The sequence below is a fragment of the Miniimonas sp. S16 genome, from assembly GCF_057748195.1.
Genome location: NZ_CM173242.1, coordinates 859,614 through 916,557, shown reverse-complemented (window position 1 = coordinate 916,557; position 56,944 = coordinate 859,614). Strand labels below are relative to the sequence as shown.

Annotated in this window: 53 protein-coding genes and 1 tRNA gene (2 of these 54 only partly in view); 39 read left to right on the top strand and 15 right to left on the bottom strand. The window is 73.8% G+C overall.

All coding sequences use genetic code 11. The features are described from left to right. Positions 1–366, top strand: the 3' portion of a protein-coding gene (locus AC3AQ1_RS04100; RefSeq protein ID WP_108717925.1) for a DUF6912 family protein. The gene continues 99 nt to the left of window position 1, outside the view; only the last 366 of its 465 coding nucleotides appear in the window; the start codon falls outside the window, past its left edge; its stop codon occupies positions 364–366. Between the two features lie 23 nt (positions 367–389). Here AC3AQ1_RS04100 and AC3AQ1_RS04095 read toward each other — a convergent pair whose 3' ends face one another. Genes AC3AQ1_RS04095 through AC3AQ1_RS04080 form a run of 4 tightly spaced genes read right to left on the bottom strand, consistent with a single transcriptional unit; the run spans position 390 to position 4,497 of the window. Next, the gene (locus AC3AQ1_RS04095) at positions 390–1,319 is read right to left on the bottom strand and encodes an inositol monophosphatase family protein (RefSeq protein ID WP_108717924.1); all 930 of its coding nucleotides are present in this window, start codon (positions 1,317–1,319) and stop codon (positions 390–392) included. Then, the gene (gene rsgA / locus AC3AQ1_RS04090) at positions 1,316–2,362 is read right to left on the bottom strand and encodes a ribosome small subunit-dependent GTPase A (protein ID WP_108717923.1); all 1,047 of its coding nucleotides are present in this window, start codon (positions 2,360–2,362) and stop codon (positions 1,316–1,318) included. Before rsgA ends, AC3AQ1_RS04095 begins: the two co-directional genes overlap by 4 nt. 7 nt (positions 2,363–2,369) lie before the next feature. Continuing rightward, positions 2,370–3,797 (bottom strand): 3-phosphoshikimate 1-carboxyvinyltransferase, encoded by a 1,428-nt coding sequence (gene aroA, locus AC3AQ1_RS04085; RefSeq protein ID WP_108717922.1) that lies wholly within the window; start codon positions 3,795–3,797, stop codon positions 2,370–2,372. Between the two features lie 13 nt (positions 3,798–3,810). After that, positions 3,811–4,497: a DoxX family protein gene (locus tag AC3AQ1_RS04080; protein ID WP_108717921.1), complete on the bottom strand. Its 687-nt coding sequence runs from the start codon at positions 4,495–4,497 to the stop codon at positions 3,811–3,813. Between the two features lie 169 nt (positions 4,498–4,666). Here AC3AQ1_RS04080 and AC3AQ1_RS04075 point away from each other — a divergent pair, with 169 nt between their 5' ends. The 5 genes from AC3AQ1_RS04075 (at position 4,667) to AC3AQ1_RS04055 (ending at position 7,900) form a co-directional block, all read left to right on the top strand. After that, complete coding sequence (locus tag AC3AQ1_RS04075) at positions 4,667–5,380, top strand: sigma-70 family RNA polymerase sigma factor (protein WP_108717920.1); 714 nt, start codon at positions 4,667–4,669, stop codon at positions 5,378–5,380. Then, positions 5,377–5,673 carry a mycothiol system anti-sigma-R factor gene (gene rsrA / locus AC3AQ1_RS04070; protein ID WP_108717919.1) on the top strand — a complete coding sequence of 99 codons (297 nt, stop codon included), beginning with the start codon at positions 5,377–5,379 and terminating at the stop codon, positions 5,671–5,673. Before AC3AQ1_RS04075 ends, rsrA begins: the two co-directional genes overlap by 4 nt. Before the next feature lie 50 nt (positions 5,674–5,723). Continuing rightward, a complete protein-coding gene (locus AC3AQ1_RS04065; protein WP_370445345.1) occupies positions 5,724–5,798 on the top strand; it encodes a 50S ribosomal protein bL37 in 75 nt (24 codons plus the stop codon). A 183-nt stretch (positions 5,799–5,981) separates the two neighbouring features. Continuing rightward, positions 5,982–6,962, top strand: coding sequence for a zinc-binding dehydrogenase (locus tag AC3AQ1_RS04060; protein ID WP_108719969.1), 981 nt, complete (start codon positions 5,982–5,984; stop codon positions 6,960–6,962). A 14-nt stretch (positions 6,963–6,976) separates the two neighbouring features. After that, entirely contained in the window at positions 6,977–7,900 is a 924-nt protein-coding gene (locus AC3AQ1_RS04055; protein WP_108717918.1) for a DUF4097 family beta strand repeat-containing protein, read from the top strand. A 3-nt stretch (positions 7,901–7,903) separates the two neighbouring features. Here AC3AQ1_RS04055 and AC3AQ1_RS04050 read toward each other — a convergent pair whose 3' ends face one another. Next, the gene (locus AC3AQ1_RS04050; RefSeq protein ID WP_108717917.1) at positions 7,904–8,518 is read right to left on the bottom strand and encodes a GDSL-type esterase/lipase family protein; all 615 of its coding nucleotides are present in this window, start codon (positions 8,516–8,518) and stop codon (positions 7,904–7,906) included. A gap of 94 nt (positions 8,519–8,612) precedes the next feature. Next, complete coding sequence (locus tag AC3AQ1_RS04045) at positions 8,613–8,759, bottom strand: hypothetical protein (RefSeq protein WP_159096369.1); 147 nt, start codon at positions 8,757–8,759, stop codon at positions 8,613–8,615. A 94-nt stretch (positions 8,760–8,853) separates the two neighbouring features. On the opposite strand from AC3AQ1_RS04045, the gene AC3AQ1_RS04040 reads away from it, so the two are divergent. Beyond that, positions 8,854–9,804: a GlxA family transcriptional regulator gene (locus AC3AQ1_RS04040; RefSeq protein WP_108717916.1), complete on the top strand. Its 951-nt coding sequence runs from the start codon at positions 8,854–8,856 to the stop codon at positions 9,802–9,804. Positions 9,805–9,962: 158 nt separating this feature from the next. Here the strand turns inward: AC3AQ1_RS04040 and AC3AQ1_RS04035 are convergent, their stop codons facing one another. From AC3AQ1_RS04035 to AC3AQ1_RS04025, 3 genes are all read right to left on the bottom strand, one after another. Beyond that, positions 9,963–13,952 (bottom strand): multifunctional oxoglutarate decarboxylase/oxoglutarate dehydrogenase thiamine pyrophosphate-binding subunit/dihydrolipoyllysine-residue succinyltransferase subunit, encoded by a 3,990-nt coding sequence (locus AC3AQ1_RS04035; protein ID WP_370445325.1) that lies wholly within the window; start codon positions 13,950–13,952, stop codon positions 9,963–9,965. A gap of 289 nt (positions 13,953–14,241) precedes the next feature. Beyond that, the gene (locus AC3AQ1_RS04030; RefSeq protein ID WP_234417751.1) at positions 14,242–15,393 is read right to left on the bottom strand and encodes a HAMP domain-containing sensor histidine kinase; all 1,152 of its coding nucleotides are present in this window, start codon (positions 15,391–15,393) and stop codon (positions 14,242–14,244) included. Between the two features lie 12 nt (positions 15,394–15,405). After that, positions 15,406–16,182, bottom strand: coding sequence for a response regulator transcription factor (locus AC3AQ1_RS04025; protein WP_108717915.1), 777 nt, complete (start codon positions 16,180–16,182; stop codon positions 15,406–15,408). 173 nt (positions 16,183–16,355) lie between these two features. On the opposite strand from AC3AQ1_RS04025, the gene AC3AQ1_RS04020 reads away from it, so the two are divergent. Next, on the top strand, positions 16,356–18,305 hold the full coding sequence (locus AC3AQ1_RS04020) for a M23 family metallopeptidase (RefSeq protein WP_159096368.1): 1,950 nt from the start codon (positions 16,356–16,358) through the stop codon (positions 18,303–18,305). Between the two features lie 163 nt (positions 18,306–18,468). On the opposite strand, the gene AC3AQ1_RS04015 is transcribed toward AC3AQ1_RS04020, so the two are convergent. Together AC3AQ1_RS04015 and AC3AQ1_RS04010 are read right to left on the bottom strand one after the other, a co-directional pair. Beyond that, on the bottom strand, positions 18,469–19,383 hold the full coding sequence (locus tag AC3AQ1_RS04015; RefSeq protein ID WP_108717913.1) for an aldose 1-epimerase family protein: 915 nt from the start codon (positions 19,381–19,383) through the stop codon (positions 18,469–18,471). Between the two features lie 160 nt (positions 19,384–19,543). Continuing rightward, positions 19,544–19,616: transfer RNA gene (locus AC3AQ1_RS04010), tRNA-Arg, on the bottom strand. A gap of 100 nt (positions 19,617–19,716) precedes the next feature. Here AC3AQ1_RS04010 and AC3AQ1_RS04005 point away from each other — a divergent pair. From AC3AQ1_RS04005 to prmC, 10 genes are all read left to right on the top strand, one after another. Further along, positions 19,717–20,886 carry a hypothetical protein gene (locus AC3AQ1_RS04005; protein WP_139986388.1) on the top strand — a complete coding sequence of 390 codons (1,170 nt, stop codon included), beginning with the start codon at positions 19,717–19,719 and terminating at the stop codon, positions 20,884–20,886. A gap of 182 nt (positions 20,887–21,068) precedes the next feature. Beyond that, complete coding sequence (gene lysA, locus AC3AQ1_RS04000) at positions 21,069–22,469, top strand: diaminopimelate decarboxylase (protein WP_108719966.1); 1,401 nt, start codon at positions 21,069–21,071, stop codon at positions 22,467–22,469. 177 nt (positions 22,470–22,646) lie between these two features. Continuing rightward, a complete protein-coding gene (locus AC3AQ1_RS03995) occupies positions 22,647–23,987 on the top strand; it encodes a homoserine dehydrogenase (RefSeq protein ID WP_108719965.1) in 1,341 nt (446 codons plus the stop codon). Between the two features lie 117 nt (positions 23,988–24,104). Further along, positions 24,105–25,166 carry a threonine synthase gene (gene thrC, locus AC3AQ1_RS03990; protein WP_108717910.1) on the top strand — a complete coding sequence of 354 codons (1,062 nt, stop codon included), beginning with the start codon at positions 24,105–24,107 and terminating at the stop codon, positions 25,164–25,166. A 9-nt stretch (positions 25,167–25,175) separates the two neighbouring features. Then, positions 25,176–26,072, top strand: coding sequence for a homoserine kinase (thrB, locus tag AC3AQ1_RS03985; RefSeq protein WP_108717909.1), 897 nt, complete (start codon positions 25,176–25,178; stop codon positions 26,070–26,072). Between the two features lie 1,175 nt (positions 26,073–27,247). Further along, positions 27,248–28,780, top strand: coding sequence for an HNH endonuclease (locus AC3AQ1_RS03980; RefSeq protein WP_370445324.1), 1,533 nt, complete (start codon positions 27,248–27,250; stop codon positions 28,778–28,780). Positions 28,781–29,116: 336 nt separating this feature from the next. Continuing rightward, complete coding sequence (gene rho / locus AC3AQ1_RS03975; protein WP_108717907.1) at positions 29,117–31,237, top strand: transcription termination factor Rho; 2,121 nt, start codon at positions 29,117–29,119, stop codon at positions 31,235–31,237. Between the two features lie 104 nt (positions 31,238–31,341). Further along, complete coding sequence (rpmE, locus tag AC3AQ1_RS03970) at positions 31,342–31,557, top strand: 50S ribosomal protein L31 (RefSeq protein ID WP_108717906.1); 216 nt, start codon at positions 31,342–31,344, stop codon at positions 31,555–31,557. A gap of 100 nt (positions 31,558–31,657) precedes the next feature. Further along, positions 31,658–32,752 carry a peptide chain release factor 1 gene (gene prfA / locus AC3AQ1_RS03965; RefSeq protein ID WP_108717905.1) on the top strand — a complete coding sequence of 365 codons (1,095 nt, stop codon included), beginning with the start codon at positions 31,658–31,660 and terminating at the stop codon, positions 32,750–32,752. Then, on the top strand, positions 32,749–33,624 hold the full coding sequence (gene prmC, locus AC3AQ1_RS03960) for a peptide chain release factor N(5)-glutamine methyltransferase (protein ID WP_108717904.1): 876 nt from the start codon (positions 32,749–32,751) through the stop codon (positions 33,622–33,624). The genes prfA and prmC overlap by 4 nt, the downstream gene beginning before the upstream one ends. Positions 33,625–33,715: 91 nt before the next feature. Here the strand turns inward: prmC and AC3AQ1_RS03955 are convergent, their stop codons facing one another. Beyond that, positions 33,716–34,099 (bottom strand): VanZ family protein, encoded by a 384-nt coding sequence (locus tag AC3AQ1_RS03955; protein ID WP_108717903.1) that lies wholly within the window; start codon positions 34,097–34,099, stop codon positions 33,716–33,718. Between the two features lie 168 nt (positions 34,100–34,267). Between AC3AQ1_RS03955 and AC3AQ1_RS03950 the strand changes: the two genes are divergently transcribed. From AC3AQ1_RS03950 to AC3AQ1_RS03885, 14 genes are all read left to right on the top strand, one after another. Continuing rightward, on the top strand, positions 34,268–35,077 hold the full coding sequence (locus AC3AQ1_RS03950; protein ID WP_234417750.1) for an L-threonylcarbamoyladenylate synthase: 810 nt from the start codon (positions 34,268–34,270) through the stop codon (positions 35,075–35,077). Next, on the top strand, positions 35,074–36,195 hold the full coding sequence (locus tag AC3AQ1_RS03945; RefSeq protein WP_108717902.1) for an MraY family glycosyltransferase: 1,122 nt from the start codon (positions 35,074–35,076) through the stop codon (positions 36,193–36,195). Before AC3AQ1_RS03950 ends, AC3AQ1_RS03945 begins: the two co-directional genes overlap by 4 nt. Before the next feature lie 67 nt (positions 36,196–36,262). After that, entirely contained in the window at positions 36,263–36,721 is a 459-nt protein-coding gene (locus AC3AQ1_RS03940; RefSeq protein WP_108717901.1) for a Cg1360 family ATP-synthase-associated protein, read from the top strand. 201 nt (positions 36,722–36,922) lie between these two features. After that, positions 36,923–37,711, top strand: a complete 789-nt coding sequence (gene atpB / locus AC3AQ1_RS03935; RefSeq protein WP_234417749.1) for a F0F1 ATP synthase subunit A — start codon at positions 36,923–36,925, stop codon at positions 37,709–37,711. 110 nt (positions 37,712–37,821) lie between these two features. Then, positions 37,822–38,043 (top strand): ATP synthase F0 subunit C, encoded by a 222-nt coding sequence (gene atpE, locus AC3AQ1_RS03930; protein ID WP_108717899.1) that lies wholly within the window; start codon positions 37,822–37,824, stop codon positions 38,041–38,043. Further along, positions 38,043–38,630 (top strand): F0F1 ATP synthase subunit B, encoded by a 588-nt coding sequence (locus AC3AQ1_RS03925; protein ID WP_108717898.1) that lies wholly within the window; start codon positions 38,043–38,045, stop codon positions 38,628–38,630. Before atpE ends, AC3AQ1_RS03925 begins: the two co-directional genes overlap by 1 nt. Then, positions 38,630–39,442, top strand: coding sequence for a F0F1 ATP synthase subunit delta (locus AC3AQ1_RS03920; protein ID WP_108717897.1), 813 nt, complete (start codon positions 38,630–38,632; stop codon positions 39,440–39,442). Before AC3AQ1_RS03925 ends, AC3AQ1_RS03920 begins: the two co-directional genes overlap by 1 nt. Before the next feature lie 69 nt (positions 39,443–39,511). After that, positions 39,512–41,143, top strand: a complete 1,632-nt coding sequence (gene atpA / locus AC3AQ1_RS03915; protein ID WP_108717896.1) for a F0F1 ATP synthase subunit alpha — start codon at positions 39,512–39,514, stop codon at positions 41,141–41,143. A 2-nt stretch (positions 41,144–41,145) separates the two neighbouring features. Continuing rightward, positions 41,146–42,036, top strand: a complete 891-nt coding sequence (locus AC3AQ1_RS03910) for a F0F1 ATP synthase subunit gamma (protein ID WP_108717895.1) — start codon at positions 41,146–41,148, stop codon at positions 42,034–42,036. An 18-nt stretch (positions 42,037–42,054) separates the two neighbouring features. Then, the gene (gene atpD / locus AC3AQ1_RS03905) at positions 42,055–43,533 is read left to right on the top strand and encodes a F0F1 ATP synthase subunit beta (RefSeq protein WP_108717894.1); all 1,479 of its coding nucleotides are present in this window, start codon (positions 42,055–42,057) and stop codon (positions 43,531–43,533) included. Next, positions 43,530–43,784, top strand: coding sequence for a F0F1 ATP synthase subunit epsilon (locus AC3AQ1_RS03900; protein WP_108717893.1), 255 nt, complete (start codon positions 43,530–43,532; stop codon positions 43,782–43,784). The genes atpD and AC3AQ1_RS03900 overlap by 4 nt, the downstream gene beginning before the upstream one ends. Before the next feature lie 10 nt (positions 43,785–43,794). Continuing rightward, positions 43,795–44,217, top strand: a complete 423-nt coding sequence (locus tag AC3AQ1_RS03895; protein ID WP_108717892.1) for a DUF2550 domain-containing protein — start codon at positions 43,795–43,797, stop codon at positions 44,215–44,217. Positions 44,218–44,248: 31 nt separating this feature from the next. Then, complete coding sequence (gene nucS, locus AC3AQ1_RS03890; RefSeq protein ID WP_108717891.1) at positions 44,249–44,971, top strand: endonuclease NucS; 723 nt, start codon at positions 44,249–44,251, stop codon at positions 44,969–44,971. Between the two features lie 23 nt (positions 44,972–44,994). Next, positions 44,995–45,303, top strand: coding sequence for a hypothetical protein (locus tag AC3AQ1_RS03885; RefSeq protein WP_108717890.1), 309 nt, complete (start codon positions 44,995–44,997; stop codon positions 45,301–45,303). A 106-nt stretch (positions 45,304–45,409) separates the two neighbouring features. Here AC3AQ1_RS03885 and AC3AQ1_RS03880 read toward each other — a convergent pair whose 3' ends face one another. Beyond that, a complete protein-coding gene (locus AC3AQ1_RS03880) occupies positions 45,410–48,340 on the bottom strand; it encodes a rhamnogalacturonan lyase (RefSeq protein ID WP_159096366.1) in 2,931 nt (976 codons plus the stop codon). Positions 48,341–48,705: 365 nt separating this feature from the next. Between AC3AQ1_RS03880 and AC3AQ1_RS03875 the strand changes: the two genes are divergently transcribed. Genes AC3AQ1_RS03875 through AC3AQ1_RS03855 form a run of 5 tightly spaced genes read left to right on the top strand, consistent with a single transcriptional unit; the run spans position 48,706 to position 52,630 of the window. Continuing rightward, on the top strand, positions 48,706–50,382 hold the full coding sequence (locus AC3AQ1_RS03875) for an ABC-F family ATP-binding cassette domain-containing protein (protein WP_108717889.1): 1,677 nt from the start codon (positions 48,706–48,708) through the stop codon (positions 50,380–50,382). Between the two features lie 19 nt (positions 50,383–50,401). Continuing rightward, complete coding sequence (locus tag AC3AQ1_RS03870; RefSeq protein WP_108717888.1) at positions 50,402–50,659, top strand: ribbon-helix-helix protein, CopG family; 258 nt, start codon at positions 50,402–50,404, stop codon at positions 50,657–50,659. After that, positions 50,656–51,036: a type II toxin-antitoxin system VapC family toxin gene (locus tag AC3AQ1_RS03865; RefSeq protein WP_108719963.1), complete on the top strand. Its 381-nt coding sequence runs from the start codon at positions 50,656–50,658 to the stop codon at positions 51,034–51,036. The genes AC3AQ1_RS03870 and AC3AQ1_RS03865 overlap by 4 nt, the downstream gene beginning before the upstream one ends. A gap of 31 nt (positions 51,037–51,067) precedes the next feature. Beyond that, positions 51,068–51,820 (top strand): alpha/beta hydrolase, encoded by a 753-nt coding sequence (locus tag AC3AQ1_RS03860; protein ID WP_108717887.1) that lies wholly within the window; start codon positions 51,068–51,070, stop codon positions 51,818–51,820. Positions 51,821–51,853: 33 nt separating this feature from the next. Then, positions 51,854–52,630: an alpha/beta fold hydrolase gene (locus tag AC3AQ1_RS03855; RefSeq protein ID WP_234417747.1), complete on the top strand. Its 777-nt coding sequence runs from the start codon at positions 51,854–51,856 to the stop codon at positions 52,628–52,630. Positions 52,631–52,873: 243 nt separating this feature from the next. On the opposite strand, the gene AC3AQ1_RS03850 is transcribed toward AC3AQ1_RS03855, so the two are convergent. Next, positions 52,874–53,281, bottom strand: coding sequence for a hypothetical protein (locus tag AC3AQ1_RS03850; protein WP_108717886.1), 408 nt, complete (start codon positions 53,279–53,281; stop codon positions 52,874–52,876). 4 nt (positions 53,282–53,285) lie between these two features. Beyond that, positions 53,286–54,884 (bottom strand): coiled-coil domain-containing protein, encoded by a 1,599-nt coding sequence (locus tag AC3AQ1_RS03845; RefSeq protein ID WP_159096365.1) that lies wholly within the window; start codon positions 54,882–54,884, stop codon positions 53,286–53,288. Between the two features lie 157 nt (positions 54,885–55,041). On the opposite strand from AC3AQ1_RS03845, the gene AC3AQ1_RS03840 reads away from it, so the two are divergent. Both AC3AQ1_RS03840 and AC3AQ1_RS03835 read left to right on the top strand, forming a co-directional pair. Next, the gene (locus AC3AQ1_RS03840; protein WP_108717885.1) at positions 55,042–56,379 is read left to right on the top strand and encodes a hypothetical protein; all 1,338 of its coding nucleotides are present in this window, start codon (positions 55,042–55,044) and stop codon (positions 56,377–56,379) included. Further along, positions 56,376–56,944 carry the 5' portion of a DUF8094 domain-containing protein gene (locus AC3AQ1_RS03835; RefSeq protein ID WP_108717884.1) on the top strand. The gene runs 433 nt beyond the window's last position, so the window shows 569 of its 1,002 coding nt (coding positions 1–569); its start codon is at positions 56,376–56,378; the stop codon falls past the right edge of the window. Before AC3AQ1_RS03840 ends, AC3AQ1_RS03835 begins: the two co-directional genes overlap by 4 nt.

Below are 56,944 nucleotides of genomic sequence, written 5' to 3'. Positions count from 1 at the left end.
TCGGAGGAGGACGAGGAGGGCCTGGAGCTGTCGGCGTTCCTCACCGCGGCCGACGCGTCCGTCCTGCGGGTGGCTCGCCTGGGCGCGCGGCCCCGGCGGGTGGTGCTCGCCGTCGAGGTCGACGACGTGCGCCCCGACGAGGCGGCGCCGGAGGAGCTGCGCGGGCTGCCCAGCGTGCTGGGGGTCGTGGCGGTGCCCTGGTCGCACGTCGTGGCGGTGCACGTCGACGACGCCGAGGCCGAGGAGCTCGTGGCTGCGGCGGTCGGCGGCGACGAGGAGGCGTTCGACGCGCTCGTGGAGATCGACCTGCTGTGGTTCGACCCGAGCGAGCTGGCGGACGTGCGGGCCGAGCTCGGCGTCGGCTGAGCTCGGCGCCGGGTGAGCCGCCGTCAGCCCTGCAGGCGCGCGAGCACCTCGGCGTGCAGCAGGCCGTTGGTGGCCAGTGCGTCCCCGCCGAACGGCCCGTCCACGCCGGCCAGCGACGTGAACCGCCCGCCCGCCTCCTGCACGATCGGCACGAGCGCGGCCATGTCGTGCAGCGCGAGCTCGGGCTCGGTCGCGACGTCGACCGCGCCCTCGGCCAGCAGCACGTAGGACCAGAAGTCGCCGAACGCGCGCGTGCGCCACACCGAGCCGAGCAGGTCGAGGAACACCGTCAGGAGGTCGCGGTCGCGCCAGCCGTCGAGGCTGGCGTACGACACGGACGCGTCGGCGAGGTCGGCGACGGCGGACACCGCCAGGCGCTCCGGCGCACCTCCCGCGACGCTGCGCCACGCGCCGGACCCGTGCGCCGCCCACCAACGGCGCCCCAGTGCCGGTGCGCTGACGACCCCGACCCGGGCCACGCCGTCGTCGACGAGCGCGACGAGGCTCGCCCAGACCGGCACGCCCCGGACGAAGTTCTTGGTGCCGTCGATCGGGTCGATCACCCACTGGCGCCCGGTCCGGGCGACCTCGCCGCCGTACTCCTCCCCGAGCAGCGAGTCGGCCGGGCGGGCGACGGCGAGGTGCTCGCGCGCGATCCGCTCGGCCGCCGTGTCGGCGTCGGAGACGGGCGTCGCGTCCGGCTTGGCCTCGACGCGCAGGTCGAGCGCGCCGAAGCGGGCCGACGTGAGGGCGTCGAGCGCGTCCGCGACCTCGAGCGCGAGCGCGAGGTCGCCGTCGTAGGCGCCGACCGGCACGGCGGTGGGCGCTGCGCTGCCGCCCGAGGCGCCGGGCTGCGTCGCGCCCGCGGCCGTCCGTGTCGCTCCTGCGTCCGGCGAGGCGTCCGGCGAGGCGTCCGGCGAGGCGTCCGGCGAGGCGTCGGTCGGGCTGGTCATGCGGTTCCCTCGGGTCGTCGGGCGGGCTCGTCCTCGCCGAGCCGGGAGGACAGCAGGCGGCGCAGCGACTCCACACGTGCTGCGAGGCGGGGGTCGGCCGGACGGGCGAGCGCGACGTCCAGCGCGCACCCCGGCGCCCCGGCCAGGTGGGTGCACCCGCGGGGGCACGCCGTCGTGATCTCGGCGAGGTCGGGGAAGGCGGCGATGACGTCGGCGACGTCGACGTGACCCAGGCCCAGCGAGCGCACGCCCGGGGTGTCGATGACCCAGCCGCCGCCGGGGAGCGCGAGGGCGACGGCGGAGGTCGAGGTGTGCCGTCCGCGCCCGGTCACCGCGTTGACGTGGCCGACGGCGCGCTGCGCGTGCGGGACGAGGGCGTTGACGAGCGTGGACTTGCCGACGCCCGAGTGCCCCATGAGCACCGAGATCCGGCCCGCGAGGAGCTCGCGCAGGCCGCCCTCGCCGTCGAGCCCGACGATCTGCGACTCGGTGCGCTGCGTCACGACGGCGGGCACGTCGAGGGGGTCGTAGCCGGCGAGGAACGGCTCGGCCGGGGCGAGGTCGGACTTGGTGAGGCACAGGAGGGTGTCCATCCCGGCGTCGAAGGCTGCCACGAGGCAGCGGTCGACCATGCGTGTGCGGGGCTCAGGGTCGGCGAGCGCGGTCACCACGACGAGCTGGTCGGCGTTGGCGACCAGGGCGCGCTCCACCCCGCCGGTGTCCTCGGACGAGCGGCGCAGCAGCGTCTCGCGCTCGGCCACCGACACGATGCGCGCGAGCGTGTCCCGGGCCCCGGAGAGGTCCCCGACCAGCCGGACGCGGTCGCCCACGACGACGCCGCCGCGACCGAGCTCGCGTGCCGTGACGGCGATGACGGCGCGCCCCTCGGCCAGCACGTCGTAGCGGCCCCGGTTCACGCCCGTGACGAAGCCCTCGACGGCGCCGGCGTAGGCGGGCCGCTGCTTGGTCCGCGGACGGCTGCCGCCCCGGCGGGGTCGGACCCGGACGTCGGACTCGTCGAGGTCGGTGCCGCGCGACCTCACCGGCGCCTCACGCGGGGCTCACGGGACTCGCAAGGCTCGCCGTGCCCGGCGTGTCCACCGGGTCGGCGGGGTCCGTCCCGCCCTCGTCACCCACCTGGGCGTCGGCGACGGACGTCAGCATGCGGTCCCACATGCCCGGGAAGTCCGGCAGCGTCTTCGCGGTCGTCGCGACGTCGACGACGCGCACGTCGGGCACGGCGAGCCCGACGACGGCGCCGAAGGTGGCCATCCGGTGGTCGTGGTAGCTCTCCACCGCGGCGCCGTGCAGGCGACCCGGCTCGATCTCGATGCCGTCCGACAGCTCGCGCGCCACGCCGCCCAGCCGCGTGATCTCGGCGACCAGCGCGGCCAGGCGGTCGGTCTCGTGCCCGCGCAGGTGCGCGATCCCGGTCAGGCGCGACGGCGAGGACGCCACGGTCGCGAGCGCCGCGATGGTCGGGGCGAGCTCGCCCGCCGCGGACAGGTCGTGGTCGATGCCGCGAAGCTGTCCGGTGCCGCGCACGACGAGCGCGTCGCCGTCGTGGTGCACCTGCGCTCCCATCGCGGTGAGGATGTCCGGCAGCAGGCCGCCGGGCTGTGTCGTGCGGGTCGGCCAGTGCGGCACGGTCACGCTGCCGCCGGCCACGAGCGCGGCCGCGAGGAACGGCGCAGCGTTGGACAGGTCCGGCTCGACGACCACCTCGCCGCCCGCGACCGGACCCGGCTCGACGCGCCAGCGGGCGGGACCCACCGCCTGCGCGTCCACCCCGAGCTGGCGCAGCACGGCGAGCGTCATCTCGATGTGCGGCAGGCTCGGTACCCGCTCGCCGACGTGGCGCAGGTCCAGACCGTGGTGGAACCGTGGGGCCACGAGCAGCAGCGCCGAGACGAACTGGCTCGATGCGGAGGCGTCGATCTCGAGCTCGCCGCCCAGGACGTGGCCGGTGCCGCGCACCGTGAAGGGGAGCGTGCTGAGCTCCACGTCGGAGTCGGCGTCGGCGTCGGCCTCGGGTTCGGCGTCGGTCTGGCCGGCACCTGCCCGCTCGACGGCGACGCCGAGCGCCCGCAGGCCGTCGATGACGCCCGACATGGGGCGTTCGCGGGCGCGGGGGTCGCCGTCGAACGTCACGGGTCCGTCCGCGAGCGCGGCGAGCGGCGGGACGAACCGCATGACGGTCCCCGCGAGGCCGCAGTCCACCGCGCCACCGCCGACCAGGGGGCCGGGGGTGACGGTGACGTCGCCGTCGTCGGCGACCTCGACCCGGGCACCGAGCGTGCGCAGCGCCTCGATCATGAGCGCCGAGTCCCGCGAGTGCAGGGGTGCGACCAGGTGCGTCGGCTCCTGGGCGAGCGCCGCGAGCAGGAGGTAGCGGTTGGTCAGCGACTTCGAGCCGGGAACGGGCACGACGGCGTCGACGGGCCTCGTCGCGAGGGGGGCGGGCCAGGCGGTGGTCACCCCGCCAGGGTAGTCAGGAGCCGACGGCGGCGCGGACGTCCTTGCGGACCTTGTGCACGGTGCCCTCGACGCCGGCCGCGACCTGGGAGGTCGCCGCGTCCACCGACTTCTCCAGCGCCCGCGCACGCTTGCGGAGCTCCTTCTCGACCTTGCTCTCGGCGCGGCTGACCGAGCGCTCGACCTCGCCGACCTTGTGCTCGACCGTGCGCTTGGCCTTCGACCCGGCCTTCCTGGTGGCCTTCTTCGTGGCCTTGGCCCCGCGCGTCGAGGCGGCGTTCACGCGCCACGCGATCGACGGCTTGCCCTCGGTGTCGGAGGCCGCCAGGAGCAGGCCGCCCAGGACGGCGCCGTCCTGCAGCAGTCCTGCGAGGTGCTCCTTGCGCTGGTCGGCCGGGACGGCCCAGACCGGGTGGTTGGCCACCATCGTCGGTACCTGCAGCACTGCGAGCACCGTGGCGGCGACCCGCGGGGCGACGCCGAGCCCGAGGAGCACGCCCGCGCCGATCTTCACGACGCCGATCCCGCGCACGAGCAGGGCCGCGTCGGCCGGCACGTACGGCACCTTGGTGGCCAGCGACTCCAGCTGCTCGTCCGCGCCGGGGAGGTTCTCGATCTCGGCGACCGGTCTCCGCAGCGCTCGCAGTCCGTCCGCGACGAACACGGCGGCGAGCAGGGGGCGGGCGACGCGGCGCAGGATCATGCCTCATGCCTACCACCGCGCGCGCGTCGTCGTCACCCCCGCCCGGGTGAGCGACCCGGTCCGGTGCCGTCCTGGGAATGCCGGACGTCGGCGGGGCGTTCTCCCCGACGTGACAGCAGCACTGACCGCACCGGCGTCCCCGGACGCGCTCGCCGTAGGCTGGTGGGTGATGAGCACACCTGAGGACGCGGTCACCAAGCCGCGCGAGGGCGCGAACCCCTCACCCGCCGTCGAGGCGCCCGCCGCAGACGCGCCCGCGCCCGCCGTCGACGCGCAGGACGGGGCGGCCGAGGAGGTCGACGTCCGGGAGACCGAGACGGAGGCCGAGCGCACCGCCCGGTTCGAGGAGGGCGCCCTGCCGCTGCTGGACCAGCTCTACAGCGCGGCGCTGCGGATGACCCGCAACCCTGCCGACGCCGAGGACCTCGTGCAGGAGGCCTACGCCAAGGCGTACGGCTCGTTCCAGCAGTTCCGCCCGGGCACGAACCTCAAGGCCTGGCTGTACCGGATCCTCACCAACACGTACATCAACTCCTACCGCAAGAAGCAGCGCGAGCCGCTCCAGTCCGACTCCGGCGACGTGGAGGACTGGGAGATCGCGCGTGCGGCGTCGCACTCCTCCGCGGGACTGCGCTCGGCCGAGGTCGAGGCGCTGGACCGGCTGGGGGACAGCGTGGTGCGCGACGCGCTCGCCGAGCTCTCGGACGACTTCCGGCTCGTGGTGTACCTCGCCGACGTCGAGGGCTTCGCGTACAAGGAGATCGCCGAGATCATGGGCACGCCGATCGGGACCGTGATGTCGCGCCTGCACCGGGGCCGTGCACAGCTGCGCGCGCTGCTGGCCGACCACGCGCGCGAGCTCGGGATGAAGGTGCCGTCATGACCGCCGAGCAGACCGGCGCGCCGCGCGAGCCGCGTGCCGAGGCCGACGAGCGCGAGGTCTCGCAGGAGTGCCGCGCCGCCCTCGAGCACCTCGCGGAGCTGCTCGACCACGCGATGGCCGACTCCGACGCCGACGTGCTGCGTGCCCACATCGAGGCGTGCGACCCGTGCACCGAGGCCGCCGACGCCGAGGAGCACGTGCGTGCCCTCATCCGCCGCGCGTGCGTGGAGAAGGCGCCCTCGCAGCTGCGCGTGCGGATCGTCTCCCAGTTGGTGGTGCGAACCAGCCGCTGATCGTGTGGGACGATGGGGGGTCCCCACGAACGACGATGCGAGGAGCACCCATGAGCAAGCGCGGTCGCAAGCGCAAGTCTCGTCGCGGGAACGCCGCCAACCACGGCAAGCGTCCCAACGCCTGACAGCAGGATCACCGACGGCCACCTCCGGGTGGCCGTTCGTGTCTCTGCGTGCGGCAACCCCGCCCGGTCGACCTCCGCGCGACTCGTCGACCCCTCGACCGCCGCGCGTGCCCGTCCGGGTGTCAGGGGCCGGGCGCCCGGACACGCACCGAGCAGCGGTCTGCGGCGCGTAGCGTGACGGGCATGCGAGCCGCCGTCGTCACCGCCTTCTCACCCACCGATCCCGTCGCCGGCGTCGAGGTCGTCGACCTCGAGCCGGCCGAGCCCCCCGCGGGCTGGGTGCGCGTCCGCGTCGAGGCGGCCTCGCTCAACCACCACGACGTCTGGTCCGCCAAGGGCGTGGGCCTGCGCGCCGAGCAGCTCCCGATGGTGCTGGGCACGGACGCGACCGGCCTGCTCGACGACGGCACCCCGGTTCTCGTGCACGGCGTGATCTCCGACCCGGACTGGCGCGGCGACGAGACCCTGGACCCGCGCCGCTCGCTGCTCTCCGAGCGCCACCCGGGCACGCTCGCGCAGGAGGTCTGGGTGCCGGCGGGGAACGTCGTGCCGCGTCCGGACGAGCTCGGCCCGCAGGACGCCGCGTGCCTGCCCACGGCCTACCTCACCGCCTACCGCCTGCTGTTCACCGCAGCCGACCTGAGGCCGGGGCAGACAGTGCTGGTCCAGGGCGCGGGCGGTGGCGTGGCCACCGCGGCGGTGCTCCTCGCGCGGGCCGCCGGCCTGCGGGTGTGGGTGACCAGCCGCGACGAGGCGCGTGGCGCGCGCGCCGTCGCGCTCGGCGCCCACGCGGCGTTCGGCTCGGGGGAGCGGCTGCCGGAGCAGGTGGACGCCGTGGTCGAGACGGTCGGCGCGGCGACCTGGGCCCACTCGCTGCGCGCGCTGCGTCCTGGGGGAGTCATCGCCGTCGCCGGCGCCACCACGGGCGGCGACGCCGACGCGGACCTCAACCGGGTCTTCTTCCGCGGCCTGCGCGTGGTCGGGTCCACGATGGGCACGCGCACCGAGCTGACCCGCCTCGTCCAGCTCCTCGTGACCACGGGCGTGCGCCCGGTCGTCGACCGCGTGGTCGACCTCGACGGCGTCCCGGACGCCCTGCGCGACCTCGCCGACGGCCGGGGGTACGGGAAGATGGTCGTGCTGCCGGGCACCCAGCCCGCCTGATCCCGGAGGTCACCGTGCCCACCCAGAGCTGGATCGTGCCCGCCGCCCTCACCACCGAGATCGGCCCCGTGCCGCAGGTGCGCGTGCAGCTCGTGGGCGGAGCCGTCCGGGTGACCGGACGCGCCGAGCCGGGCGTGCACCTGGCGGTGAGCGACGTCGTCGGCTCACCCCTCGAGGTGACCGCGGACGACGCCGAGCTCACCGTCGTCACCACGAGCGCGGGCTGGGAGGGCTGGCTCAAGCGTCTCGGCAGCCACCGCAGCGCCGACGCCGCCCAGGTCACGCTCGCCGTCGGGCCCGGTGCGCGCGTGCGCATCGGCACGGTCGGCGCGAGCGTGGAGGTGAGCGACGTCGTCGCCGACGTGCAGCTCGCGAGCGCCTCCGGAGCCCTGACGGCCGCGCGCACCACCGGCTCGCTCACGGTGCGCTCGGTGTCGGGCGCCCTGACCGTGACCGAGCAGGACGGGCCGCTGCGCGCGCAGACCGTCTCGGGCGTCTGCGACCTCGCGGGCGACGTCGGCCGCGTCGATATCGCCTCGGTGAGCGGGCGCGTACACCTCGTCACGACGCGCGCGAGCAGCGCCGTCCGCGTGCAGACCGTCTCGGGCGACGTCGCCGTCGCGGTCCCGCCGGGCTCCGGCGTCGTGCTCACGGCGCGCACCGTGAGCGGCGCGGTGTCGCTCGACGGCGTGGACCGGCGCACCTCGACGCTTCCGCTCTCCGTGGTGGTGGACGAGCGGGGCGACGGCGACGCCGCGTTCGTCGAGATCGTCACCGTGACCGGCGCCGTGGCGGTGACCCGCGGCGACGGGATGCCCGACGAGGGTGCGACCGACGGTGCGACCGAGAACGGGTCGCGCGAGGCGTCGGACGGCAACGAACCGGACGCGACGTCGGGCGAGGTCACGCCCGACGAGCCGGGACCTGCCTCCGCCTGAGCGTCAGGCCGGCTCGGGCACGCCGAGCCAGGCGTGCCAGCCGTGGTGCAGCACGAGCCACGCGAGCAGCCCGTGCCCGGCCTGCGCGGGGTGGATGCCGTCGCCGGCGGCGAGGTCGGCGAGCCACTGCTCGTGCGCCGCGAGCGGGGCGTAGGTCTCGACGTATGGCACCCGGCGGCGGTCGCACACGTCGCCGAAGGCGGTGGAGAGCTCGGCCAGCGCGTCGGGATCGAGGTCCTGCCGCGGCGGAGGCCCGACGACGAGCGTGGGCAGGTGCACCGACGACGTCGCGTCGAGCACGTTCGCGAGGTTGAGCCGGCTGCGGGCGAGCGAGATCCCCGCGGTGAGGTCGTGCGCGCCGAGGCCGATGACGACGAAGCTGCGCTCGGGTGAGGTCACGCGCAGCGAGAGCTCGCGCTCCCAGCGGGCGCCGAGCGCGGTGGTCGTCTCGCCCGGCACCGGCAGCGTGATCGCCAGGACCGAGTCGGCCGGATCGGCGGTCTGGGACCGTGCGAGGACGCGACCGACCCAGCCGAGAGCGCGTGGATCGCCGAAGCCGGCCACGAGCTCGTCCCCGAGCACGACGACGCGGCGGGCGGTGCTGACGAGATCCGGCACGGTGGGACTCCCTGTCCAGGCGGTGCGGCACGCGGCGGGCGTGCGATGGCCGTCCCATCGTGCCACCGCGGGAGCACCGGGGAGTCACGGGTGACTACGCCGGGTCGTTCCAGGCGTGGTGCGAGCGCGGCGCCGGCCGGCTGCCGTACCCGTCGCGACTCACCTCACTGTGCAGCCCGACGGCGAGCAGCGCCACGAGCAGCGCGGTGAGCAGGAGCACGGGAGCAATGATCAGGGTCATGGCAGAGATCCTGCTCTCGCGCGAATCCTGCCACGAGTGGCGGAACGGACCACCTTCGATGGAAATCCGCCACGGTCGGTGGCGCAGTGTCGGGATGGCGCTTCACAAGGTCCGAGCGATCGTGCTGCCCGACGTCGCTCCCTTCGAGCTCGGCATCGCCGCCGAGGTGTTCGGCATCGACCGCCGCGACACGGGTGGGCCGGTGTTCGACTTCGCCGTCGTGACGCCGGAACCAGGACGCGTGCCGACCCGAGCCGGGTTCGACCTCGTGATCGAGCGCGGGCTCGAGGACGCGGCGGACGCCGACGTGCTCGTGGTGACCCCGCTGCGGGTCGACGGGGAGGCTCCGGAGGCGATGCTCGAGACCCTGCGTGCCGCGCACGAGCGCGGCGCGTGGGTGGTGAGTCTGTGCAGCGGCGCCTTCGCGCTCGCGCAGGCCGGGCTGCTGGACGGGCGCCGCGCGACGACGCACTGGATGCACGCCGCCGCGCTCGCGGAGCGCTACCCCGCCGTCACCGTCGACCCGGGCGTCCTGTACGTCCAGGAGGGGCGCCTCCTCACCTCCGCGGGCACGGCGGCGGGCATCGACGCGTGCCTGCACCTCGTGCGCACGGAGTTCGGCGCCGAGCAGGCGATGAACGTCGCGCGCCGGATGGTCGTGCCTCCGCACCGGGACGGCGGCCAGGCCCAGTTCGTCGACGCGCCGATGCCCGAGTGCGCGGACGACTCGCTCAGCGGCGTCCTGGACTGGGCCGCCGCCCACCCGCGAGAGGACCTGTCCGTGCGTGCGCTCGCCCACGCGGCGCTCACCTCGGAGCGCACGTTCGCGCGCCGGTTCCGCGCCGTGACCGGCACGACGCCGGCCGCCTGGGTCGCGCGCATGCGGCTCGCCCACGCGCAGCGCCTTCCGGAGAGCAGCGACCTCGCGATCGAGGAGGTCGCGCGCGAGGCCGGCTTCGGGGAGCCGGCCGTGCTGCGCCAGCACTTCTCCCGGACGCTCGGGACGTCGCCGCGCGCCTACCGCGAGCGTTTCCGCGCCGCCTGAGCAGCTCGGCGCGGCGAGGTTCACGACGGCGAGGCTCGCCGTCGCGACGACGGTCGCCCGGCGCCTCGCACGCCACGCCCGAGGACGACGAAGCGCCCGACGGCGAGCTCGCCGTCGGGCGCTTCGTGGTACTTCGTGGACCGGTGTGGTGCGGGCGCTCAGCGCCCGAACGCCTCCCGGACGATGGCCTCGGCCTCGGCCTTGCTGACCTTGGCCGAGCCCGTCGACGGAGCCGCGGAGGAGGGCCGCGAGACGCGACGCACGGGCACGCCGTCGAGCTTGCGCGCCGTGATCCCGGCGAGGTAGGGCCACGCGCCCTGGTTCGCCGGCTCGTCCTGCACCCAGAGCAGCTCGGCGCCCTCGTAGGGCGCGAGCGCCGCGCGGAACTCGCGCTCGGGCAGCGGGTAGAGCTGCTCGAGCCGCACGATGGCGGTGCGCTCGTCCGCACCGTGCTCGCCCTTGGTGCGGGCGGCCAGCAGGTCGTAGTAGACGCGGCCCGAGCACAGCAGCACGCGGTCGACGTTGCTCGGGTCCACCGTGTCGCCGATCACGCCCTGGAACGTGCCCGTGGTGAAGTCCTCGACGCCCGAGGTCGCCGCCCGCAGCCGGAGCAGCTGCTTGGGCGTGAAGACGACCAGGGGCGTGCGCGGGCGGTCGTACGCCTGGCGGCGCAGCAGGTGGAAGTAGTTCGCGGGCGTCGAGGGCTGCGCGACCGTCATGTTGTGCTCGGCGCACAGCTGCAGGAACCGCTCGATGCGGGCCGAGGAGTGGTCCGGGCCCTGGTGCTCGTAGCCGTGCGGCAGCAGCAGCACCACCGAGCTGCGCTGACCCCACTTCTGCTCCGAGGCCGAGATGAACTCGTCCACGATGGTCTGGGCGCCGTTGACGAAGTCGCCGAACTGGGCCTCCCAGAGGACCAGCGCGTCCGGCCGCTCCACGGAGTAGCCGTACTCGAAGCCGAGGGCGGCGAACTCCGAGAGCGAGGAGTCGTAGACCCAGAACTTGGCCTGGTCCTGCGAGAGATAGCTCAGCGGCGTCCACTCGGCACCCGAGCGGTGGTCGTGCAGCACGGCGTGGCGCTGGACGAACGTGCCCCGGCGCGAGTCCTGGCCCGCGAGCCGGACCGGCGTGCCCTCCAGGACCAGCGACCCGAACGCGATGAGCTCGCCGAAGCCCCAGTCGATGCCACCCTCGCGCGAGGCGACCGCGCGCCGCTCGAGCAGCTGGGCCAGCTTGGGGTGCACCGAGAAGCCCTCGGGCGGGGCGAGGTGGGCGTCGCCGATGCGGGCGAGCACGGACGCGGGCACCGCGGTCTGCCAGCCGACCATCGTCCCGGCGTCCTCGCGCTGGGACTCCGGGCGCTCGAGGCCGGAGTGGTGCTCGCCGGTGGTCCGAGCGTCGTCCTTCGTCTCGCGGAACGCCCGCTCGAGCTCGGCCTGGTAGTCGGCCAGCGCGTGCTCGGCCTCCTCGCTCGAGAGGTCCCCGCGACCGATCAGCGCCTGCGTGTACAGCGTGCGCACGCTCTGCTTGCCCTCGATGAGGGAGTACATGACGGGCTGCGTCATTGACGGGTCGTCGCCCTCGTTGTGCCCGCGACGGCGGTAGCAGACGACGTCGATCACGACGTCCTTGTGGAACTCCTCGCGGAAGTCGAACGCGAGCTGCGCCACCCGGGCCACGGCCTCGGGGTCGTCCCCGTTGACGTGGAAGACGGGGATCTGCAGGCCCTTGGCGACGTCCGTGGGGTACAGCGTCGAGCGCGAGCTCGACGCCCCGGTGGTGAAGCCGACCTGGTTGTTCACGATGACGTGCACGGTGCCGCCGGTGCGGTAGCCGCGCAGCTGGCTGAGGTTGAGCGTCTCCACGACGACGCCCTGGCCCGCGAAGGCCGAGTCGCCGTGGATGAGCACGGGGAGCCAGGAGAAGCCGTCGCCGCCGAGGTCGAGCCGGTCCTGCTTGGCCCGCACGATGCCCTCGAGCACGGCGTTGACGGCCTCGAGGTGGGAGGGGTTGGCCGCGAGGTAGACCTGTGCGGTCGAGCCGGACGGCGAGGTGTAGTGGCCGACGGTGCCGAGGTGGTACTTCACGTCGCCCGAGCCCTGGACGGTCTTGGGGTCGACGTTGCCCTCGAACTCGTTGAAGATCTGCGCGTAGGACTTCCCGGCGATGTTGGCGAGCACGTTGAGGCGGCCGCGGTGGGCCATCCCGATGCCGACGCCCTCGAGCCCCGAGTCGGCCGCGGACCCGATGAGCACGTCGAGGAGCGGGATCAGCGACTCCCCGCCCTCGAGGGAGAACCGCTTCTGGCCGACGTACTTGGTCTGCAGGAAGGTCTCGAACGCCTCGGCCTGGTTGAGCTTGTGGATGATCCGGCGCACCGTCTCCCGGGAGGGTTTGGTGTAGCCCGCCTCGAGCCGCTCCTGCAGCCAGCGGCGCTGCCGCGGGTCGTGCAGGTGCATGTACTCCGAGCCGACCGTGCGGCAGTAGGCGTCCCGCAGCCGGGACAGGATGTCGCGCAGCGTCGCCTGCGGCGTGCCGCCGAACCCGCCGGTGGGGAACGTGCGGTCCAGGTCCCACAGGCTCAGGGCGTGGTTGGCCACGTCGAGGTCGGGGTGGCGACGCTGGCGGTAGGCCAGCGGGTCGGTGTCGGCCATGAGGTGGCCGCGCGAGCGGTAGGAGTGGATGAGCTCGGCGATCCGTGCGGGCTTGCCGAGCGCCGTCGTGGGGTCCTCGACGATGTCGGTGCGCCAGCGCACCGGCTCGTACGGGATCCGCAGCGCCGCGAACACGCGGTCGTAGAAGCCGTCCTCGCCGATCAGCTTGGTGTGGATGATCCGCAGGAAGTCGCCGCTCTGGGCGCCCTGGATGATCCGGTGGTCGTACGTCGAGGTGATCGTGAGGACCTTGGAGATGCCGAGGTTGGCGAGCGTGTCCGGGGACGCGCCCTGGAACTCGGCGGGGTAGTCCATCGCGCCGACGCCGATGATCGTGCCCTGGCCCTGCATGAGGCGCGGCACCGAGTGCACCGTGCCGATCGTGCCGGGGTTGGTGAGCGAGATCGTGGTGCCGGCGAAGTCGTCGGCGGTGAGCTTGCCGCCCCGGGCGCGGCGCACGAGCGTCTCGTACGTGGCCCAGAACTCGCCGAAGTCCATGCCCTCGGCGCCCTTGATCGAGGGCACGAGGAGCTGGCGGGTGCCGTCCGGCTTGGCGAGGTCGATCGCCAGGCCGAGGTTGACGTGCTCGGGACGCTCGACGGCGGGCTTGCCGTTGACCTCGCGGTAACCCGCGTTCATCTCCGGCATCTCGGCGAGGGCCTCGACGACCGCGAAGCCGATGAGGTGGGTGAAGGACACCTTGCCGCCGCGGGTGCGGGCGAGGTGGTTGTTCACGACGATGCGGTTGTCCACGAGCAGCTTGGCCGGGATCGCGCGCACGCTCGTCGCGGTCGGGACGGACAGCGAGGTCTCCATGTTGACCACGACGCGAGCGGCCGGGCCCTTGAGGGGAGTCACGCCGGCGGCCTGGCCGGCCGTCTCGCGCTGCTCGGCCGTGAGCTCCGCGGCGTAGGCGGCCGTGGGCGGCTGCGGCACGGCCGGGGGGAGGTCGGCGCGCACGTGCGACTCGGTGGCGAGCTCGCCGCGCGGGTCGGTGTGCGGCGACGTGGCGCGCGCGGCAGGCGGCGCCGACTGGGCCGTCTTGGCCGCCTGTGCTGACGGCGCTGCCTGCTGCCTGGCGGGGCCCTCCGGGGCCTCGGGGCGCGGGGCGGGTGCCGGTGCGGCGGGTGCGGCCTTCGGGGGCGTCGCCGCCGCGCGGGCGGCCTGCCCGTTCGCGCTCGACCCGTTCGACGTCGGCGCGGGCCGTGCGGCCGGCGGGGCGGTGGGGGCCTCGGTCGCGGCGGGAGCCGCGCCGGGGGCGGCGGTTTGGCTGGGTGCGGCGGGCGCGCTCGACGGCGCGGGGCCGGCGGCGGCCGAGCCCCCCGTGGGCGTCGCACCGTTGCCCTGCGCCTCGAAGAAGGCTCGCCACTCACGGGTGACGGACGCCGGGTCCGCCTGCCACTCGAGTCGCATCTCGTCGATGAGCCACTCGTTCGCCCCGAACGTCTCCGTCAGGGAGGTGGACCTGGCACTGGTTTCCGACACGCTGCTCACTCCGTCGTCCTCGTCTGTCCGAGCGGTCCCAGCCTAGGCCCTTGTACCCAGGTCGGCGAACGGCGCGGCACCCCGAAATGGCCACTGATCAGCGCAAACGTCCCCACGCGGCCATCGGTTGCCCAAACCCCGATCATGTGGACGCCCGGGGGCGGCAAAGTCGCCGCGCCGCGGTACCGCAGCGCGGACGCGCCGCGGACGCCGCGCGGAGGCGAGCCGGCCGCCTCGGCCGGCGCTCGCCGTCGGGCCGCCGGGCGACGCACACCGTGCCAGAGGTGGGCCGACCGCCTCAGCCGGCGCTCGCCGTCGTGCCGCCGGAGGAGGGCCCACCCGTGCCCGGGCCGCCGGCTGGAAGGGTGAGGCGGAAGACCGCACCGGTGCGCACCCCGGCGGCGGCCGGCTCGACGGCCTCGAGGCGGCCGCCGTGCAGGTCTGCGGCCCAGCGGGCGATCGCGAGGCCGAGCCCGGTGCCGCCGCTGGTGGTGCCGTCGAGCGCCGGACCCGCGGTGCCGCGCTCGAACCGCTCGAAGATCCGGCTGCGCTCCTGGGCAGGGATGCCGGACCCGGCGTCGACGACGTCGAGCCGGACGTGCGTCGGGTCGGGCGCGCTGCCCACCACCCGGACCGTGCCGCCCGTGGGGGAGTGACGGCTCGCGTTCGACAGGAGGTTGAGCAGGATCTGGTGCAGACGCTCGGTGTCGACGCGGAACATGAGGTCGGACGGCACGTCGATGCGCCACTCCACCTCGCGGCCGTTGGCGCGTGCGGCGTGCGCGGCGGCGTCCACCACCTCCTCCACGACGTCGCGGACGGGGACGTCCTGCAGGTGCAGGCCCGCGGCCCCCGCCTCGAGCCGGGACAGGTCGAGCAGGTAGGTCACGAGTCTCGTGAGCCGCTCGGTCTGGGCGAGGGCGGACTCGAGGGCCTCGTGGTCGGGCTCGGTCACGCCGTCGACCATGTTCTCCAGCTGCGCCATGAGCGCGGCGATCGGCGTGCGCAGCTCGTGCGACACGTTGGCCACGATGGCGCGCTGCGCCTCGGCGAGGCTTGCGAGGTCGGCGGCCATGGCGTTGAACGCGTGCCCGAGCTGGCCCACCTCGTCGCGGCTGGTGGTGCGCACCCGGATCGAGTAGTCCCCGCCCGACATCGCGCGCGCGGCGGCCGTCATCTCGCGCAGGGGTGACGTCATCCCGCGCGCGAGGACCTGCGTGACGAGCAGGGCGAGCGCGATCGCGAACGGGAACGTCATGTACCAGCGCGCGTCGAGGTTGCGCCCGGTCCACACGATGATCGAGGAGACGGTGACCGAGGCCGCCACCAGCACGCCGAGCTTCATCCGGATGGTGCGCAGGCGGTCCAGGGGACGGACGTCGACGGCGTACCGCAGCGTCTCGGTCGGGGTCCGCCGCGCGTGCCGGGCACCCGCAGAGGTTGCGCGCACGGGGCCGCGCCGCTAGACGGTGGGCGGCTCGAGCGAGTACCCGACGCCGTGCACCGTGCGGATGAGGTCGGAGCCCAGCTTGCGGCGCAGCGCCTTGATGTGGGAGTCGACGGTGCGCGTGCCGCTCGCGTCGATCCAGTCCCACACCTCCTCGAGCAGCCGCTCGCGCGTGAGGACGGTGCGCGGGGACGAGGCGAGGCAGACGAGCAGGTCGAACTCGGTCGGCGTGAGGTGGGCCTCGTCGCCCGCGCGGCTCACCCGCCGCTGCGCACGATCGATGAAGAGGTCGCCGAGCTCGATCGGCGGAGGGCCCGACGGCGAGCTCACGTCCGCGACGGCGACGCGCGAGGTGCGCTCGTGGCGGCGCAGCAGCGCCTTGACCCGGGCGACGAGCTCGCGCATCGAGAACGGCTTGGTCATGTAGTCGTCGGCGCCGACACCGAGCCCGACGAGGAGGTCGGTCTCGTCGTCGCGCGCGGTGAGCATGAGGATCGGGATCGCACGCGCGTCGTCGGCCTGGATGCGCCGGCACACCTCGAGGCCGTCGAAGCCCGGCAGCATGACGTCGAGCACGATGACGTGCGGGGAGTAGCTGCGCGCGTTCTCGACGCCGGATGGCCCGTCGGTCGCGACCCGCACCTCCCAGCCCTCCGCGGCGAACCGCCGGGAGACCTGCGTCGCGATCTCGGGGGAGTCCTCCACGACGAGGACCCGGGTGGTGGGTTCGCCGCCCTGGCCGGCCGGGCCGACAGGGCCGGACACCGTCGCCCGCTGTGCACCAGAGGTCATGGCCCCAGGGTGCCACGATCCACAGGGCGTGTGACGGTGCTCGCACCGCGTGGCGGCGCTCGGACGGGTGCGTTACAGTTTCGTGATCTCGCCACCCCCTGTTCGGAACGCGTTCACGCGAGCCCGAATCCGGCGGGGCGGCCCCCACCCGAGACCTCGGAGGACGTGTGAGCGTGCTGTCGACCGACGCCACGGTGCCCGCTCCCGGCACCCGCCGCGCCCGACGACTCGCCGCTGTCGCCGCTCCGCACGCTCGTCACGCAGCACTGGCCGTCACCGTCGATGACGCGGTCACCGGTGCTCGGTTCGACGCCCAGGCCGTTCCGACCCGCCGCGAGCTGCGCGCCGCGCGGGAGCGCTCGTCACTCGAGGTCGACCGCGCCGCGATGCCGACAGGCGGCGTCTCGAGGCCGGTAGTTTCGACCCCGGTCGCGACCGTGTCGGCTCCCGAGGCTCCGTCCACTCCTGCTGCGACCGCCGCTCCGGTGACCGCCGCTCCGGTGACCGCCGCTCCGGTGACCGCCGCCGAGCTCGTCTCCGCGGCCCTCGCCCTCGCTCCGGTGACCCCCGCGCCGCTCACGCGCCGCGCGATGCGGGCGACCGCCGCGGCGTCGGCGCCGGCGTCCTCTGCGGGGGCTGTGCCGGCCGCTTCTCCCGTCGCCGTGCTGGCTCCGCCGGTGCAGCCGGTCGTGACCGCGACGGCGCCCGTCGAGACCGCTGCTCCCGCGGCGATCGCGGCTGCTGCCGTCGCGCCGGCCGAGTCGGTCGCGACGGCCGCGCCGGTCGAGGCGGCCGCCACGACGGCAGCACCCGTCCAGTCGCCGACCGCTGACGTGACCCACGACGTGGCGCGCCTCGCCGCCACCGCCGCCATGCCGGCGGCCCCCGACACGCCGACCGTCGCCGTGGAGGCCGCTGACGCCGTCGCCGCCGCGGAGATCGCTGACGCCGTCGCCGCCGTGGAGGCCGCCGACGCAGCGGGGGCCGGCGGCTGCCTCGACGCTGTCGCGTCGACGGTCGAGCCGGACGCCTCGGGCACCCAGGCCGAGCTCGCCTCGGTCGCCGTGACCCTCAGCCGCATCGCGATCGCCGCCACCGCGTTCAGCGCGTCGGTGCCACCGGCCGAGAGGTCGGTCGCCCAGCGTGACGACGACACCGTCGTGCTGCGCCGCATCCGTGCGCGCGAGCGGCGCGGCGGGCACCCGCCCGTGCCGCCCACGCCGCCCGTGCCGCCGACCCCGGCAAGCCCGGCGATGCCCTCGGTTCCGCAGGAGCCCGCGCGCGCCGGTCACCGGTTCACGCACTGGGCGCCCCGCGTCGCGGTGCTGACCGCCCTCGGCGCTGCCACGGTGCTCACGCCGTTCCTGTCGGCGCAGCAGCGGCAGGCGAACGAGGCCTCCGCCACCCCGCTGGCCGACGCGAGCGCCCTCGACACCCTCACCGCCACCCCCGCAGCCGCGGCGCAGGCCGCGACGGACGCCGGTGCGTCGAGCGCCGCCGGCAGCGAGGACACCGCCGCGCTGCTGGCCGCGGACCAGCTGGCGGAGGCGCGCAGCGAGATCACCGCCTCCCGGTCCGAGGAGCGTTCGACGCTCCCGACGTGCGGCGCGCCCGACGAGGCCGCCGCGAACGGCGCGCTCGCCGCGATGGACTCCAGCGAGTACCTCACGCTCTCGATGCCGGTCCAGGACGGGGTCTACCGTCTGACGTCCGCCTTCGGTCCGCGGTGGGGCTCGGAGCACCTCGGCCAGGACTTCGCGGCCCCGCTCGGCACGCCGATCCACGCGATCGCCGACGGCACCGTCATCTACGCCGGCGCCGGCAAGGAGGGCCGCTCGGGGATGCTCGTCATCATCGAGCACGAGATCGACGGCCAGAAGGTCGAGTCGTGGTACATCCACATGTACCCGGACGGCGTGTTCGTGAACGTCGGCGACAAGGTCAGCGTCGGCGACGTGATCGGCGAGGCCGGCAGCTACGGGAACTCGACGGGGCCGCACCTGCACCTCGAGATCCACGTCGGCGACACGTCGGACTCCGTCGCGAGCGCCGTCGACCCTCTGGCGTGGCTGCAGTCGCACGACGCGACGCCGATCACCACCTCGGGCGCCGTCTGCGCCTGACGCGCCGCGTTCGCCGGGGCCACCCGGACCACTCCTCGCCCGCCGGGGCCGCTTCGGCGTCGGAGCCTCGTGCCCGACGGCGCAGCTCACCTCACGCGGCGACCTCGCGCCCGCGGGGCGCCACCGTCGGCCCGTCACCTGAGCGACGGGCCGACGGTGGCGCTCACCGCAGCGACAGTCCCCAGCGCACGCTCGCCGTCGCGCCCGGTTCGAGCCGGACCAGGCGGTCCTCGCTGTTGAAGGCGTCCGCGATGCAGCTCATCGGCTCGGCGGCGAGGCCTGCGCGACGGTAGGGAACGGCGCCGATGTGGTCGCCGGAGCACACCTGCCAGGTGTCCATCGAGTCGTCCATCCAGACCGCCGCCGTGCGGCCGTCGTCACCGGTGAGCCGGATCCACGACAGCCCGTCGGCGTCCCGGGTGACGCCGACGAACGCGTCGTCGAGGTCCGTCGTGCCGTAGGCGCGCTCGGTGCGGAAGTCGAAGTCCGCCGGGAGGTCCTCGACGCCTGCCGGGAGCAGGCGCTCGTCCGGGCGGACCCACTGCGTCGCGTCGAGGCGAAGGCTCGCGGCGTTCAGGCCGCCCGGTCCCGGGTGCAGCCACGGGTGGAAGCCGATGCCGTAGGGCGCCGCCGTGGCGGAGGCGTTCGTCGCGTCGACCTCGATGACCAGGTCGGCGCCGTGCAGCGTGTACGTCGCGAGCATCTCCAGCTGCCACGGGTAGCCGCCGACGGGCACCGTGTCGACGGCGAGGACGAGCTGCGTCGTCGTGGCGTCCACGAGGGACCAGCGCACGTGCTGCACGAGGCCGTGCAGGGCGGTGGACCGCTCCACCTCGGTGATCGGGACCTGGTAGGTCTCGCCGTCCCACGTGTAGCGGCCGTGGTCGAGGCGGTTCGGCCACGGGGCGAGGATCGCGCCGTGACCTGCGGGGGAGAGGTCGGACTCCGGGTAGCTCACCACGACGTCGCGGCCGGCCACGGCGAACGAGCGCAGCGACGCCCCCACCTCGGTGACGACGGCCGTGGCGTTGGAGTCGGCGTCGTGCAGGACGAACTGGGATCCGGTGGGGGAGGGCATGACGGCAGCCTACTGAGTCGATCAGCCGTCCGCGCCGGCTCGGTGCCGCCGTGCCGGGCACTCCCCGGGTGGCCGCTGAGCGCGTCTCGACACCGTCCCGAGAAGGGTGCAGGGCCTCCAAAGCCGGGACGTCGTCCCAGGTCAGAGGCCCTGTGCGGAGTACACCCGACTGGATTCGAACCAGCGACCTTCTGCTCCGGAGGCAGACGCTCTATCCACTGAGCTACGGGTGCCTGTGCGCCTCGCCGACGGCGGGATGCGACACACGAGAGTACCAGTCCGGTGAGAGCGCCTGCGCATTTGTGTCTAGGGTGACCCGTGAGGAGGGGACCCTTGAGCGACCAGCACAGGACACCCGGCCGAGGCGCCGGCGCAGAGCCGTCCGACCCGTACGCGTACCTGCGTGCGGGCGAGGACGAGCTGTCCACCTCCTACCTGCCGCAGGACGACGACGCGTCCGAGGGCGGGGGCGCGGGCTCCTCGTCACCGTCGGTGCCGACGATTCCCGGCCCCGTTCCCGCCGTGCAGGTTCCGGCCGCGCCCACGCCGCCGCTGCCCGCGGAGCCCGACGTCCTCGTCGGGATGACGCGGCGCCAGCTGCGGGAGGCGCGCGCCGCGCGGGCCGCCGGCGGTGCGGTCGGTGCCGGCGCGGGAGCCTCCACCCGTGCGAGCGGGGTCGCGGTCGGCCCGTCCGCCGGCGGCGCGCCGCCGGGGGAGCCCGCGGCCTCGGCGCCGCCGTCCGGCTCGACACCACTAGCCCCCGACGGCGCGGCACCGGTCCTCGGTGCACCGACCGTGAGCGTGGGCACGGCGGGCGACGGGCACGCCCCGGGCGAGGCCCCCGTGTCGGGCGGCCGGCGTGAGCGGACGCGCTCGGGACAGGGCGCCGAGCCTGCGCGAGGTCGGAGCGCCCGGGGGGCGCTCGGGACGCGGACCCGGGCCCTCGTGGCCGCCGCGGTCGTCGCCGTCGTCGTGCTCATCGGTGTGGTGATCTGGTTCAACCGCTCGGACGACGGGACCGGTGCGACCGCCGGTCCGACGGCGTCGGGCGACGTCGGCACCGCCGCCACCGCGGGCGGGCCGCTGCTCGCCGCGCTACCCACCGAGGTCACCGGCGGAGAGTTCGGCTCCGACGGCCCCTCGGGCACCACGTTCACGCTCGGGGCCCCCGGGTACGTGACGAACCCGGTGCCGCCCGCGGGGTCGACCGAGTCCTACGTCGGCGTGTTCGCCGGCGCGGCCGTGCCGGTCACGCTGACCGCCTCCCGGTTCGGGACCTCCGAGGCGGCCGCCGCCGACGCCCAGGCGACGGCCGCGACGATCGGGACGGCCGTCGAGAGCGGCCCGGTCTTCCCCGACGACGAGGCGTCCGGCACCTACTGGATCTTCAACGAGGACGGCCTCGTCACGATCGTGTGGAACGACGAGGACCTCGGCTCCTACACGGTGGTGGCCGAGGACGCCGAGGCCGCGCTCGACTTCTACCACGGCCTCGACTTCTGACCCCGGGTGACGACGGTCCGGCGCAGGGGTCGTGTGCGACCGTGGCACTCCGGAGCACCCACCGGCCCGTTGACGAGGTCGGCCCACGACCGGCGACCGTCCGCGGTCGGCAGGCCGCCTCCCCGGCCACGTCGGCCGACGACGACGCACGACTTCCCCGCACCTCCCACGATCGGAGCGAGATGACCGCGAGCCTCACCGAGCCGGACGCGCGACCCGGACCCCTCGGCCTGCCGTGGCCCGCGACGGCGAGCCGCACCGCGGAGGGTGCGCTCGCCGTCGGCGGCGTGGGCGTGCACGACCTCGCGGCGCGCTTCGGCACACCGCTGTACGTCGTGGACGAGGCGGACATGCGCGCGCGGGCGCGCGCGTTCCGCGACGCGTTCACCGCGGCGTTCGCCGACGTCGGCGCGCACGCGGAGGTGTACTACGCGGGCAAGGCCTTCCTGTGCCGCGCCGTCGCGCGCTGGATGACCCAGGAGGGGCTGCGGATCGACACCGCCACGCTCGGCGAGCTGACCACGGCGCTGTCGGCCGGCGTGCCCGGGGCCCAGATCGGGCTGCACGGGAACAACAAGTCGGACGAGGAGATCGAGCTCGCGCTGCGTTCCGGCGTCGGGCGGATCGTGCTGGACTCCGAGCCGGAGGTGACCCGCGTGGCCGACGCGGCCGCGCGGCTGGGCGTGCGTGCGCCTGTGATGGTGCGCGTGACGACGGGGGTGCACGCCGGGGGGCACGAGTTCATCTCCACCGCGCACGAGGACCAGAAGTTCGGGCTCTCGCTGCACGCGCACGACGGCGAGACCTCCCCGGCCATGCGCGCCCTCCTCGCGGTGCTCGCGCGGGAGGAGCTGGACCTGGTCGGGCTGCACTCGCACATCGGCAGCCAGATCCTCGACGCGGCCGGGTTCGACGCGGCCGCCGGGGCCGTCATGGCGCTGCGCGCCGACCTCGCCGCGCGCACCGGCGTGCTCGTCGGCGAGGTCGACCTGGGGGGTGGGTTCGGCGTCGCCTACCTGCCCGGCGAGGTCGAGCTCGAGCCCGAGCGCATCGCGAAGGAGACCGCGGGCGCCGTCGTGCGCGCCGCGCAGGAGACCGGGACGAGCGTGCCGGACGTCTCCTTCGAGCCCGGGCGGTCCATCGCCGGGCCGGCGGGCCTCACCCTCTACACGGTGGGCACCGTCAAGGAGGTCGCGCTCCCGGCGTCGTCCCCGGACGGCGCGACGCGCCTGTACGTCTCGGTGGACGGCGGCATGAGCGACAACATCCGGACCGCGCTGTACGACGCGCGCTACCACACGGAGGTCGTCGGTCGGGCGAGCCGGGCGCCGGGCGTGCTGGCGCGGGTGGTCGGCAAGCACTGCGAGAGCGGCGACATCGTGGTGCACGACGTGCTCCTGCCGGGCGACGTGCGGGCGGGCGACCTGCTCGCCGTCGCGACGACGGGTGCCTACGGGCGCTCGATGGCGAGCCAGTACAACCTCGTGCCGCGGCCCGGCGTCGTGGCGGTGCGCGACGGCGTGGCGACGCCGATCGTGCGACGCGAGACGGTCGAGGACCTGCTCGCGCTCGACCTGGGGTGAGGAGGGTGGGCGCTCGCCGTCGGGAGCGTCCCACCTGCGGGCGCTCGTCGACCGACTGGCGCTCGCCGTCGGACCCTGGACACGGCCCGGGAGCACGGGCGCCGGAGGCTAGGGTGGGGGACCGACCTGTCCGCCGCCCGCACGGGCCCCCGCCAGCTCCAGGAGCGTGTCGTGTCCCTGCCTGCCCCGGCGTCTCCAGCGCCGTCCACCTCGGGTGCCTCGGCGGCGCCGTCCGCCGTCCGGGTGGCACTGCTCGGGTGCGGGACGGTCGGGACGCAGGTCGCTCGGGTGCTCGTGGAGCACGGCGAGGAGATCGGTGCCCGGGTGGGCGCCCCGGTCGAGCTCGTGGGCGTCGCGGTGCGCGACGCGGCGGCCGACCGCGACCCCGCCGTGCCGCGCGACCTGCTCACGAGCGACGCCGACGCGCTCGTGGCGCGTGCCGACGTCGTGGTCGAGCTCATCGGCGGCACCACCCGTGCACGCGAGCTCGTGCACGCGGCGATCCGGAACGGCGCGTCCGTCGTCACCGCGAACAAGGCGCTGCTCGCCGCGCACGGCCCCGAGCTGTACGAGGCGGCGGACGCGGCGGGCGTCGACATCCTCTACGAGGCCGCGGTGGCGGGCGCGGTACCCGTGGTGCGCGGCGTGCGCGAGTCGCTCGCGGGCGACCGCGTCCAGCGCGTGCTCGGCATCGTCAACGGCACGACGAACTACATCCTCGACCAGATGACGACCGGCGGACTGGACTTCGCGGACGCCCTGGCGCGTGCGCAGGAGCTCGGTTACGCCGAGGCCGACCCGACCGCCGACGTCGAGGGGTACGACGCCGCGGCCAAGGCGGCGATCCTCGCGTCGCTGGCGTTCCACACGCGCGTGTCGATGGACGACGTCGTGCGCGAGGGCATCACGTCGATCACCGCACGCGACATCGACACGGCGCGGCGGATGGGCGGCGTCATCAAGCTGCTCGCGATCGTCGAGCGGGTGGCCACGGCCGACGGCGAGGCCGTCGCGCTGCGCGTGCACCCGGCGGTCCTGCCCGCTGCGCATCCCCTCGCGGGCGTGGGCGGTGCGTTCAACGCCGTGGTGGTGGAGGCGGAGGCGGCGGGGCGGCTCATGTTCTACGGCGCCGGCGCCGGCGGCCGCCCGACGGCGAGCGCCGTGCTTGGCGACGTGGTCGCCGCGGCGCGGCACCGGGTGCAGGGCGGCCGCGCGCCCGCGGAGTCCGCGTACGCCGAGCTCCCGCTCGCGAGCCCCGACCACGTCCGCAGCCGGATGCAGATCACGCTCGAGGCGGAGGACCGCCCGGGCGTGCTCGCGCGCATCGCCTCGCTCGTCGCCGACAACGGCGTCTCCATCGAGTCCGTGCAGCAGAGCCCGTCGACGTCGGGCACGGCGGTCCTCGTCGTCGTGACGCACGACGCCGACGAGGCCTCGCTCGCCCGCACGGTGGCCGCGCTGCGCGAGGCGCACGAGCTCACCGAGATCCTCGCCGTGCACCGCGTCGAGCGTCCCTGAGTCCGGCTGACTCGCCTCTTCGACCTCCACGTCCCCGTCCGTTCACCTCGACCCGTCCCGACCGTCTCGACCCGTCTCGACCCCCGCGCCCCGCGCGGCCCAGCAGGAGGAAGACCCATGGCCCACCAGTGGCGCGGCATCATCGCCGAGTACGCCGACCACCTGCCGATCGAGCCGGGGGACCCGGTGGTCACGCTCGGCGAGGGGGGCACGCCGCTCGTCGAGGCGCCCGCGCTGTCGGAGCGCGTGGGCGGCCGGGTGTTCCTCAAGGTCGAGGGCGCGAACCCGACCGGGTCGTTCAAGGACCGCGGCATGACGGTCGCGGTCTCGAAGGTGCTCGCGACCGGGCCGGCCCTCGTGGTCTGCGCGTCGACCGGGAACACCTCGGCGAGCGCCGCGGCCTACGCCGCCCGCGCGGGCCTGGCCTGCGCCGTCGTGCTCCCCGCGGGGAAGATCGCGGCGGGCAAGCTGGCGCAGGCGATCGTGCACGGGGCGACGCTCGTCTCCCTCGAGGGGAACTTCGACGACGGGCTGCGCGTGGTGCGCGAGCTCGGCACGCGCCCCGACGTCGCGCTCGTGAACTCGGTCAACCCCTACCGCCTGCAGGGCCAGAAGACCGCGGCGTTCGAGATCGTCGACGCGCTCGGGGACGCCCCCACGATCCACGTGCTGCCGGTCGGGAACGCCGGGAACATCTCGGCGTACTGGATGGGCTACCGCGAGTACGCGGCCGAGGGACGCGCCACCCGCACCCCCGTGATGTGGGGTGTGCAGGCCGAGGGCGCCGCGCCGTTCGTGAAGGGCGAGCCGGTGGAGCACCCCGAGACGATCGCGACCGCCATCCGGATCGGCAACCCGGCGTCGTGGGCGCTCGCCGTCGCCGCACGGGACGACTCGGGCGGGCGGATCGACGCGGTGTCCGACGCGGAGATCCTCGACGCCCAGGCGTTCATCGCGAGCGAGGTCGGCGTCTTCGTGGAGCCCGCCTCGGCCGCCTCGGTGGCCGGCCTGCTGGCCCGTGCCGAGGCCGGTGACGTCCCCGCCGGCGCGACGATCGTGTGCACCGTGACGGGCAACGGGCTCAAGGACACCGCCACGGCGCTCGGCGACACCGTCATCTCGCCGGTCGTGGTCCCCCCGACGACGGCGGCCGTGGCCGACGTCCTCGGCCTCGGTTGAGGGCCGGCCGTGCGGATCGTCCGCGACGTCGTCCGGGTGCAGGTGCCCGCGACGAGCGCGAACCTGGGGCCGGGATTCGACGCGTTCGGGCTCGCGCTCGGTCTGCACGACGTGGTCGAGGTGCGCGCCACGACGGGCGCCACGCGCACGCACGTCGAGGGCGAGGGGGCAGGAACCGTGCCCGACGGCGAGGATCACCTCGTCGTCCAGGCCGTCCGGGCCGGGCTCGAGATCGCGCGGGCGCCGCAGGTCGGTCTCGACCTGCGCGCTCGGAACGCGATCCCGCACGGGCGGGGCCTGGGTTCCTCGGCAGCCGCGGTGGTCGCCGGGCTCGTTGCCGCGCGTGGGCTCATCTCGGAGCCCGAGGCGCTCGGCGACGCCACGGTGCTCGAGCTGGCGAGCGAGTGGGAGGGGCATCCCGACAACGCCGCCGCGGCGGTGCTCGGTGGGGCCACGCTCGCCTGGACACCTCAGGAGGGCGAGGTCGACGCGGTTCGGCTGGCGGTCGATCCGGCACTGACCGTGACGGCGCTCGTGCCGCAGACGTCGCTGGCCACGAAGGTGGCCCGTTCGGTGCTGCCGGCGACCGTGCCGCACGCCGACGCGGCGTTCACAGGGGCGCGGACCGCGCTGCTCGTGCTCGCCCTCTCGGGCCGAGCCGACCTCTTCCTCGAGGCGACGCGGGACCGGCTGCACCAGCAATACCGGGCCGACGTGCTGCCGGCGAGCACCGCGCTCCTCGGGCGACTGCGGGCCCTCGGGCTGCCCGCCGTCATCTCGGGTGCCGGTCCGACGGTGCTCGTGCTCGACGTCGTGCCCGCGGGCCTGCGCGCGTCGCTCGCGGGGGAGGGCTGGACGGCCCACGTGCTGGACGTGGACCAGATCGGGGCGCGGCTGCTCGACTGAGTCGTTCGGGGAGCGGCGGCGGGCTTGGCGGGTGGTGGGTTCGCCGGGTGGTCGGTCTGTTCGGATGTTCGGCGGTCAGCTCGCTCAGCCGTCGGCAGTCAGCTGTCCGCGGTGTCATCCTCCGCCGCGCCCGCGTTCGCCGCGCGAACCGCGGGCCATCCTTGAACGCCGCGCGTGGCCGTGTGTCCCCTCGTGGGACACGTCTTCGGCCCGTCGACCAGGCTGCCGGGCTCAGGCACGCGCTGCACCTTCCAGCCTTGCGGTACGGGCGTCTGCTCGGACTTGGCGAGGAGACAGCCCTCCGTTCTCCCACCCACGGCGCTGTCCTGCGCTTCTTCTCTGTGTCTCTTCTGCGTCGCTGTCGCGTCTCGGCACCCCGACGCGCCTCTCCGGAACTCTCATTCGGAGTCGTCGGCTGTCCCCAGTTTGCATCGGTGAACCTGTGTCCACAGGTCAAACTGGGGGGTGTACTTCTGCTACTAAAGACGTATGATAGGTACACACGTTCGATTTGCGTGGGGTTGGCTGACGAGGGGGTGAGCGGGGTGGCGGCAGAGCCGGTTGGTGCTGGTCGTGGGCCGCGCCGGTCGCCCGCGCGGGCGTCCGCGCGGGCGTCGATGTCGATGTCGATGTCGATGGTCGTGGCGCCGGACGGTGGGCGGCCCACCGCAGTGTCGGCGTCGTCGCTCGTGCCGAGGCTGGCGAGTGCGCCTCGGCCCTCTCTCGCGCCGGAGTCGTCCGAAGTCCGGCGTGCCTCGGGTGTTCCGCAGACGCTCCCGCAGTCGTCGGTGGTGTCTGCGTCGCTGGTGTCGCCGTCGTCTGCGCTGCCGTTGCCCGCGTCGTCGGCGTTCGGTGCCGCGTCGGGTGCGCCGGGTGTGTCGGGGTTGTCTGAGTGTGTGTCGCGGTTGCGGGTGGTGGTGGGTGAGGTCGTCGCCGCGGCTGGTGTGGCGCGTGCGGCTGCGGCGGCTGATCCGGGTGTCGGCGCTGCAGCGGTGGGTGCGGCGGCTGTGGAGGTTCTCGGGGTGCTGGATGAGGTCGCCACGGTCCTGGGGGTGGCGCGGGCTGAGGTGGCGGGGGTGGTGCGGTCCTCGGGGTCGTGGCGGCGGACTCCGGCGGGTCGTCGGGTGGGGGACTTCACGCGGTGGCGGGCGGAGGCCTCCCGTCAGGGTGTGGGGGTGGCTCGGGGTGAGGAGCAGGCCGGGGAGATTCTGGAGCTGCTGCCCAGGTTGCGGGACGCCGCGGGGCGGGGTGAGGTGACCGACGGGCATATCCAGGTCGTTGCGACCGTCCTGGCCGGGGTCGACCCTTCGACGCGGGAGCGCCTTGCGGGGCGTGAGGTGGAGATCGTGGCCCGGGCCAAGAGTGTGGCGGTGCCGGTGCTGCGGCGGGAGCTGCAGGGTCAGGCCGCCGCCCTGGAAGCGGAGAAGACCGACGCGTCCTACGAGGCGGCGCGCAAGGCGCGGTTCCTCCGCCTGACCGCGCGGGGTGAGGTCGTGCGGGTGGAGGGGGCGTTGGATGTGTTGTCGGCGGCGACGCTGCGCACCGCGCTGGACGCCGTGACCCCGGTGCCGGCGGACGGGGATGAGCGCAACCCGGATCAGCGTCGCGCGGACGCCCTGGTCCTGCTCGCCGACCGTGCCCTGGGCGTCGGGGTGGACAGGGCCGGCGCGCAGGTCCGACCCCACCTGAGCATCCTGGTCCGCCAGGACACCTGGCTCCTCCTGCACCACCTGCGCCGCACCTACTCCTGCGCGGCAGACGGCGATGCTGCCGCAGCGGCATCACGGTCGGATGCCTTCGGCCGCTCCGGCGGTCCTGGCGCGACGACTGGCTCGGCGGGGTCGCGGTCGGCAGGGTCGGCGGGGTCGGGGTTGTCGGTGGCCTACGAGCGGTCGGGGCTCGAACGTGAGCCGGTGTTGGCAGAGCTGATGGACGGGACCCTCGTGCCGTTCGCGGCGTTGGATGTGGTGGCGTGTGACGCGATGTGGCAGCGCGTCGTCCTCGACGCCGAGGGTGAACCACTGGACGTGGGGCGCACGCAGCGCACCTACACGGGGGATCTGCGTCGTGCGGTGCTGGTGCGGGACAGGCACTGCCAGTGGCCCGGATGCGTCTTGCGGGCGGCGTGGTGCGAGGTGCACCACGTGATCGAGTGGAACCAGGGTGGTGACACGAGCCTGGTGAACGCGGTGACGCTGTGTCGCGAGCATCACCACCGCCTCCACCGCGAGCACACCACCATCACCAAGGTCCGGGGCGGGTTCACCTTCACCACCACCGACGGACGGACGATCGGCACCACCACCCGCCTGGACGACGAGCTCCTCGTCCCCAAACGCCGACCCACCGGCGTGGGGAGAACTCCGCCCACCAACGGACCCGGCCACGACGGACGAGGCGGCGGCGGGTCCAGCGGTGGTGACGATCCCGGTGGCAGACGAGGCGGTGGCAGCGGGTCCAGCGGAGGTGACGCACGAGGTGGCGCAACTCCTGGCGGAGCCCTGTCCAGCGACGGACCCGGCGGCGGTGGCGCGGCTCCTGGCGGAGGACTGTCCGGGGGCGACAGCCCCGGCGACGACGGATCCAACGCAGGCGCGGCTCCCGGCGCAGCCCTGCCCGGTGGCGAGCGGGGCGGAAGTCTGCGCGACGGCGAGCGAGGTGGAGGAACTCCCGATGCATCGCCGAGCGGGCCGGCCGCCTTGTGGTGAGTGCGAGATCGACCGCATCGATGAGTGCGGCGGGGGCGACCCGGGTGACGGTCGGCGGTCGGCGGTCGGCGATCGCAGTCAGGGGTCAGCCGTTGACCGCAGAACGCGCGTGACGCGCGGCACGTCACGCAACCCGTCGCGACGGCGTTGACGGTGTACCCTGGGCGTACAGCACCCCGCAACGCCTCCTGCAGAGGCCCGTGCAGATGCACGTGTCGCGTGCCAGCGGCCGATTCTTCCGTGGCGGTGCTTCCCCCCGGTGCCGGCTCAGACGCCCGTACCGTTCGGACCTCAGAACAACGCGTCCATCATCGACGCAGATCCAGTGAGGAACCTGTGACCAACAGCACCGACACCGCCGCAGCCCGTGGCGGGTCACTGAGCGCCCTCAAGCTCGTGCAGCTGCAGGAGATGGCCGGCGCGCTCGGAATCTCCGGCATCTCGAAGATGCGCAAGGGCGACCTCGTCACGGCCATCGAGTCGCGTGGCGGCTCCCGGCCGGCCCCGGCGTCCGCGGCCGCAGCACCCGCGGCGGCAGCGCCCGCGGCGGCAGCGCCCGCGACCGACGGCGAGCACTCCGCTCCGGCGCGTCGCACCCGCCGCGCGCAGCGCGTCGCGGGCGAGAGCGCGCCGAACACGTCGAACGAGGGTGGCGAGGGCGACACCCTGCGCAACGCCTCGCGTGACGACTCGAGCGAGGGTGGCCAGCGCGACAGCGTGCGCAACGCCTCGCGTGACGACTCGAGCGAGGGTGGCCAGCGCGACAGCGTGCGCAACGCCCCGCGTGACGACTCGAGCGAGGGTGGCCAGCGCGACAGCGTGCGCAACGCCCCGCGTGACGACTCGAGCGAGGGCCAGCGCGACGGCGCGCGCAATGCGCAGCGCGAGAACGGCCAGCGCGAGAACTCCCAGGGCGGCCAGCGCGACAACGCGCAGAGCGGCCGCCAGGGCCAGAACCGCCAGAACGGCCAGAACGGCCAGCAGCGCGACGGGCGCCGCGCGAGCCTCGAGGACATTAAGCTGCCCGAGCCCCGCGCCGAGGACGCCCCCGTCCGGGGCGGCCAGGGTGGCCAGCCCAGCGGTAACCAGGGCGGCAACCAGGGCTCCGGCTCGGCCGGCTCCGCGAGCTCCCAGAACAACCGGACGCGTCAGGCCGCCGGCCCCGACGTGTACGACGACGATCAGGGCGGCCGTCGCCGTCGGGGCCGTGACCGCTTCCGCGACCGCAAGCGTCGCGGCGGCCGCGGTGAGGCCCAGGTCGCCTACGAGGAGGTCGAGGTGACCGACGACGACGTGCTCGTCCCCGTCGCCGGCGTCCTGGACATCCTCGACAACTACGCCTTCGTCCGGACGAGCGGGTACCTCCCCGGCTCGGACGACGTCTACGTGCCCCTCAACCAGGTCAAGAAGAGCGGCCTGCGTCGCGGTGACGCGATCACCGGTGCGGTGCGCGCCCCCCGTGAGGGTGAGTCCCAGGGCAACCAGCGCCAGAAGTTCAACGCGCTGGTCCGCCTCGACACCGTCAACGGGATGAGCGTGGACCGCGCGCGTCAGCGCCCCGAGTTCGGCAAGCTCACCCCGCTCTACCCGCAGCAGCGCCTGCGCCTGGAGACCGAGCCGCGCGCCGTCACGGCCCGCATCATCGACCTCGTCTCGCCGATCGGGAAGGGTCAGCGCGGCCTCATCGTGGCCCCGCCCAAGGCGGGCAAGACGATCGTGATGCAGCAGCTCGCCAACGCGATCACCACGAACAACCCCGAGGTCCACCTCATGGTGGTGCTCGCGGACGAGCGTCCCGAGGAGGTCACCGACTGGGAGCGCACGGTCAAGGGCGAGGTCATCGCCTCGACGTTCGACCGTCCCCCGGGCGACCACACGATCATCGCGGAGCTCGCGATCGAGCGCGCCAAGCGTCTCGTCGAGCTCGGCAAGGACGTCGTGGTGCTGCTGGACTCCATCACGCGACTCTCGCGGGCCTACAACCTCGCCGCTCCCGCGTCGGGCCGCATCCTGTCCGGTGGTGTGGACGCGTCCGCGCTCTACCCGCCCAAGAAGTTCTTCGGCGCCGCGCGCAACATCGAGCACGGCGGTTCGCTGACGATCCTGGCTTCCGCGCTCGTGGAGACGGGCTCGAAGATGGACGAGGTCATCTTCGAGGAGTTCAAGGGCACCGGAAACATGGAGCTGCGCCTGTCCCGCCAGCTCGCGGACAAGCGCATCTTCCCGGCGATCGACGTGAACGCGTCCGGCACCCGCCGCGAGGAGATCCTCATCTCCGCGGACGAGCTCAAGATCGTCTGGAAGCTGCGCCGCCTCATGGGCGGTCTCGAGCAGCAGCCCGCGCTCGAGCTTCTCCTGGGTAAGGTGCGCGAGATCCCGACGAACGCCGAGTTCCTCATGACCGTCCAGAAGACCACCCCGACGGTCCCGAGCCAGGCCAACGAGCTCGTCGGCTGAGGGCGACCCGCGACTTGACGCGGGTGGCAGAATAGAACGCTGGCCCCCGGTTCACGTCCCTCGCACGAGCGGCGACCCGGCGGCTCCCCGAATTGGAGGACACCATGAAGAGCGGGATCCACCCCGAGTACGTCATCACCGAGGTGACGTGCACCTGCGGCAACACCTTCACCACCCGTAGCACCGCCACGTCCGGCCACATCAGCGCCGACGTGTGCAGCGCCTGCCACCCGTTCTACACGGGCAAGCAGAAGATCCTCGACACCGGCGGCCGCGTGGCCCGGTTCGAGGCGCGGTACGGCAAGAAGACCGCCAAGTAACGACGTCGACGAGCGCCGGCACCCGCCAGGGTGCCGGCGCTCGCGTCGTCTCCGGGCAGCGACGGCTGCGCCGACCACCGCGGTGCTGAGAGGAAGTGACATGGCCGAGGACTTCGCCGTCGTGGCGCCCATGCTGGCCGAGCACGCACGACTCGAGGCCGAGCTCGCCGACCCCGCGCTGCACGCCGACGCCGGCCGCGCCCGCTCCGTCGGGCGGCGCTACGCCGAGCTGGGCCGCGTCGTCGCTGCCTACCGCGCCTGGCGCCAGGCGAGCGACGACGCCGAGGCCGCCGCTGAGCTCGCCGCCGAGGACGAGGACTTCGCAGGCGAGCACGCGGCCCTGCTCGAGCAGAGCGAGGCCGCCGCGGAGCACCTGCGCCGCGTGCTCGTGCCCCGCGACCCCGACGACGGACGCGACGTCATCCTCGAGATCAAGGCGGGCGAGGGCGGTGAGGAGTCGGCGCTCTTCGCCGGCGACCTGCTGCGGATGTACACGCGCTACGCGGAGCGCCGCGGCTGGAGCACCCAGGTGCTCGAGGCCACCGAGTCCGCGCTGGGTGGCTTCAAGGACGTCCAGCTTGCGGTGAAGTCGCGCGGCGTCGGCGCCGACGGCGAGCCCGACGGCGTGTGGGCGCACCTGAAGTACGAGGGCGGCGTGCACCGCGTGCAGCGCGTCCCGGTGACCGAGTCGCAGGGCCGCATCCACACGTCCGCGGCGGGGGTGCTCGTGCTGCCCGAGGTGGAGGACGAGGGCGAGGTCGCGATCGAGCCCGGCGATCTGCGCATCGACGTGTTCCGCTCGTCCGGCCCGGGCGGGCAGAGCGTCAACACCACCGACTCGGCCGTCCGGATCACCCACCTGCCCACCGGGATCGTCGTCTCGATGCAGAACGAGAAGTCGCAGCTGCAGAACCGCGAGGCCGGCATGCGCGTGCTGCGCGCGCGGATCCTGGCGGCGCGCCAGGAGGAGGCCGCGGCTGCAGCGAGTGAGGCCCGCCGCTCGCAGGTGCGCACCGTCGACCGGTCCGAGCGGATCCGGACCTACAACTTCCCCGAGAACCGCATCGCCGACCACCGCACGGGCTACAAGTCCTACAACCTCGACGCCGTGCTCGACGGCGACCTCGACGCCGTGATCGCGTCCGCGATCGAGGTGGACGAGGCGGCGAAGCTCGCCGCCGCGGGCGAGTCGTGACGCACGAGCGCCCGACGGCGTCGCTGCGGGAGTACGTCGCCGGCGCCACCGCGCTGCTCGCCGAGGCGGGCGTGCCCTCGCCCGGACACGACGCGCGCGCCCTCGCGGCGCACGCCCTGGGGCGCGATCGGCTGGAGTATCTCGTCGGCGTCGACCTCCCCGACACCTTCGCCGCCGCCTTCGCCGAGCTGGTCGAGCGGCGCCGTCGACGCGAGCCGCTCCAGCACCTGCTCGGCCGGACGACGTTCCGGCATCTGGACCTGCTCGTCCGACCCGGCGTGTTCGTGCCGCGGCCCGAGACGGAGGTGGTCGCGCAGCACGCGATCGACGCCGCTCGCGAGGTCGCGCGAGCCGGTCGTGCGCCCGTCGTCGTCGACCTGTGCTGCGGCGCCGGTGGCATCGCGCTCGCGCTGGCGACCGAGGTCGAGCGGGTGCGCGTGCTCGCCGTCGACGCCTCCCCGGAGGCGGTGGCGCTCACCCGCGCCAACGCGGAGCGCGTCGGCGCCGACCTTGAGGTGCTGGTCGGTGACGTGCGCGACGTCGAGCTGCTCGCCGCGCTCGACGGCGCCGTCGACGTGCTCGTGGCCAACCCGCCCTACATCCCCCCGGACGCCGTTCCCGTGGACCCCGAGGTCCGCGACCACGACCCCCAGCTCGCGCTCTACGGCGGGGGAGCCGACGGCCTGGAGGTTCCGCGCGCCGTCGTGCGCGGCGCGGTGCGCCTGCTGCGTCCCGCCGGGGTCTTCGTGATGGAGCACGCCGAGGTCCAGGCGGCCGCGGCGCGCCAGGCCGCGCTGGCCGCGGGCCTGCGCGAGGTGACGTCGTTCGACGACCTCACCGGTCGCCCCCGGGGCGTGCGCGCCGTGCGGTGAGTCGAGCGCATGCCCGACGGCGCACACTCGCCGACGACGTGCGCGTGCGCCGTGCGCGGGGCGGGTCGAGCGGAGGGCCGCCGGCGAGGCCTCACGCGCGGGGCGGGCGGGACGCGCGCGCGGTGAACCAGCGGTGCAGCAGGACACCGAGCGCGATCCCGACGACATCGGCGGCGAGATCGGTGACGTCGCCGCTGCGGTGAGGCAGGAAGAAGTGCTGGACCAGCTCGCTCACGACCGCGTTGAGGGCGACCGCGGCGAGCAGGAGGCGCGTCGGGATGCCCGCGAGCAGCCCGGTCGCGGTGAGCGCGGCGAACGTCGCGGCATGCCCGAGGAGGTCCAGCCGCAGGCCGCCCGGCGGGCCCGGGACGCGCGGGGCGTACAGCACCCAGAGGTTGACGGCGAGCGCGAGGACGAAGGCGACCGCCCATGCCCGACGGTGGCCGGGGCGAGGCGACGGCGGGGCAGGGGACACGGGACGATCGTGGCATCCCGGCGGGACCGCACACGGGCGGCTCGGGCGTGAGCGGACCATCGGGGCGCCCGGAGCGTGGTCGGGTAGGCGCCCGCAGCGGCGCCGTTCAGGGCGCCGCGCGCGCCGAGCGGACCGGGTCGAGCCCCGATCGGTGGCAGGATCGAGCGCGTGATCGTGCTGCCCTGTGACGACGACGCCCGTGCCGACTCGATCGACCAGGCGGCCCGGGTGCTCGCGGACGGGGGGCTCGTCGTCCTGCCGACGGACACCGTGTACGGCATCGCGGCCGACGCCTTCGACGCCGACGCCGTCACGGCGCTGCTCGCGGCGAAGGGTCGCGGTCGGCAGATGCCGCCGCCCGTGCTGGTGGCGTCGCCGGCGATGATCGACGTGCTCGCCGTCGACGTGCCCCCTGCGGCACGTGCGCTCGCCGAGGTGTTCTGGCCCGGCGCGCTCACGCTCATCCTGCGCGCGCAACCCACCCTCACGTGGGACCTCGGTGACACCGCCGGGACGGTCGCGCTGCGCATGCCCGACGACGAGGTGGCCCTCGAGCTGCTGCGCCGGACGGGGCCGCTCGCGGTGTCGTCCGCAAACCGCACCGGCGCCCCGGCGGCCACGACCGCCGAGGGTGCACGCGACCAGCTGGGCGCCCGTGTGGCCGCCTACCTCGACGGCGGGCCGGCGCGAGGCGGGGTCGCCTCGACGATCGTGGACGCCACCGGGCCGGTCCTGCGGGTCGTGCGCGCGGGTGCGGTCACGGGCGAGCAGCTCGGTCGGGTGGTCCCGCACCTCGCTCCCACGCCTGCTCCCACAGGGGCGGCCGGCGAGCAGGCGTCCGGCGCGCCGGCCGCGCCGTCCGGCGCGGACGCGGCCGCCCGGGCGGACGGCGGACGCGACGGCGAGCACGGCGAGCCAACCGGCCGCGACGGCGAGCACCCCGATCGCGTCGGTGAGGACGGCGGTCCGCCCGCGTGAGGATCTACCTCCTGGTCATGGCGATCGCCGCGGCCGTGACCTTCCTCGTGATCCCCGCGGTCCGCGTGCTGGCCCGACGGGTGAACGCGGTGACCCCGCTGCGCGAGCGCGACGTGCACCGCGTGCCGACCCCGCGGCTGGGCGGCGTCGGGATGATGGCGGGGTTCGCCGTCGCGCTCCTCGTCGCCTCGCGCACGGAGTTCCTCGGCGAGGTCTTCGAGGCCTCGAACCAGGCGTGGGCGATCCTCGGCTCCGCGACCTTCATCTGCCTGCTCGGCGCCGCGGACGACATCTGGGACCTCGACTGGGTCACGAAGCTGGCGGGCCAGGTGCTCGCCGCGTGGATCATGGTGTGGCAGGGCGTCCAGCTCCTGACGCTGCCGCTCTTCGGGCTGAGCATCCTGTCCTCGACGATGTCGCTCGTGATCACCCTGCTCGTCGTGCTGGTCGCGGTGAACGCCGTCAACTTCGTCGACGGCCTCGACGGGCTGGCCGCCGGCATGGTGGCGATCGGCGGTCTCGCCTTCTTCGTGTACTCGTACCTGCTGACCGTGGCGACGGAGTCGGACTACTCCGACCTCGCCACGATGGTGGTGGCCGCCGTCGTCGGCTCGTGCCTCGGGTTCCTGCCGCACAACTTCTACCGGGCCTCGATCTTCATGGGCGACTCCGGGGCGCTGTACCTGGGGCTCACGCTCGCCGCCGCCGGCGTCGTGGTCACCGGAAACATCGACCCGGGCGTGCAGTACGAGGTGGCGACCTTCCCCGCCTTCCTGCCGATCCTGCTGCCGGTCGCGGTGATGCTCGTGCCGCTGGTCGACTTCGCGTTCGCCGTCGTGCGCCGCGTGGGTGCAGGAAAGTCACCGTTCACCGCCGACGGGCGGCACCTGCACCACCGCCTGCTCGCGCGCGGGCACTCCCACCGGCGGGCGGTCCTCATCATGTACTGCTGGACGACGGTCTTCGCGTTCGGGGCGGTCGGCTTCGCGTTCCTGCCCGCGCGGACCATGGTGGTCGCGCTCACGGTGGCCGTGGCCATCGGGATCGTCGTGACGCTCGTGCCGCTGCCGGTCCGCGGGGGCGCGCGGCTGCGGCACGAGCGGGCACGCACGCCCTGAGCGGGCGACCGTTCCGGCGACCGCTCGGCTGCAGCGCGGGCCGAGGCGCCGTGAGAAAGTAGGTGCCGTGACCGACGCGCGACGCACCCCCGCCGGCCCCCCGACCACCCCTCGCGAGCTGTTCGCGCAGATCCTGCGCCGGCTCGTCGTCGTGACCGCGGCGGTGACCGTGCTCGGTGCGCTGCTGGGGCTGCTCCTGCGGGGGACGCCCGGCCTGTGGGGCGGGCTGCTCGGCGGTCTGGTCGGCGTCATCTTCTGCCTCACCACGGTGGTGACCATGCAGCTGGGTGAGGGCCGATCACCCCAGTTCCTCGCCGTCGCGGTGCTCGGTGGGTGGGTCGTCAAGATGGTCGTGATCATCGCGATCCTGGCGTCCCTGCAGGGCCGCACGTTCTACGACAAGGTCGTGCTCGCCATCACCCTCGTGGTGATGGTGCTGGCCTCTCTCGTCATCGAGACGATGGCCGTCCGCGGTGCGCGGATCCCGGTCGTCAACCCCTCGGCGGGCAGCACACCCGAGCAGTGACGCGCCCCGCGCGGGCGGTGTGACCGTGCCCACACCCGGGCGTCCGTCCCGCCCGTCGGCGATCACCCGGACCAGTCCGGGCCATCCGGTAGGCTGCCACCAGACCCGCTGAGCCAGCACACAACGGCGTGAGAGCGCCGCTGCTGGGCCTTGCGCCGAACCACAAGACCCGGGGAGAGCATGAACACGGCTGGACTTCTCATGGCCGAGAGCGATCACGGATCGGGCTTCCACGCCCCGTCCATCCAGGAGTTCTTCCCGCCTGCCATCTGGTTCGACGGCACTCCGTTCGAGATCAACCGCATCCAGCTGGTCCGCTACATCCTCATGATCGGGCTGATCCTCTGGCTGTGGCTGTCCACCCGGCACGCGAAGCTCGTGCCCTCCCGCGCCCAGAGCGTGGTGGAGCTGCTGCTGGACTTCGTGCGGGTGCAGATCTGCGAGTCGACGCTCGGCAAGAAGCTCGGCCGTCGCTACACCCCGCTCATCACGATGATCTTCTTCTCGATCCTCGTGATGAACCTCGGCGGTGTGATCCCGTTCCTCAACATCGCGGGCACGTCCGTCGTCGGTCTGCCGCTGCTGTTCGCGCTCATCGCGTACGTGACCTACCTGGCGGCCGGCATCCGCGCCCAAGGGCTGGGCGGGTTCCTCAAGACGAACCTCTTCCCGCCGGGCGTGCCGAAGGCGCTGTACATCCTGCTCACGCCGATCGAGATCCTGCAGGTGTTCGTGCTCCGGCCGTTCACCCTCGCGCTGCGACTGCTCGCCAACATGATGGCCGGCCACCTCATGCTGGTGCTGTGCTTCAGCGCCACGAGCTTCCTCATCCTCGACGGTGGCGGCCTCATCAAGCTCACCGGCGTGCTCACGTTCGTAGCCGGGATCGGCATCACGGGCTTCGAGCTCTTCGTCGCCGCCCTGCAGGCCTACATCTTCGCGCTCCTCACCGCCGTCTACATCCAGATGTCGGTGGAGGAGGAGCACTGATCCGCTCGCGCTGAGCCGCCGCGGCGCGACCGGTCAGCGCACCGCACCCGCCCTTCGACCCCACCACCCCGACGACGGGTAAGGAACCCGCCGCCTCAGGAAGGACAACCATGGACATCCTCGCCGAGCTCAACGGCAACATCGCCACCGTCGGTTACGGCCTCGCCGCGATCGGCCCCGGCATCGGCCTCGGAATCCTCATCGGCAAGGCGCTCGAGGGCATGGCGCGCCAGCCGGAGGTCACCAACACGCTGCGCACCAACATGTTCATCGGTGTCGCCTTCGTCGAGGTGCTCGCACTGCTCGGCCTGATCACCGGCTTCCTGTTCTGATGCCGGGGACGTTGCTGGCCGACGAGGCGGTGTCGGGGATCGAGGTCTTCCTCCCCGCGTCGTACGACATCGTCGGCTCGCTCATCGTCACCGCGATCCTCGCGTTCTTCTTCTTCAAGTACCTCATGCCGAAGATGACCGCGCTGCTGGACGAGCGCGCCGCGAAGATCGAGGGTGGCATCGAGCACGCCGCGAAGGTCCAGGCCGAGGCCGAGGCTGCCAAGGCGGAGCGCGACGCCGAGCTCGTGGCTGCGCGCCAGGAGGCCGCTCGCATCCGCGAGGGTGCCACCGGTGAGGGCGCCGAGATCGTCACCGAGGCGAAGGCGAAGGCTCAGACCGAGGCGCAGCGCATCGTCGAGAACGCCCACCGTCAGATCGAGGCCGAGCGGCAGTCCGCCGTCGTCTCGCTCCGCGCGGACATCGGCAGCCTCGCGACCGAGCTCGCCTCGCGCATCGTGGGCGAGTCGCTCGCCGACGACGCGCGTCAGTCGCGCCTCGTGGACCGGTTCCTCGACGAGCTCGACGCGAGCACCGCGCCGACCGCTGCGACCGCCGGTCCCACGGACCAGCGTCCGACGGAGGGCTGATGCGCGCGACTAGCAAGGCGTCGCTCACGACGGCGACCGAGCGGTTCGAGCCGGTGCTCGCGGCCGCGGGGGAGCAGGCGGGCCAGGTCGGCGAGGAGATCTTCGCCGTCGTGGACGCGCTCGACTCCTCGGCGTCGCTGCGCCGGGCGCTCACCGACCCCACCCGGTCGGCAGACGCGAAGGCCGAGCTCGCGGAGCGCCTGCTCGGTGGCTCGGTGCGGCCGGACGTCGTGGCGCTGGTCGCGGGCATGGCGCGGGAGCGCTGGTCGGCGGACACCGACCTGCCCGATGCGCTCGAGGACCTGGGCACGACGGCGCAGCTCGTCGCCGCCGAGCACGGTCCCGGCCTCATGACGGTCGAGGACGAGCTGTTCCGGTTCGGCCGGGTGCTCGCCGACCAGCGGGAGCTGCGGGTGGCGCTCGCCGCGCGCAGGCTCCCGGCCGAGAACCGGGTCGGTCTCGCCGAGCGCGTGCTCGAGGGCGCGAGCCCCGAGACGATCGCCCTCGTGCGGCGAACGGTCTCGGCGCTGCGCCAGCGGTCCGTGACGGGCCGCCTCGCCCGGATCGGCGAGCTGGCCGCGGAGCGCCGCAAGCGGGTCGTGGCGAGCGTGCTGTCCGCCGCCCCGCTCACGCGGGCCCAGCTCGACCGGCTCACCGGGATCCTGTCCCGCGCGTACGGCACCGAGGTGCACGTCAACGCGGGCGTCGACCCCTCGTTCCTCGGGGGGCTGCGCATTCAGGTCGGCGCCGAGGTGGTCGACGCCACCATCCTGTCCAAGCTCGAGGAAGCGCGACGCCGGATCGCCGGCTGACCGCCCGACACCACACGTACACCGTGTCTCGCGCACGCGAGAGCGCGAGAGCAACGAGAGAAGGAACCGATGGCTGAGCTCACGATCAAGCCCGAGGAGATCAGGGCTGCGCTCGAGATGTTCGTCAGCTCCTACACGCCCACCGCCGACGCCCGCGAGGAGGTCGGGCGGGTCACGCTCGCCGCCGATGGCATCGCCGAGGTCGAGGGCCTGCCGGGCGCCATGGCGAACGAGCTGCTGACGTTCGAGGACGGCACGCTCGGCCTCGCGCTGAACCTGGACGTGCGCCACATCGGTGTGGTGGTCCTCGGCGAGTTCGCCGGCATCCAGGAGGGTCAGGAGGTCCGGCGCACGGGCGAGGTGCTCTCGGTCGCCGTCGGGGACGGGTACCTGGGCCGCGTCGTCGACCCGCTCGGCACCCCGATCGACGGGCTCGGTGACATCGAGACCACGACGCGCCGCGCCCTCGAGCTGCAGGCGCCCGGCGTGATGTCGCGCAAGTCCGTGCACGAGCCGCTGCAGACCGGCATCAAGGCCATCGACTCGATGATCCCGATCGGCCGCGGCCAGCGTCAGCTCATCATCGGCGACCGCAAGACGGGCAAGACCGCCATCGCGATCGACACGATCCTCAACCAGAAGGCCAACTGGGACTCCGGGGACCCGGAGAAGCAGGTGCGCTGCATCTACGTCGCGATCGGCCAGAAGGGCTCCACGATCGCGGCCGTGCGCGGTGCGCTCGAGGACGCCGGCGCGCTGGAGTACACGACGATCGTCGCCGCGCCCGCGTCCGACCCGGCGGGCTTCAAGTACCTGGCCCCCTACACCGGCTCGGCGATCGGCCAGCACTGGATGTACGAGGGCAAGCACGTCCTCATCGTGTTCGACGACCTGTCCAAGCAGGCCGAGGCCTACCGCGCGGTGTCGCTGCTGCTGCGCCGCCCGCCGGGCCGCGAGGCGTACCCGGGCGACGTGTTCTACCTGCACAGCCGCCTGCTCGAGCGTTGCGCGAAGCTGTCCGACGACCTCGGCGCCGGCTCGATGACGGGCCTGCCCGTCATCGAGACCAAGGCGAACGACGTCTCGGCGTACATCCCGACCAACGTCATCTCGATCACCGACGGCCAGATCTTCCTGCAGTCGGACCTGTTCAACGCCGACCAGCGCCCCGCTGTCGACGTCGGCATCTCGGTCTCCCGCGTGGGTGGTGCCGCGCAGGTGAAGGCGATGAAGTCGGTCTCGGGCACGCTCAAGCTCACGCTCGCGCAGTACCGCTCGCTGGCCGCGTTCGCGATGTTCGCCTCGGACCTGGACGCCGCGACGCGCCAGCAGCTCGACCGTGGTGCACGCCTGACCGAGCTGCTCAAGCAGCCGCAGTACTCCCCGTACCCCGTCGAGGAGCAGGTCGTCTCCATCTGGGCGGGCACGAAGGGTCATCTCGACAGCGTGCCGGTGGCCGACGTGCTGCGGTTCGAGCGCGAGCTGATCGACCACGTGCGCCGGTCCACCGACGTCCTGTCGACCATCGCGGACTCCGGCAAGCTCGAGGAAGCCACGGAGCAGGCGCTCCAGGCCGCCGTCGAGGACTTCACGCGGACGTTCACGACCTCGGACGGCTCGCTGCTGGTCGAGGACGCGACGGACGACGGCGAGGAGCTGCACGTCGAGCAGGAGACGATCGTCCGGCAGAAGCGGGGCTGAGCGTGGCCGGCTCGCAGCGCATCTACAAGCAGCGCATCCGCTCCACCCAGACCCTGAAGAAGGTCTTCCGGGCCATGGAGCTGATCGCTGCCTCGCGGATCGGCCGGGCGCGCGCCCAGGCCGAGTCCGCCGCCCCGTTCTCGCGCGCCATCACGCAGGCGGTCTCGGCCGTCGCGACCCACGCGCAGGTGGACCATCCGCTCACGTCCGAGCGGAAGGACACCAACCGGGTCGCGGTGCTCGTGGTGACGGCGGACCGCGGCATGGCGGGCGCGTACAACGCCTCCCTGCTGCGGGAGGCCGAGCGGCTCCAGGCGCGCCTGATCGACGAGGGCAAGGAGCCGGTCCTGTACGTGGCCGGCCGCCGCGGGGTGGGCTTCTTCCACTTCCGGTCCCGGCCCATGGTCAAGACCTGGACGGGCAACTCCGACGCGCCGCAGCTCGAGACGGCGCGGGACATCGCCGAGGAGCTGCTGCGTGCGTTCCGCGCGCCGGTGAGCGACGGCGGCGTGTCCGAGATCCACATCGTCTACACGCGGTTCCTCTCGATGGTGCGCCAGGAGCCGCGCGTGGTCCGGATCCTCCCGCTCGAGGTGGTGGAGGGCGTGGTGCCGCCGGGGGAGGACACCCTGCCGCTCTACGAGTTCGAGCCCTCGCCCGAGGTGGTGCTGGACGCGCTGCTGCCGCAGTACATCCTCGCCCGCATCTTCACGGCGCTGCACCAGGCCGCCGCGTCCGAGCTGGCCTCGCGCCAGCGGGCGATGCACACGGCGACCGACAACGCCGAGGACCTCATCCGTACCTACACCCGCCTGGCCAACACGGCCCGGCAGGCGGAGATCACCCAGGAGATCAGCGAGATCGTCTCGGGTGCCGACGCCCTGGCCGGCTGACCCACGAGAAGGACAACCATGACTGCAGAGACCGTGCCGGCCACGCCTGAGACGACCACCGGCGCCGGGACCGGACGGATCGCCCGTGTCATCGGGCCCGTCGTCGACATCGAGTTCGCCTCCGGCGTCCTGCCGGAGATCTACAACGCGCTCGTCACGACGATCGACATGCGCGGCCAGAGCGAGGGCGAGGCCGACTCGATCACGCTGACGCTCGAGGTCGAGCAGCACCTGGGCGACAACCTCGTGCGCGCGATCGCCCTCAAGCCGACAGACGGCCTCGTGCGCGGCGGCGAGGTGCGCGACACGGGTGGCCCGATCAGCGTCCCCGTCGGCGACGTGACCAAGGGCCACGTGTTCAACGTGATCGGCGAGCCGCTCAACGTGCCGGCCTCCGAGCTGGAGATCACCGAGCGCTGGTCGATCCACCGCAAGGCGCCCGCGTTCGACCAGCTCGAGTCGAAGACCACGATGTTCGAGACCGGCATCAAGGTCATCGACCTCCTCACCCCGTACGTGCAGGGCGGCAAGATCGGCCTGTTCGGCGGTGCCGGCGTCGGCAAGACCGTCCTCATCCAGGAGATGATCCAGCGCGTCGCGCAGGACCACGGCGGTGTGTCGGTGTTCGCCGGGGTCGGCGAGCGCACCCGTGAGGGCAACGACCTCATCGTCGAGATGGAGGAGGCGGGCGTCTTCGACAAGACCGCGCTCGTGTTCGGCCAGATGGACGAGCCGCCGGGCACGCGTCTGCGGGTCGCCCTGTCGGCGCTGACGATGGCGGAGTACTTCCGCGACGTGCAGAAGCAGGACGTGCTGCTCTTCATCGACAACATCTTCCGGTTCACCCAGGCCGGCTCGGAGGTCTCCACGCTGCTCGGCCGGATGCCCTCGGCCGTGGGCTACCAGCCGAACCTGGCCGACGAGATGGGCCAGCTGCAGGAGCGCATCACCTCCACCCGTGGTCACTCGATCACGTCGCTGCAGGCGATCTACGTCCCCGCGGACGACTACACCGACCCGGCGCCGGCCACGACGTTCGCGCACCTGGACGCGACGACCGAGCTGTCGCGTGACATCGCCTCCCGAGGGTTGTATCCCGCCGTGGACCCGCTCGCCTCGACGAGCCGGATCCTCGACCCGCAGTTCGTCGGCGAGCAGCACTACCGCGTCGCGACCCGGGTGAAGCAGATCCTGCAGAAGAACAAGGAGCTGCAGGACATCATCGCGATTCTCGGTGTCGACGAGCTCTCCGAGGAGGACAAGGTCACCGTGGCTCGCGCCCGGCGGATCGAGCAGTTCCTCTCGCAGAACACGTACATGGCCGAGAAGTTCACCGGTGTCGCCGGCTCGACCGTGCCGCTCGCGGAGACGATCGAGGCCTTCGACAAGATCAGCGACGGCGAGTACGACCACATGCCCGAGCAGGCGTTCTTCAACATCGGTGGGCTCGAGGACCTCGAGGCCAACTGGGCGCGCATCCAGTCGGAGCTGAAGTGAGCGGACCGCTGACGGTCCAGATCGTCGCCCCGGACCGCGTGCTGTGGTCCGGGGACGCCGACTTCGTGAGCGCCCCCGCGGCCGACGGCGCGCTCGGCCTGCTGCCCGGGCACGAGTCGGTGCTGGCGCTGCTGCGCGCGGGTGCCGTGCGCGTGCGCGCCGGGGGTGACGTGACCGAGTTCCCCGTGGAGCAGGGCTTCCTGTCGTTCGACGCGAACGTCGTGACGGTCGTCGTCGGCGGGCGGCACTGAGGCAGCCTGGGTGGGGGAGGTCCTGACCCACGTGCTGGCCGTCGCCGCGGTGGTGCTCGCCGTCGTGGTCGTGCTGGCCGCCCTCGCCTTCTGGGTGCGGCTGCGCGCCCTGGGCCGCCGGGTCGGCTCGTTCGAGTGCGCGCTGCGCACCCAGACGGGGTGGGCCGGCGGCATCGCGCACTACGGGGTGAGCACGTTGCGCTGGTACCGCATCGTGTCGCTCGCGCCGCGCCCCGCGCGCGAGTTCCCTCGGACGGACCTCGACGTCCTCGAGCGCGCGGTGCGTCCGACGCCCGACGGCGCAGCCTCCGGCATCCTCGAGGTGACCTGCCGCACGGCCTCGGAAGAGTACGTGCTGGCGATGTCGACCGCCTCGTACGCCGGACTGGCGTCCTGGCTGGAGTCCTCGCCGCCGCGCGAACGCACGCTCTGACCGTTCGAACACCACGCCGAAGGAGGACCCCGTGCGCGTGCTCGTCGCCACCTGCGCGGTGGACTACTCCGGGCGGCTGTCCGCCCACCTGCCGCTGGCCACGCGCGTCATCATGGTCAAGGCCGACGGCTCGGTGCTCGTGCACTCCGACGGCGGCTCGTACAAGCCGCTCAACTGGATGAGCCCGCCGTGCACGGTGCGGGTCACGCCCCCGAGCGTCGAGCAGGCGGCCGACGGCGTGCGCGAGGTCTGGACCGTGTCCGCCGCGAAGTCCGAGGACCAGCTCGTCATCGCGCTGCACGAGGTCCTGCACGACGTCAGCCACGACCTCGGCGTGGATCCCGGCCTCGTCAAGGACGGCGTCGAGGCGCACCTGCAGAAGCTGCTCGCCGAGCAGGTCCAGCTTCTCGGCGCCGGCCACACGCTCGTACGCCGGGAGTTCCCGACGGCGATCGGTCCCGTCGACCTCATGGTGCGCACCCCAGGGGGTGCGTCGGTCGAGGCGGGCGTCCCGGTGCGGCACGTCGCGGTCGAGATCAAGCGACGCGCGACGATCGACGCCGTCGAGCAGCTGACGCGGTACCTCGAGCTGCTCAACCGCGACCCGCTGCTTGCGCCCGTGCGCGGGGTGCTAGCCGCCCAGTCGATCGCCCCGCAGGCGCGCACGCTCGCCGTCGACCGCGGGATCGCCTGCCTCGTGCTGGACTACGACGCCATGCGCGGCGTGGACGACCCGGACTCGCGGCTGTTCTGACCACCCCGGGTAGCCTCGTGGTCATGGCCCGCCGCTCCCGCAAGCGTGACTACGGCGGCGAGCATCCCGAGCTGGACGTCGACTCCCTCACCCGCGGCTGGGTGCGCCGGGAGAGCACGGACGACGGTCACGCGTGGCAGACCCGCAGCGTCGGCGGGAGCGACAAGCCCTACCGGTGCCCGGGCTGCGACCAGATGATCGCACCCGGGACGCCGCACCTCGTGGTCTGGCCGGCCGACCATCTGCTCGGGGACGACGCGGCGCTGGCCGACCGCAGGCACTGGCACACCTCGTGCTGGCGCGCCGGACGACGCCCCACCCGGCGGCGCTGAGGCCAGGGCGCCGGGTCGCGTCCGGCGTCGAGGCGCGAACCGACGAGGACGGACGGGCCGGCAGCACCCGGCCGCGCCCGTCCTCGACCCCCTTGCCTGCGGCGTGCTAGCCGCAGCTCACCGCCGCGAACGGAACCGTGTAGGCGGAGTAGGACGCGGTGCCGTCGACCCACGTGTACCCGGCCACCGTGAGCGTGCCCGCCGCGAGCGCGCCGGCGTCGAAGGTCCGGTACACCGTGCCGTTCGCCGCGACGCCGGTGCTCTTGTGCTCGCCGAACGGCGTGATGATCCGCAGGTCGGCCTTGGCGCTCTCCTTGTTGAGCAGGTGGACGGCGAGCTGAGCCGTCGTGCCCACGCACTGTGTTCTGACGCTGATGCCGAGATCGACGGCGCCCCTGTCCGCCGCCGGGATCGTCTGGGACCACTGCCGGGTCGCGTTCCCCGCGCGGTCGACGGCCCGGTAGTGCACGTTCGCCGCCGCGGGCAGCGCGATCGGTGCCGTGTAGGTCTGCCACCCGCCCGAGCCGACCCGGTACTGGACCACGGCGATCCCGGAGTCGCCCGTCTGGGCGTCGGAGGCGACGATCGTCAGCGTGCGTGCCGGCTCCGAGAAGCGCGTGTCGAGCACCGGCGGTGTGCGGTCGGCCGCGGGCAGGGGCACGGTCGTGAAGTCGGTGTCCGTCGCCAGGTAGAAGCCGGGGTAGGACGGCTGGTTGTAGGTCGTCTGCTGGCGGGCGACCTCGGGGCGGTACTGGGCGTCGTGCATGAGCGTGTACAGCTTGACGTCGCTGAGGTCGGTCGAGACGAACAGTCGGATCGCGGAGGAGTCGGCCGTGCGCACGAGCAGCTCCTCGCGCCAGTCGCCGAGCACGTCGGCCACGAGGCCGGCGTTCCCCTTGGTGCCGTTGTTCGCGCGCGTGCCAGTGGCGGTGAGCATCGTGCCGTGCGTGCGGTCGCTCACCGTCACGTCCTGGTTGCCCGAGCCGTTGACGATCTGCGTGGACCCGTCACCGGCCCACCGAATGGACTGGTTCGTGCCCAGGCCGGTGCCGATCGGGGTGCCCTGCGCCGTGCGCAGGTCGGTCGCCCACGCCTCGAGGCCTGGCCGGGTCGGGTCGATGTCGCCGATCATCCCGCGTCCCGTGTCGCGACCGGTGTAGCCGCCCCACAGCACCTCGCCGGTCGCGGCGTCGCGCATGGCGAACCCGTACGGGGCGTAGGTCGCACCTTCGTGCACCGTGTAGATCTCCAGGCCCGGGCGGGTGGGGTCGATGTCGGTGACGTGCATGGCGTCACCGTGCCCCAGGCGCGCCTCGATCCCGGGCGTCGCGCTCTGCGGCGGCATCGTGGCGAAGGAGCTGTAAAGGAGGCTGCCGTCGTCGTCGATCGTCGCGGAGCCGTAGACGAGCTCCTGGCGACCGTCGGCGTCCACGTCGGCCACCGAGAGCGAGTGGAAGCCCTGCGTGGTGATCGTGCCGAACTCCGGGTCGCTGCCGTCCCGGCCGTGCGGGCCGTCGTTGAACGGGTTCGTCATGGGCGTCCACCCGGAGTCGACGAACCACCGCTGGGACAGGTGCTCGCCGTCCCAGTCGTACGTCGCGATCGTGCTGCGGGTGTAGTAGCCGCGCGCGAAGATCGCCGACGGCGTGCTGCCGTCGAAGTAGCCCACCCCCGAGAGGAAGCGGTCCACGCGGTTGCCCGGCTCGATGCGCGCCATCGCGTAGTCGCCCCACAGCAGGCCGTCGTCGGTGCGCCCGGGCTCGTAGGCGACGGTCTCGAGCTCGGCCCCGGTCGCGCCGTCGAACACCGAGAGGTACTCCGGACCCGACAGGATGAACCCCTCGAAGTTCCGCAGCCGGTTGTTGGCGCTGCGGCTGGGCGCGTAGACGTCCATGAAGTAGTCCACGAGCGCAGCGGCGTCCGCCTCGCTCAGCGGGTAGGAGTAGCGCGGCGCGATGCCCCAGGCCTCCTCGAGCGTCGCCGGCCACTGCCCGGACGTGACCTCCTCGCGCGTGCTCCAGCCCTGGAAGGTCTCGACGAGGTGGGCGTGGAAGTCGGCCTTGCTCACGCGGTAGTCATCGGCGTTCGTGTAGCCGGCGTCCAGGTCGGACTGCGGCATCGTGATGAAGGACGACTCGCCGTCGGGTGTGATCGTCCGCGTTCCGGGTGCGGTCTTGAGCATGACCTCGGCGCGGCCGTCGCCGTCGAAGTCGTAGACGAGGAACTGCGTGTAGTGGGCGCCGGCGCGAATGTTGACGCCGAGGTCGAGGCGCCACAGCAGGGTGCCGTCCTGCTCGTAGGCGTCCAGGAACACGCTGCCGGTGTAGCCGACCTGCGAGACGTCCTTGGAGTTCGACGGGTCCCACTTCACGAGGTACTCGTACGCGCCGTCGCCGTCGACGTCGCCGACGCTCATGTCGTTCGCGGAGTACGTGTAGGCCTCGCCCACGGGCGTGACGCCGTCGGCGGGGCGCTGGAGCGGGATGTCGACCGAGGCCTGGGCCCACGGGGTGACGCCCGCGGACGCGGGCAGCTCCACGCCGTCGACCACGGCCGCGACGGCGTAGCGCGACGTCGCGGTGCCGCTCGCGTCGAGGAAGTTGGTGGAGTCGGTGACGGTCGCGATCGCCGCGCCGTCCCGGTAGACGACGAAGTCGGCCCCGGTCACGCCCTCGGGCGTGGTGCCGGTCGCCTCGGAGCCGAGCAGTCGCCAGGACAGGAAGACGCCCTGCGGGGTGGTGGCCGCGACGAGGCCACGGTCGAGCAGCTCGAGGTGCGGGGTGACGGCGCTCGTCGCCGTCGTACCCGTTGTCGCCGCCGTGCTGGTGGCGCCCGTGTCGGGTGCCGCCGAGGCGGGGGACGCCGCGAGGGTGAGGCCGACCGCGGCGGCGAGGACGCCGGCGACGCGGTGCGGGTGGCGGGGGAGCGGGGCGGGACGGGTCGCGTGGGGTTCGTCATCGAGTCCTCCGGGTGGTGCGGGTGTCGTGCGTCTGGTCGTGCGTGGTGCCTGGTGTGGGTCGCGCGTCGGACGCCGCACGTGCCGACCGCCCCGCGCATCGACGTGCGGTCGCCCGGGCGATCGTCGATGTTGAAACGATTTACGGCCCGGTTGCTGCCATCCTATGAGCCGCCTGGGGAGACTGGCTATGCGCCGAACGGCTACGTCACTGGCCGAAAGTCGATGCCCGCGCCGGCTCGCCGTGGACGCGCATCCCTCGCGCGAGCGCGCGCGCCGGGCGTGCGCCGGGCGTGCGCCGGGCGTGCGCCGGGAGCGTCCGCTGGGAGCGTGCGCCGGGCGTGCGCGCCGCGCCAGCACGCACGCCCCCGACCCGGGCGGCCGACCGAGGTGTCGGCGCGATATGCGGGTGACCGGTGGGCTCGCCGTCGGGCAGGGTGGTCCGTATGGGCCACCTCGATCTTGCCGGCATCACGTTCGCGCTCCCCGACGGACGTCCGCTCCTCGGCGGCGTGGACCTGCGCGTCGGCGAGGGGCAGCGCGTCGCGCTGGTCGGGCCGAACGGGGTGGGCAAGTCCACGCTGCTGCGGATCGTCGCGGGGGAGCAGGCGCCCGACTCCGGCGCCGTGACCCGCAGCGGTGGGCTCGGCGTCATGCGGCAGTTCGTCGGCTCGGTGCGCGACTCCTCCACGGTGCGCGACCTCCTGCTGTCCGTCGCGCCCGAGCGCGTGCGGGCGGCGGGGCTCGCCGTCGACCGCTGCGAGGAGGAGATGCTCGTGCGGGACGACACCCCAACGCAGCTCGCCTACGCGCAGGCGCTCGCGGACTGGGCGGATGTCGGTGGCTACGAGCAGGAGACGGTCTGGGACGTGTGCACGACGGCGGCGCTCGCCCTCCCGTACGACCGCGCGGCCTACCGCCGGGTCTCGACCCTCTCCGGCGGGGAGCAGAAGCGGCTGGTGCTCGAGGCGCTGCTGCGCGGCGGCGACGAGGTGCTCATGCTCGACGAGCCCGACAACTACCTCGACGTGCCCGCCAAGCGGTGGCTCGAGGACGCGCTCGTGGCGAGCGGGCGCACGATCCTGCTCGTCACGCACGACCGCGAGCTGCTCGGCCGGGTCGCCACGCGCGTCGCGACGCTCGAGCCCGGCGCGGCGGGCGCGACCGTGTGGGTGCACGCCGGTCCGTTCGCGACGTACGCGCAGGCCCGCGCCGATCGGCTGAGTCGGCTCGAGGAGCTGCGCCGGCGCTGGGACGAGGAGCACGCCAAGCTCAAGGCGCTCGTCCTCATGTACAAGACGAAGGCTGCGTACAACGACGGGCTCGCGGCGCGCTACCAGGCGGCGCAGACCCGGCTGGCGAAGTTCGAGGAGGCCGGACCGCCGCAGGAGGTGCCGCAGACGCAGGCCGTGTCGATGCGGCTGCGCGGCGGGCGCACCGCCAAGCGCGCCGTCGTCGTGGAGCAGCTCGAGCTCACCGGCCTGACCCGGCCGTTCGACGCCGAGCTCTGGTACGGCGAACGGATCGGCGTGCTCGGCGCCAACGGGACGGGCAAGTCGCACTTCCTCCGCCTGCTGGCGGCGGGCGGGACCGATCCCGACGTCGAGCACCAGCCGGTAGGCGACGTGCGGCCCGAGCCGGTGCGCGCCACCGGGGTGGCCCGCCTGGGGTCGCGCGTGCGGCCCGGCTGGTTCGCCCAGACGCACCAGCACCCGACGCTCGTGGGCCGCACGCTGCTGGAGATCCTGCACCGCGGCGACGCGCACCGCGCGGGCCGCCCGCGCGAGGAGGCCTCCCGCGCGCTGGACCGGTACGGGCTCGCGCGCAGCGCGGAGCAGACGTTCGAGACGCTGTCGGGCGGCCAGCAGGCCCGGTTCCAGATCCTGCTCATCGAGCTCTCGGGCGCCACGCTGCTGCTCCTCGACGAGCCGACCGACAACCTCGACCTCGACTCCGCCGAGGCGCTCGAGGCCGGACTCGCGGCGTTCGAGGGGACCGTGGTCGCGGTGACCCACGACCGCTGGTTCGCCCGGTCGTTGGACCGGTTCGTGGTGTTCGACGGCGACGGTCGCGTCAGCGTGACGGACGAGCCGGTGTGGGAGGTCGGCCGCGCGCGGAGGTGAGCGGTGTAGGGCGCGGTGTATGCAGCGCACCAACATCTTCCTCGAGGAGCGACAGACGGACTCGCTGGACGCGATGGCGCGCCTCGAGGGTGTCTCGCGCGCCGAGGTGATCCGCCGGATCATCGACCGCGCGATCGACGGCGAGGGGAACGCCGAGGCGCGTCGACGCGCCGCGATCGACCTCTCCTTCGGTGCCGCCGCCCGGATCGCCGTGGAGCGGGGCGCCGACGACGCGCGCGCGGCCCAGCTCGCGAGCATGTGGGGTCGGGACGCGTGATCCTGGTCGACTCCGACGTCCTCATCGCCCACCTGCGGGGCGTCGCGAGCGCCCGCGACTGGTTGCGCGACGCGCCGGCGGAGACGCTGACGGTCAGCGCGGTGACCGTGGCCGAGGTGACGGGTGGGATGCGGGAGTCGGAGGAGCGCGCCGTCACCGCACTGCTCGGGGTGCTCCCGACCGTTCCGGTCACCGATCCGGTCGCGCGGCGAGCCGGCGCGTTGCGTCGCGCGTTCGACCGCAGCCACTCGGGCATCGCGCTGGGGGACTACCTCATCGCGGCCACGGCCCTCGAGCACGGCTTCCAGCTGGCTACGCTCAACACGCGCCACTTCTCGATGTTCCCCGGCCTCGAGCCGCCGTTCGCCGTCGGCTGAGCCGGCCGAACGGGCCGTAGGCTGGGCGGCGATGAGCACCCCGATCGGACCGCTGACCGTGCTGCCCGCGCAGCGCGAGAACATCGAGCTGCACACCGCCGACCACCTCACGCTGGTGGGCGAGCTCGCCCTGCCCGAGGAGGCCGAGCCCGCGGCGACGCTCCTCACGCTGCACCCGCTGCCCACCCACGGCGGGTACATGGACAGCCACGTGTACCGCAAGGCGTCCTGGCGCCTCCCGGCGCTCGCCGACGTCGCCGTGCTGCGGTTCAACACCCGCGGCACCGCGTCGCCCCGAGGCGTGTCCCAGGGCCGCTTCGACGGCGGGCACGACGAGCGGCACGACGTCGCCGCGCTGCTGGACTACGCCGAGTTCCACGACCTGCCGAACCGCTGGCTCGTGGGCTGGTCGTTCGGCACCGAGCTCACCCTCATGCACGGCCGGGACCCCTCGATCGAGGGTGCGATCCTGCTGTCCCCGCCGCTGCATCGCGCCACCGACGCCGACCTGGACGCGTGGGCCGAGTTCGGCAAGCCGCTCACCGTGCTGGTGCCCGAGCTCGACGACTACCTGCGACCCGACGAGGCGCGCGAGCGGTTCGCGCGCGTGCCCCAGGCGCGGGTCATCGCGGGGGAGGGGATGAAACACCTCTGGGTCGGCGAGACCGCGGTGCGCTGGGTGCTCTCCCAGATCCTCGAGGTCGTCAACCCGGCCGCTCTGCCGCTGCCCACCGAGTGGGCGGGCGAGCTCCCCGACGAGCCCGACCCGTCCGCCGAGATCTGACCGCACCGAGTCCGACCGCACCGAGGAGTGACCGTGTCCGAGCCCGACGTCGTCCCCGTAGTCCTGCTGCACGGCTTCCCGTTCGACGCCACCATGTGGGACGACGTCGTCGAGCTGCTCGGCGAGCGCGACGTGCCCACGATCGCGATCGACGCCCCCGGGGCGGGTGAGTCTCCCGTGCCCGACGGCGAACCCTCCCTCGACGTCGCGGCCGACGGCGTCGCGGAGGTGCTCGAGGAGCTCGGCCTGGACCGGGCGATCCTCGCGGGCCTCTCGATGGGCGGCTACATCGCGCTCGCGACGACGCAACGGCATCGGTCGCTCGTCGCAGGCCTCGCGCTGCTCGACACCAAGGCGAGCGCCGACCCGCCGGCGGCGCGGGAGAACCGGCTCCGGATCGCGGACGCTGCCGAGGGCGAGGAGGGGAGCGGCGCCGTCGCCGGCATGCTCGAGAAGCTCCTCGGCGCGACGACGCTCGCCACCGAGCCCGACGTCGTGGCGCAGCACCGCGCCTGGCTCGCCGCCGCGTCGCCCGCCGGGATCGCGTGGGGTCAGCGGGCGATGGCCGCTCGGCCCGACCGCTTCGCGGTGCTCGAGGACCTCGAGGTGCCCGGGCTCGTGCTGCGCGGCGCCGAGGACGAGATCGCCACGCAGGAGGACGCCGAGGCGATGGTGCGGGCGATCACCGCGAACGGGGGCGACGCCGAGCTCGTCATCGTGCCGGGGGCGGGGCACATGACCGCGACCGAGGATCCGGAGGCCGTGGCTGACGCGCTCGAGGCGTTCTGGCGGCGGGTCACCGGGCGGTAGGGCGGTCTCTGGCCGGTGTGCGCGGGCTGGCGCTTGAGGGCTGGTGCGAAGCGACGGACGACGCGAGCGGCGGCTCGCCTCGCTCACGCTCGCTCGTTCCTCGCGAGCTCCGCTACGGCTCGACGGCTTCGCCGCCGCTCGCGTCGTCCGCCGCTTCGCTTCGCTCGTCCCCCCCGCTCGGTCCGCCACTTCGCGAGTCTTGCGAACATGCGCCCGGCAGCTCCACGCATCCGGCCCGGCGGGTTAGTGGCGCAGGTGGCGCGCCAGAGCGGCGTCCATGTCAATCGTCTCGCCGTCTCCGCCGCCCTCGCCCACGATGAGGGGTGGCTGAACGGGCTTCGGGCGGTAGCCGCGCATGCGTTCGACCAGGCCGAGGTCGGCCGTCATGACGTAGAAGTGGCCGTCCGTGGCCACCGCGACCGAGCGGTCCGTCTTGAGGTACCAGCCCATCAACCCCGACTTCGCCTGGCCGCCCTTGCGACCGCGCACGACGAGGGGCTCGGGCGGCACGGCGTCGCGCTCGGCGGTGGCGAGGAAGGCGTCGATCATCGCCTGCGCGCGCTCGGCCTCGGCGTCCTTGCGCGCCACGAGTCGACGCGCGTGCTCGGCGGCCGCCTCCCGGCGGCCCTGGGCCCAGTCCTGCTCGTCCATCGCCTCAGCGACGGGCCGCGGCGGGGTCCGTGGTCTCCTCGGCCGAGCTCGACTCGGACACCGCGGTCAGGACCTCGGTGTGCTCGGAGTCGTCGTCGGAGTCGTCGGAGTCGTCGCCGGAGTTGTCGTTGGCCTCGGCATCGGCCTCGGAGTCGGCCTTGATGTCGTCGTCGGTGTCGGTGTCGGTGTCGGTGTCGGCCTCGACGTCGACCTCGGCGGACGCCGGTGCCTCAGCCCCCGTCTCGTCCGACGGCGCGCCGTCGCCCTCGGGCGTGTCGCTCGAGGCGGCCTTGCGTGCGGAGCCCTGCTCGCCGTCGTTCTCGGTGGCCTCGCGCAGCGCGGCCTCGGCCTGGTCCGCCTTCTCGATGAGGCTGGCGTCCGGCACGGTCGAGGAGCCGAGCAGGCCGCGCAGCTCGTCGAGGTAGGTGGTGATCGCCTCGCGCTGCTTCTCGAGGTCGGCGACCTCGTCGCGGATCTCGCCGAGCTGCCGCTTGGCCTCCTCGCTCGCGCGGGCGAGGGTGCGGTCGGCCTGCTCCTTCGCGTCGGCGACGATCCGGTCGGCCTGGTCGCGCGCGGACCCGAGGGTCTGGGCCGCGGAGGCCTCCGACGAGCTCGCGATCGCCTGGGCGCGGGCGAGCGCGTCGACCACGCGCTGCTCGGCGTCGGCCACCTGGGCCCGGGCGTCCGCGAGCAGCTGGTCGACGTCCGCCTTGGCGGCCGCGTGCAGCTCGGTGTTCTCGGCCTCGGCGGCCTCCCGGCGCAGCGCGATGTCGAGCTCGCCCTCGGCGCGCTCGCGCGTCGCCTGGTCGACGAGCGCGATCGCGCGCTCCTCGGCGTCGGCGGTCACGCCGGCGGCGGTGCTGGACGCCTCCGCGAGCAGGGCCTCCGCCTCGCCGCGGCTGCGCTCGCGCAGCCCGGTCGCGAACTCCTCGGCCTCCTTGCGCAGGCGGGCCGCCTCGGCGGTGGCGGTGGCGAGCAGGTCGCGGGCCTGCTGCTCGGTGGCCAGACGCAGCTCGGTGGTCTCGCGCTCGACCTGCGCGGTGCGCGCCGCGAGCTCGCGCTCGAGCGCCCCGCGCCGCTCGGAGATCTCGGTGGCGAGCGCGCCCCGCACGCCCCGGGCCTCGCGCTCGGCGGACTCGACGAGCTCGGTCGCGGTGAGTGTCGCGTTCGAGCGGACGCTGTCGGCCTCGGTGCGGGCGGCGATCGTGACGTGCTCGGCCTCGCGACGCGCCGCGGCGACCAGGTCGGCCGCCTCGCGCTCGGCCCTCGCGAGCGTGCGCTCGGCGTCGGCCCGGCTCGAGGCGGCGAGGGTCTCGGCCCGCTTGGTGGCCTGGGTGACGACGTCGGTGCTCTGCTCCTCGGCGGAGCGCAGGAGGTGCTCGATCCGCGAGCCGAGTCCTGCGTAGGTGGGGGTCTCGGTCTCGCTCAGGGCGCGCTGGACCTCCGAGAGCTGACCGCCCAGGCGCAGCGCCTCGGCGTCGGAGGCCTCGACCTGACGGCGCGCCTCGGCGATCGTGCGCTGCAGGTCGGCGATGTGCTGGTCGACCTGGGCGCGGTCGTAGCCCCGCAGCACCACCGGGAACGTGTTCTGCTCGTCGCTCATCCCTGTCCCGCTCCCGCCATCGATCCTCGACTCAACCCGTCCAGCGTAACCGGGACGGGTACCCTGGAGCGGCGCGTTCGTACCGCCGGTCGCGCTGCCGGGGGCGCACCGCCCGAGTCGTCGGACCGACCCACGTCAGTCCCGAAGGGAGGACCGGATGGCACGTCGTGTCGTCGGGATGCTGCTCATGCTGCTCGGCGCGGCCTCGATCACCCTCGGGATCCTGTCCGCCACCCAGTGGCGGACCTCGGACGTCGTGACCGTGACGACCCCGCAGGCCGACGTGCCGTACGTCGTCGTCGAGCCCGGCGTGGCCGGGATCGTCAACCGCTTCGTCACCATCACCGTCACCGCGGACAGCCCGGACCAGGCGGTCGCCGTGATCTTCGGCCGCGATGTCGACGTCGACGGCTGGGTGGCCGACGCCGGGGTGCAGCACGTCACGGGCCTCGCGGACTGGGACGCGCTGACGACCGAGGAGACCGAGGGCGTGGGCGATGCGCCCGACCCGGTCGGAAGCGACATGTGGCTGCGCACCGAGCAGGGCACCGGCGAGGTGTCCTTCCAGTGGGACGTCCCGCAGGACCGCACCGTGCTCCTCGTGGCGCGCGACGGCAGCGCCGGCCCGGCGCCCACCGTGTCCTTCACCTGGGAGCGCGACGTCGAGACGCCTTACCTCGTGCCGCTCGTGGCGGCGGGGGTGGCCGCGCTCGTGATCGGGCTCGGGGTCCTCATCTGGTCGTTCGCGGCGCGCACGCCGCGCACCGACGGCGGGCCGGACGGTCCGTCTGCGGGTGGTTCGGGCGCCGAGGGCGCCGACTCGGCGAGCTCTGCCGACGCGGCACTCGTGGGCGCCGGGACCGGTGCGACGGCCGCGGCGGCGTCCGACGGAGACGGTGCAGCTTCGGGCGAGGCCCGATCGGCCCTGTCCGACCCCGGTCCCGAGACCGTCGAGACACAGATCCTCACCCGACGCCAGCTGCGTCAGCTCCGGGCCGTCGAGGCGGGGGAGAAGCCGGTCGAGGAGATCGCGGCGGGCATCGCGGCGGCGCCCGAGGTCGCCTCCGCCCCCGACGCGCCCGACGCCTACCCGAGCTGGCTGCGCCAGGGCGGCGACGGCGGCGGCGAGGCCGGCGCCACGGCGCCGAACGCTGCGGCCGAGGAAGCGGGTGGCGACTCCGACGCGTGGCGTCGACGCTGGGGCGTCGCCGCGCCGGCCGCCGGCGCCGGCTCGGCCGCGGTGGCGAGTGAGGGCGCGCCCGCGGTCGCGCACGACGGCGAGCCTGCGGTCGCGCACGACGGCGAGCCCGCGGTCGCGCACGACGGCGAGCCCGCGGACGAGAGCGACGAGCCCGCGCTCGCCGTCGAGCCCGCGCCCGACGACGAACCGGCAGCCACGAGGCCGACGGAGACGACGGAGCCGGACGAGTCCGCCGAGCCGACCGACGACCACGAGCCCACGGCCGAGACCAGCGAGAAGGGTGACGAGCGATGAGCCGCGACCCACGCCTCCTGCGCGGCGCGGCGGCGGCCGCCCTCGGGGCCGTCCTGCTCGCGGGTTGCGCGCCCGAGCCGGTGCCGACCTTCACGCCGCCCGCGGTCCCCGAGTTCGCGCCGCCGTCGGTGTCGGAGAGCCGCGCCCAGGACATCCTCGACCAGGTCGGCGACGTCATCGAGGTGGCCGACGCCTCCGCGAACGCCGACGAGCTCGCACCGCGCGTGGTGGCCCCGGCGTCCGACATCCGGCGCGCCCAGTACCAGCTGCAGAGCGCCACGGGCGGCACCGAGGTCCCGCAGAAGCTGTGGACGGACTCCGACATCACGGTCATCACCGCCACGGACTCGTGGCCGCGGGAGATCCTCGCGGTGACGAACCCGACCGAGGGCACCACGGCGCGCCTGTACCTCGGCCTGGTCCAGCAGAGCCCGCGCGACCAGTACAAGCTCGTCGCCTGGTCGCGTCTGCTGCCGGGGGTCACGACGCCCACGTTCGCGTCCGCCGACATCGGCAGCGCCCCCGTGACCGCCGACCAGACCGGCCTGCTCATGACGCCGACCGA

Excerpts from the sequence above, each read along its gene's own strand:
- AC3AQ1_RS04095 (WP_108717924.1), bottom strand. The coding sequence starts at position 1,319 with ATGACCAGCCCGACCGACGCCTCGCCGGACGCCTCGCCGGACGCCTCG.
- AC3AQ1_RS04080 (WP_108717921.1), bottom strand. The coding sequence starts at position 4,497 with ATGATCCTGCGCCGCGTCGCCCGCCCCCTGCTCGCCGCCGTGTTCGTC.
- AC3AQ1_RS04075 (WP_108717920.1), top strand. The coding sequence starts at position 4,667 with ATGAGCACACCTGAGGACGCGGTCACCAAGCCGCGCGAGGGCGCGAAC.
- rsrA (WP_108717919.1), top strand. The coding sequence starts at position 5,377 with ATGACCGCCGAGCAGACCGGCGCGCCGCGCGAGCCGCGTGCCGAGGCC.
- AC3AQ1_RS04060 (WP_108719969.1), top strand. The coding sequence starts at position 5,982 with ATGCGAGCCGCCGTCGTCACCGCCTTCTCACCCACCGATCCCGTCGCC.
- AC3AQ1_RS04045 (WP_159096369.1), bottom strand. The coding sequence starts at position 8,759 with ATGACCCTGATCATTGCTCCCGTGCTCCTGCTCACCGCGCTGCTCGTG.
- AC3AQ1_RS04040 (WP_108717916.1), top strand. The coding sequence starts at position 8,854 with ATGGCGCTTCACAAGGTCCGAGCGATCGTGCTGCCCGACGTCGCTCCC.
- AC3AQ1_RS04025 (WP_108717915.1), bottom strand. The coding sequence starts at position 16,182 with ATGACCTCTGGTGCACAGCGGGCGACGGTGTCCGGCCCTGTCGGCCCG.
- AC3AQ1_RS04015 (WP_108717913.1), bottom strand. The coding sequence starts at position 19,383 with ATGCCCTCCCCCACCGGATCCCAGTTCGTCCTGCACGACGCCGACTCC.
- lysA (WP_108719966.1), top strand. The coding sequence starts at position 21,069 with ATGACCGCGAGCCTCACCGAGCCGGACGCGCGACCCGGACCCCTCGGC.
- thrC (WP_108717910.1), top strand. The coding sequence starts at position 24,105 with ATGGCCCACCAGTGGCGCGGCATCATCGCCGAGTACGCCGACCACCTG.
- rpmE (WP_108717906.1), top strand. The coding sequence starts at position 31,342 with ATGAAGAGCGGGATCCACCCCGAGTACGTCATCACCGAGGTGACGTGC.
- prfA (WP_108717905.1), top strand. The coding sequence starts at position 31,658 with ATGGCCGAGGACTTCGCCGTCGTGGCGCCCATGCTGGCCGAGCACGCA.
- atpB (WP_234417749.1), top strand. The coding sequence starts at position 36,923 with ATGGCCGAGAGCGATCACGGATCGGGCTTCCACGCCCCGTCCATCCAG.
- atpE (WP_108717899.1), top strand. The coding sequence starts at position 37,822 with ATGGACATCCTCGCCGAGCTCAACGGCAACATCGCCACCGTCGGTTAC.
- AC3AQ1_RS03925 (WP_108717898.1), top strand. The coding sequence starts at position 38,043 with ATGCCGGGGACGTTGCTGGCCGACGAGGCGGTGTCGGGGATCGAGGTC.
- AC3AQ1_RS03920 (WP_108717897.1), top strand. The coding sequence starts at position 38,630 with ATGCGCGCGACTAGCAAGGCGTCGCTCACGACGGCGACCGAGCGGTTC.
- atpA (WP_108717896.1), top strand. The coding sequence starts at position 39,512 with ATGGCTGAGCTCACGATCAAGCCCGAGGAGATCAGGGCTGCGCTCGAG.
- atpD (WP_108717894.1), top strand. The coding sequence starts at position 42,055 with ATGACTGCAGAGACCGTGCCGGCCACGCCTGAGACGACCACCGGCGCC.
- AC3AQ1_RS03885 (WP_108717890.1), top strand. The coding sequence starts at position 44,995 with ATGGCCCGCCGCTCCCGCAAGCGTGACTACGGCGGCGAGCATCCCGAG.
- AC3AQ1_RS03875 (WP_108717889.1), top strand. The coding sequence starts at position 48,706 with ATGGGCCACCTCGATCTTGCCGGCATCACGTTCGCGCTCCCCGACGGA.
- AC3AQ1_RS03870 (WP_108717888.1), top strand. The coding sequence starts at position 50,402 with ATGCAGCGCACCAACATCTTCCTCGAGGAGCGACAGACGGACTCGCTG.
- AC3AQ1_RS03860 (WP_108717887.1), top strand. The coding sequence starts at position 51,068 with ATGAGCACCCCGATCGGACCGCTGACCGTGCTGCCCGCGCAGCGCGAG.
- AC3AQ1_RS03850 (WP_108717886.1), bottom strand. The coding sequence starts at position 53,281 with ATGGACGAGCAGGACTGGGCCCAGGGCCGCCGGGAGGCGGCCGCCGAG.
- AC3AQ1_RS03845 (WP_159096365.1), bottom strand. The coding sequence starts at position 54,884 with ATGAGCGACGAGCAGAACACGTTCCCGGTGGTGCTGCGGGGCTACGAC.
- AC3AQ1_RS03840 (WP_108717885.1), top strand. The coding sequence starts at position 55,042 with ATGGCACGTCGTGTCGTCGGGATGCTGCTCATGCTGCTCGGCGCGGCC.